This is a genomic window from Gordonia sp. NPDC003424 (assembly GCF_053588655.1).
Map to the genome: position 1 here is coordinate 57,317 of NZ_JBSFQJ010000016.1, position 57,077 is coordinate 114,393.

Below are 57,077 nucleotides of genomic sequence, written 5' to 3' on the forward strand. Positions count from 1 at the left end.
GTTCCAACGGCGCGGGCGCACACCGGGCCGACGGTTCGAACGGCGATCAGCCCAACCGCGACAACGGAAACGGTGACTACCCGACCGGGCACGGCAACAATTTCGGTTCCTGACGCCACGGTACGAGAACGGATCACACGACGATGACGATCAGTGAGCACCGCGAGTCCATCGTGGTATCACCGGGCTCAGACGACGGGCAGGTCAAAGCCACCGCCGACGGTCGGCACTTCGACCAGTTACGGGCGGAGGCGGCAGTGCGTGAACTGCTGATCGCGGTCGGCGAAGACCCGGATCGGGAGGGCCTGGAGCGCACCCCGACCCGCGTCGCCAACGCCTATCGCGAGATGTTCGCCGGTCTCTACACCGACCCCAGCGCGGTGCTGGCCACCACGTTCGACGAGAACCACGACGAACTGGTGCTGGTCAAGGACATCCCGATGTACTCGACCTGCGAGCATCACCTCGTGTCGTTCCACGGCGTCGCCCACGTCGGCTACATCCCCGGCGAGTCGGGGCAGGTGACCGGACTGTCCAAGCTGGCCCGGCTCGTCGACCTCTACGCCAAGCGTCCGCAGGTTCAGGAACGACTGACCAGCCAGATCGCGGACGCGATGGTCTCGCGACTGCAACCGCGCGGGGTGATCGTGGTGATCGAGGCGGAACATCTCTGCATGGCCATGCGCGGCATCCGCAAGCCGGGTGCCCGGACCACCACATCAGCGGTTCGGGGGCTGTTCAAGACGAGCGCGGTCTCGCGGGGCGAGGCTCTCGATCTGATCTCTCGGCCCTGACCGCGGCCAGATGCGGACTGTGGCAGCCGACAAAGGGGCCTCTCGGACCCTCGTGATGGGGGTCATCAACGTCACGGCCGATTCGTTCTCCGACGGTGGCCGCTACCTCGATCACGACACGGCTATCGGGCACGGCCACGAACTGATCGGCCAGGGCGCCGACTTGATCGACGTCGGCGGCGAGTCCACCCGACCAGGCGCCATCCGGGTCGACCCGGATGAGGAGGCCGCGCGGGTGACCCCGGTGATCTCGGGACTGTCCGGTACGGGCGTACCCATCTCGGTCGACACGATGCGCGCGACGGTGGCCGCCGCCGCCATCGAGGCGGGCGCCACCGTCATCAACGACGTGTCCGGCGGACGGGCCGACCCCGACATGGCCCGAGTCGTCGCCGACGCCGGTCTGCCCTGGATTCTGATGCACTGGCGGCCGATCGAACCCGCCGAGGCGACGCGCGCGTTCACCCACCGCATCGACGACGTGGGTGGCTACCGGGACGTCGTGGCCGAGGTCAGTGGCGAGTTGCTGGCGCAGGTGGATGCCGCGGTCGCCGCCGGCGTCGACCCGTCCCGGATCATCCTCGATCCGGGCCTGGGATTCGCCAAGACCGCCGAACACAACTGGGCGCTGCTCCACGCACTGCCGACGCTGGTCGGTCTGGGCTTCCCGGTCCTCGTCGGCGCCTCACGCAAACGTTTCCTGGGCTCCCTGCTGTCGTCGGGCGACGAACCGCGTCCGCCCGCCGGACGGGAGATCGCGACCGCCGCCATCTCCGCGCTCGCCGCCGCCGACGGCGCCTGGGCGGTCCGGGTCCACGATGTGCAGGCCAGTCGCGACGCCGTCGCCGTCGCCGCCGCCTGGCGCGCCGGCGGTCGTCGTGGCTCGGTGGATCTCGTCGATGCCGACTCGGCGGTGGGGGACTGATGGCGGACCGGATCGAATTGCGCGGACTCCGTGTTCGCGGGTATCACGGGGTGTTCGACCACGAACGTCGCGACGGGCAGGACTTCCTCCTCGACATCACGCTGTGGCTCGACCTCTCGACGGCGGCGGCCACCGACGACCTCGCCGACACCGTCGACTACGGGGCGCTGGCGCAGCGCGCACACGACATCGTCGCCGGCGAACCACGCAACCTCATCGAGACGGTCAGCGCCGAAGTGGCCGAGGCGATCATGGACGACGAACGGATCGCCGCGTGCGAGGTCGTCGTGCACAAACCGTCGGCGCCGATCCCTCTGCAGTTCTCCGACGTCGCCGTTGTCGCGCGCCGGTCCCGTAAGTCGATGGGGGCGCGATGACCGGCGTCAGGGGGCCGTCCCCGGGCACACGGGCCGTCCTCTCCGCGGGGTCCAACATCGGGGACCGGATCGCGTACCTGTCCACCGTCGTCGACCGGTTCGCCGACGACCTCGTCGCTGTGTCCGCGGTCTACGCCACCCCGCCCTGGGGTGGGGTCGAGCAGGACGACTTCTACAACATCACGCTCATCGTGGAGGGCGACCGCAGCCCCGGTGAGTGGCTGGCCGCCGGCGCCGAGCTCGAGCAGGCCGCCGATCGAACCCGTGAGATACATTGGGGGCCAAGAACTCTCGATGTCGATGTGATCACGGTGAGCGCCGGCGGGGAAACGGTCCGCAGCGACGATCCCGATCTGCTGTTGCCGCATCCGCGCGCTGCCGAGCGGGCCTTCGTGCTGGTGCCGTGGCGGGAGATCGAGCCCGACGCCGCGCTGTGGACGCCCGGCGGCCACGTCGGTGTGGCCGAGTTGCTCGACCGCATCGATCCCGCCGAGCGCGACGCGGTGGTCCCCGTAGCGCAGCTGGGAGTCACCCGATGACCGCACCGAAGACACCGCCGGGCAAGTCTCCCGAGGAGAAGCCGGCGATGGGACCCACGCGCGTCCGCGACCTGGTCGCGATCGCCGTCGTGGTCGGGATCGTCGCGTGGATACTCGTGCGCTACAACTACGGCAGCCTGCCGGCGGTCCCGTTGCTCGCCGGGGTGGTGCTCTACATTCTGGCCGCGCTCGAAGTGGTGATCGCGGTGATCGTGCGGTCGCGGGTCGAGTCACGCGATGTCGGTCGGGCCCGGGGGCAACTTCATCCGCTCACCGCCGCCAGGGTGCTGGCGCTGGCCAAGGCGTCGGCGATTCTCGGTGCGATCGCGACCGGCGTGTGGGCCGGCGTCCTGGTGTTCCTGCTGACCCAGCACGAGTTGGCGGCGGCCGACCATGACCGGCCGGGAGCGATCGTCGGCCTCATCGGCGGCGTGTTGCTGGCGGGTGCGGCGCTGTGGCTCGAATACTGTTGCCGAGCACCAGATGATCCCACCGACGATGCGCTCGGCGGTCGCGGAGGCCATCCCGGGCCTGCCTGATGCATGCCCCCAATCGTGACTCTCCGCCCCGGTTCGCCGATATCGGCGGCGGCAGGCGGTAAGTTCACGGACATGACGACCCCTAATGGCCGTTCCGCTGAGACGCGGCGCTCCGGAAGATCGGTGGGACAGTGGCTGCTGGGGCTGCTCATCGTCTTGGCGCTGGTCGCGAGCATCCTCATGGTGTTCACCGACCAGTTGTCGGTATCCGGGTCGCTGGCCGTCATCGCGGCGTTGTGGGCGGCGGTGATCGGCGCCATCCTGGTCACCAAGTTCCGTCGTCAAGCCGAGAGCGCCGAGGCCAAGAGCCGCGATCTGCGCCTCGTCTACGAACTCCAGCTCGAACGGGAGATCGCGGCGCGCCGTCAGTATGAGCTCGACGTCGAGACGACCATCCGCAAAGAGGTCAGCGCCGAGACGGGTGAGGAGATGGCCGAACTCAAGGCGCAGGTCCTGGCGCTGCGGGCCAGCCTCGAGATGCTGCTCGGCGAGTCGTTGCCCGATCCCCGCGTCGCGCTGCCCAGCGAGAAGCTCCGTGAGCTGGCCTCGGGCATCGGCGGCGAGGACTACCGGCGCTACGGCGGCACGGACGACAGTGTTCTCGCCGCCCGTGATTTCGCGGCGACCGCTCCCGCTGCCGACCTCGGCCGGCATGTGCCGATCGACGTCGATCCGAATGAACTCACCGAGGTCATCCCGGTCATCACCGACGAAGTGCCCGTCTCCGGGCGGATCGCCACGGAATCGCCGGCCGAGCCGGAGCCCGTGGAGGACGCGGAGTTCGTCGACGCCGCCGAACCGTCGGTAACCGAGCCGGCCGCCGAGGCCGTCATCGAGGAAGTCGACGAGGTCTCGGTGGTGGATGTCGATGCCGAGGAGTCGGACCTGGAGGAGCTGGACCTGGAAGAGTCGGACCTGGAGGAGTCGGGCACCGTCGACTCCGAAGTGGAGGCACCCTACGGTGAACCCGCGTTCGGGGGCATCGGCAGGCATGAGACCGCCGGCGCCGCCGCCCCGGTCATTCCAGGTCGCCGGCGGCGGCGCACATCCGACGACGGCGAGAACGCACACACCGCGGGCCTGCCGGTATCGGAACTCCTCAGTCAGCTACGTGAGGCCGGTGCGGCCGGTGGCCGTCGTCGTCGCGAGGACTGACTGACGCCCGGACGGCGCCACAGCGCGTCCGCGTGAACCGCATCACACGCAATGGCCACATGCTGCGCGGTGGGCCTACTCTTGCACTGCAACGTCTGGTACCCGCGTTTCGCCGGGACTGGAACGGCCAACCCGGAGGACAGCGGTGACCTCACCGAGCGATGATCTCGGCCCCGTCGTGGGCTCGTCCCGCGCTGCCCGGGACGCACTGGCCGGTGTCTCCAATCTCCCCGCACCCGCACGACTCACCGTCGGCATCGTCTCGGCGGGTCGCGTCGGTACCGCGATCGGCGAAGCGCTCGAGACCGCCGGGCACATCGTCGGTGCGGTGGTGGCCCGATCGGATGCCTCCCGCCGCCGTTCCGCTGCGCGACTACCGGATTCGGAGATCCTGGACCTCGGGGCCGTCGTCGCCCGGTCCGAGTTGCTGGTGCTCGCGGTGCCCGACGCCGAGTTGCCGACGGTCATCGACGACATCGCACGATCCGGAGCGCTGCGCCCGAAGACTCTCGTTGCCCACACGGCCGGCGCCAAAGGGGTCGGGGTACTGGCACCATTGTCCGAGCTGGGGGCGTTGCCGCTGGCGATCCACCCCGCCATGACCTTCGTGGGCACCGACGAGGACACCTCCCGGTTGCGGCGGGCCTGTTTCGGGGTCACCGCCGCCGACGAGGTCGGATTCGCCATCGCGCAATCCCTCGTGCTCGAGATGGGCGGCGAACCGGTGCGCATCGCCGAGACCGACCGCGTCCTCTATCACGCCGCGCTGGCGCACGGCGCGAATCACCTCATCACTCTCATCTGCGACGCCGTCACCGCGCTGAACGCCGCGATCGACGGCACGGCCGGCCGGTCGGGCCGCGACAACGCCACGGTGGACGGCGGCGCGACGATGCTGGCCGAACGCATCCTGGCACCCCTGGTGACGGCATCGCTGCAGAACGTGCTGGAGATGGGGTCCGGTGCACTCACCGGCCCGGTCGCCCGCGGCGACGCCCGCGCGGTCGCCGACCATCTGGCCGCATTGCGCGCCCTGCCCAAGTCGGCCGGACGACCCGACGTCGGCATCGTCGACGCCTATCGTGTGATGGCTGCACGGACCGCCACCCGCACCGATGCGCCGGCCGAACTGCTCGACGTCCTGGAGGGAACGTGAGTGTGGAACTGACCGAAAAGTCTTATGTACCAGGTGAGCTCACTGTTCATCGGGATCCCGCCACCTTGCACCGGGTGAGTGTCGCGCTGCGTCGTGCCGGGAAGCGAGTCGTCCTGGTGCCCACCATGGGCGCCCTGCACGCCGGTCACCTCGGGCTGGTGCGGGCGGCCAAGGCCAAGGGCAACACCGTGGTGATCGTGTCGATCTTCGTCAACCCGCTGCAATTCGGTGTCAACGAGGACCTGGACGCCTATCCGCGGACGTTCGACGCGGACCTCGAGCTGCTGCGGCCCCTGGGCGTCGAGCTGGTCTTCGCCCCGACCGTGTCCGACATGTACCCGACCGGTCCGCGGACCACCATCGAGCCGGGACCGGCCGGCGAGATCCTCGACGGTGCCTCGCGTCCAGGGCATTTCGCCGGGATGCTCACCGTGGTGAACAAACTGCTGAACATCGCCGCGCCGCACGCTGCGTTCTTCGGCGAAAAGGACTACCAGCAGCTCGTCCTCATCACCCAGATGGCGGCCGACCTGAATCTCGACGTCGAGATCGTCGGCGTGCCAACGATTCGCGAAGCCGACGGCTTGGCGATGTCGTCGCGCAACCGCTATCTGTCGCCGGAGCAACGGCAACTGGCCACCACGCTGTCGGCGGCCCTGACCGCGGGAACGCACGCCGCACCCGGCGGACGGGACGCGATCCTCGCTGCCGCACAGGCGGTCCTGGACACCACACCGGAGATCGTCGTCGACTATCTCGCCCTGCGTGGCCGCGCACTGGAGGAAGCTCCGGACAAGGGGCACGGCCGCCTGCTCGTCGCGGCGCGCCTCGGACCCGCCCGCCTCATCGACAACGTCGGCGTCGCCGTCGGACTGAGCCTCGACGAACGCAACGCCCTGTCCGAGGTCCCGTCCGGCGAGATCCCCTAGACCTTGCAACCCGTCCACCGCCGAACCCGCCGAATCCCCAGGGAGTACTGAATGTTTCGCACCATGATGAAATCCAAGATCCACCGCGCCAGGGTCACCCAGGCCGACCTGCACTACGTCGGCTCCGTCACCGTCGACCAGGATCTGCTCGACGCCGCCGACCTTCTCGAAGGCGAGCAGGTGACCATCGTCGACATCGACAACGGCGCACGACTCGAGACCTATGTGATCGCCGGTGAACGCGGCACCGGGGTCATCGGGATCAACGGCGCCGCAGCGCATCTCGTACACCCCGGGGATCTGGTGATCATCATCGCCTACGGCATCATGAACGAGCAGGAACTGCAGGCGTATTCGCCATCGGTTGTCTTCGTCGACGATCACAACCGCGTGCTGACCGCGGGCGACGACCCGGCAGACGTCCCCGCCGGATCCGGTCTGCTCGACCCGCGCATTCCGGCCGCCGCGTCGGTCTGACATGCTCCTCACGGTCGAGGCCGGCAACACCAACATCCACTTCGGTGTGTTCGCCGGTTCCGGTGATCACGCAACATTGGTGCGGGACTGGCGGATTCACACCGACCCCAACCTCACGTCGGACGAGCTCGCGCTGATGATCCGCGGGCTCCTCGGCGACGACATCGAACAGGTCACCGGGGTGGCCGCGCTGTCGACGGTGCCGTCGCTGCTGCGTGAGCTGCGCGTGATGGTACCGCAATACTTCGGTACCGGCGGGCATCACGTACTCCTCGAACCCGGTGTACGGACCGGGGTTCCGCTGCTCGTCGACAACCCGAAGGAAGTCGGCACCGACCGCGTCGCCAATTGTGTCGCCGCGCATCACACGTACCCCAAGGGGCCGTGCATCGTCGTGGCCTTCGGCACCGCGACGGTCATCGACGCGATCTCCGCGAAGGGCGAATTCCTCGGCGGGGCAATCGCTCCCGGCGTCAACCTGGCCGTGCAGGCACTCTCCGAACACACCGTGACGGTGCGCCGCGTCGAACTGATGCCGCCGCGCAGCGTACTCGGCAAGAACACCGTCGAGGCGCTGCAGTCGGGCATCCTCTACGGATTCGCCGGCCAGGTCGACGGGCTCGTCGACCGCGTCCGCGACACCATCGACGGCTTCGACTCCGACGACGTCACCGTCGTCGCCACCGGCTATCTCGCACCTCTCATGTTCGACGAGTGTGAGACCCTCACCGTCCACCACACTCACCTCACCCTCGAGGGGCTGCGCCTGGTGTACGAGCGGTCGAAGCAGCAGCGCACCCGCCGCTGAGCGAGTCGCTCAGCGGTGATCTCGATACGCTCCTCACTTCGTTCGTCGCTACTCGATCAGCGGTCGGAGGGTTCGAGGTCTCTTGCTGTCTCGCCGCTTGATCAGCGGTCGGAGGTACGGGGTCCAGTGTCTCGAGGTCTCGCTACTCGATTGACGGTCGGCGGTTCGAGGTCTCTCGTGTCTCGCTACTCGATCATCGGTCGGAGGTACCGGGTCTCGTGCCTCGAGGTCTCGCTACCCGATCGGCGGTCGGTTCGGGGCCGTGCCTTTCGATGGTCGAGTAGGCCGAGCCGCCAGGCGGGGCCGTATCGAGACCGCGCAACGCAGACTCTGGTGCTCGCCGCCGATCTATGGCAAACTATCGGCCGTGATCAAGAGCTGTCTGGAGTGTTGTCAGGGCTGAGTTCCGCATCTGCGGCCGCCCGATCTCAGACGACCCCCGCTCATTTTCGATCACCCTCAGGACAACTCTCATGACTGCCGTCCTCGCTTCCACCGATCTCGTTGCCGCCGCTGCTTCCGATGCGCAGCTGTCGGCTCAGACCGCCGATTTCCACGATCTCCTCGCCTCCGGCGTGATGCCGGTCGACGTCCGCAGCCAGCGCAAACGTGACCTCGACGGCGTGCTGTCCGGTGCGCTCGCCATCGACGCCGCGTACGTGCTCGACCGCCTCACGCCGGGTGGTGCCGAGTCCCTGAGCCGCGCCGCGTTCGACGGCCGGTGGCTGCTGATCAGCGACGACGGTCACGAAGCCGAGTGGCTCGCCTGGCACCTGCAGGCCCGCGGCGTGACCGGCGCGGTGTTCCTCGTCGGCGGGTTCCGCGCACTTCGTCGCGATCGCATCGCCGGCCGGATCAGCGATCAGGAGCTTGCCGCGATCTCCGCGCACTGAGGGTGACCGGCCCGCCGCAGCGCGAGGGGTGACATCGGGAAATACCCGCCCTGAGCTGTCCGCTAGGGTTTCTGGCGTGAGTACCCCAGCCAGCAGCCGCCCTTCCGGGCCGAACGCCGCGCCCGACGTCGACGACAACACCCCGGAGCAACTCCGGATCCGTCGTGAGAAGCGTGAGGCGATCCTGGGTGAGGGACGCGAGGCCTACCCTGTCTCGATTCCACGGACGGCGAGCCTGGCAGAGATCCGGGCGAAGTATCCGGACCTCGAGGCGGGCACCGAGACCGGTGAGACGGTCGGTGTGGCCGGTCGCATCATCTTCCTGCGCAACAAGGGCAAGCTCTGCTTCGCGACGCTGCAGGAGGGCGACGGCACCCAGTTGCAGGCGATGGTCAGCTTCAACGGTGTCGGCGAAGAGTCGCTGAAGCGGTGGAAGGCCGAGGTCGATCTCGGCGACATCGTGTTCGTGCACGGTCAGGTCATCAGTTCACGCACCGGCGAACTGTCGGTGATGACCGACGAGTGGGACATGGCGTCGAAGGCGTTACGGCCGTTGCCCGTCGTGCACAAGGACATGAACGAGGAGACCCGCGTCCGGCAACGCTACGTCGACCTCATCATGCGACCCGAGGCGCGGACCATCGCCCGCACCCGCATCGCGGTGATCTCCGAGCTGCGAAAGGCGTTGGACCGCAGGGGGTTCCTCGAGGTCGAGACGCCGATGCTGCAGACCCTGCACGGCGGTGCCGCCGCACGTCCGTTCTCCACCCGGTCGAATGCCTTCGACATCGACCTGTTCCTGCGCATCGCCCCCGAGTTGTTCCTCAAGCGCTGCATCGTCGGCGGCATCGAGCGCGTCTACGAGATCAACCGCAACTTCCGCAACGAGGGCGCCGACTCCACCCACTCGCCGGAGTTCGCGATGCTCGAGACCTATCAGGCGTACGGCACCTACGACGATGCCGCGGCGATGACTCGGGAACTGGTGCAAGAGGTTTCGGAGGGTGCGCTGGGTACCTTGACGCCGACGATGCCGGACGGGACATACTACGACCTCTCGGGCGAGTGGACGTCGCTGGAGATGTACCCGTCGCTGTCGGACGCGTTGGGCGAGGAGATCGTGCCCGCGCAGACGTCGGTGGCGGACCTGCTCGCCATCGCCGAACAGGTCGGCCTGGAGATCCCGAAGGACAAGGGCTACGGCCACGGCAAGCTCGTCGAAGAGCTGTGGGAACACATGGTGGGGCGACACCTTTCGCAGCCGGTGTTCGTGCGCGACTTCCCGGTCGAGACCTCGCCGCTGGTGCGTTCGCACCGCTCGGTGCCGGGCGTCGTCGAGAAGTGGGACCTCTACATCCGCGGCTTCGAATTGGCCACCGGCTATTCCGAACTCGTCGATCCGGTCATCCAGCGGGAGCGTTTCGTCGATCAGGCGCGTCTCGCCGCGGCGGGCGACGACGAGGCAATGGTGCTCGACGAGGAATTCCTGACGGCCATGGAGTACGGCATGCCGCCGACGGCGGGCACCGGCATGGGCATCGACCGCCTGCTGATGGCGCTCACCGGCCTGGGCATCCGCGAAACCATCCTCTTCCCGCTCGTCAAACCGCGCGCCTGAACCGAATCCGTAGCAATAGCACGCGCTTTGCGCGGGTTATTGCTACGAAACGCGGCGCTCCGCCTGCCGGATCGCGGCACGGATCTGAGCCAGCACCCATTGGGGGCGGTTTGTGAGGTCGTGCCAGGTGAACCTCAGCACCGTCCACCCGTTCGCGATGAGCACGTTCTGGCGTTCTCGGTCGTGCTGGAAAGCCTCGGCGTCGCTGTGGAACGCGAAGCCGTCGATCTCGATGTCGATCTTGTGTACTGCGATCGCGAGATCGAGGACGTAGCCGCACGCGGGAACGTTCACACTCCATCCGGAGATGTCCGACGATCGTAGTATTGCAACGGCTTTGCGCTCGGCGTCCGAGCGTGCTCCCGCCGACATCGCGGCGAGCATTGCGCGTGCCCGCGGCGAACCGCGTCGTCCGGCGTTGCGTTCCTGCGCCGCAATCAGGTTGACGATGGAGACCTGATTGCGGAGCAGCGCCGAATCCATGACGCGCACGCCGATGTCCACCGATGCATCAAGGACTGTGAGGGGTCGCGCGGTGACCGCCAAGCCGTCCTTGACGCAATGATCGCAAGGATCGAGCGTTCGATGCCACACCCTGACGCCTCGGATCTGGTTCCCGTGACGCCCACGAGGGGCGATCACCGTGAGCACAGTCGGCACGGTGTCGATGAGACCGTGCCACCACGCCGCCGACGCCCCGGCGAGGACGGCACCGGGACCCACGCGCAACACGGCGATACGCATCCGCATGCGGGTGGTCAGCTTTCGGTCGGTGACCCGAAAGACCCCGCGTGCCAGGCGTATCCATTCACCCGAACGGACACGTCGATAGACCTGATCGGCGCTGAGGCCACAGGCATACGCCTGCTCGGCGGTGAAGACACCGTCGTGTTCGGCGATCATCCTGCGCAGCGCTGACTCGTTGGCCACGCACTATCTGACGCGCGCAGTCGCCGATCGGTTCCGCCATCGACCCGAACCCGATGTCGTAGCAGTGGTACGCGCCACGCGCGTACTACTGCTACAGATTCGGGAGCCAGGTGGTGGGCGGGGTGGGTGGGATGAGGGTGGTGGTCTGGCGGCGGGCGACCGTGGCGTCGGCGTCGGAGGGGTCGGGACCGCGCGCCTCGATGCGGGCGATGCGTTCGGCCTCGGGCACTTCGAGCCACACGCCGGTGAACTCGCAGCCGGCACGAGATGCGACGGTCTCGATGGCGTCGCGCTGCGCCGGTTCGCCGAACACGGCGTCGGCGATCACGCTCATCCCGCAGCGCAACGTCTGTTCGGCCAGCCGGGTCAGCTCGTCGTAGACCTGCCCGCGCGCCTCGGGGGTGTAACTCGAGCGGGGGAGTCGGGCGTCCATCGGCACCCCCGCCAACCGCTTGCGCAGTACATCGCTGCGCAGGACACGTGCGCCGGGTGGCGGGACGAAATCACCACCGACCGCGCGCGCCACCGTCGACTTGCCGGTGCCCGACGCGCCGCCGATCGCGATCAATCGCGGGGGGACCGTGTCGACGAGGCGCAACGCCCGCCCCAGATAGTCGCGGGCGTCATCCTCGAGCCCCTCGGCCGCGCAGACATGCGCCCGGACTGTCGCCCGCACACTCATCATCACGGGCAGCAGTCCGAAGCCGGCGTCGTCGTCGGGAGATTCGTCGAGGTAGGCGTTGACGACCACGTTCGCCTCGTGGTGAAGACCGCGCGCCCAGAGGTCCATGACCAGGAACGCGAGGTCGTAGAGCACGTCGGTGGTGGCCATCTCCGGATCGAACTCGAGGCAGTCGAACGGGACCGGTGCGCCGTCGATGATCGCGATGTTCCCGAGGTGCAGATCGCCATGGCAGTGCCGGACGCGCCCGGCGCCGGCTCGGGCGTCGAGGAGATCGGCATGTGCGCCGACGATGCCGGTCAACCGGTCGGTGAGTTCCTTCGCTCGCCCGACGTCGAGCACGTTCGGGAACCGGGTCATGCTGATCAGGTTCCCGTCGACGACCTCCTGCAGCCGCGCCGCGCCGCGCGGATCGCAACTGACCTCGGCGGCACGGTGCAGCTCGGCAATCCGGCCGGCGAGCGTCTGTAGCAATCGATCGTCGAGACCGCCGGGTGTGGCGCGGTTGATCATCGGGGCGTCGTCGGGGAAGCGGGTCATCTCCAGCACCCAATCCAGTGTCTTGCCCGGACCGTCCAGCGAGATGTGCCCGTCGTCGTCGCGCGTGACCGCGTGGACCGCGCGGTACAGGTGCGGTGCGGTTCGGCGGTTCAGCCGCAACTCGGCATCCAGCGCGGCGTGGCGCCGGTCGGCTGTGGTGAAGTCGAGGTAGCGAAACCGCACCGGGCGCTTGAACTTCCACGCGCGGTTCCCGTTGAGAAAAACGCTCGCGGCATGGGTGTCGATGCGGTGCGTGGGCTGCGCGGGGTCGACGGCTCCCGCTTCGATCAGCCACTGGCAGCGATCCATATCCCGATTTGTAGCAGCTGACGGCCGGGCTCGCCTGCCCTGGGTGTTACAGCCAGGTCGCCGAGGCCAGGTTCCGCTTGAGGATCTTGCCGGCCGCATTGCGGGGGAAGGTCTCGACGACGACCACGGTGCGGGGCACCTTGAAGTTCGCCAGGTGTTCCCGGCAATAGGCGATCACCGACTCCTCGTCGAGGTCGGCGCCCTCGCGAACCGTCACGAACGCGCGGCCGACTTCGCCGAGACGGTCATCCGGCACTCCGATGACGGCCGACTCGGTGACGCCGTCGAGACGCGCCAGGGCCTGCTCGACCTCGGCCGGGTAGACATTGAATCCGCCGCAGATGTACATGTCCTTGAGGCGATCGGTGATCTTCAGGTTGCCGCGCTCGTCGATGGTGCCGATGTCGCCGGTGTGCAGCCACCCGTCGGCGTCGATGGTCTCCGCGGTGGCCTGCGGGTCGTCGAGGTAGCCCCGCATCACCATCCGTCCGCGCGCGAGTACCTCGCCCTGCTCAGACAAACGGATCTCCATCCCCGCGAACGCGCGGCCGCACGTGTTGGCGACCGTCTCCGCATCGTCGTCGGGCGTGCAGGTGGAGACGAAGCCACTGGCCTCGGTCAGACCGTAGGCGGTGATCACGGTTTCGACGCCGAGGTCGGACTGCAGGCGTTCGATCAGCACCACCGGCACGATCGCGGCCCCCGTGACGATCAGCCGCAACGACGACAGATCGTGGTTGCCGCGGTCGGGATCATCGAGGATGGTCTGGAAGATCGTGGGAGCGCCGGGAAACACGGTGGCGCGCTGGGCCTCGGCGAGCTTCATCGCCTCGGTGGGGGAGTACACCGCGAGCGGGATCATCGTGACGCCGAACAGGGTGCACGGCAGGATGCCGGCCTTGTACCCGAATGTGTGGAAATACGGGTTGACCATGAGGTAGCGGTCGTCGGGGCCGAGTTGTCCGTTGGAGCCCCAGGCGAACGACCCGGCCATGGTCTGCTGATGTTCGGCGAGAACACCTTTCGACTTCCCGGTGGTTCCGGACGTGAAAAGGATGTCGGAGATGTCCTCGGGTGCAACCGCATCGGCGTGGCGGTCGGCCTCGGCGCGCGTTTCGTCGGTGGCGTGGGAGAGGAAGTCGCACCAGGACATGGCCCCGTCGGGCAGATCGTCGGTCGTTTCGAGCAGAACGCCGACGACGACGTCGGGCAGCGTGTCCGCGTGATCGCGCAGCAGATCGGCGAGGTGGTCGACACCGAGGAACCCTGTCGACACGATGACGGCCCTGGCGTCGGAACGTTCGATGATCTCGACGGCCTCGCCGGCGGTGTAGCGCGTGTTCAGGGGCACCAGTGTTGCGCCGGCATGGTGGACGCCCAGGGCCGCCACCGGCCAATGCCAACTGTTCGGCGACCAGACCGCCACCCGATCGCCCGGCCCGATGTCGAGCGCGACCAGGGCGCCGGCGAAGGTGCGTACCTCGTCGAGAAGGTCCGACCACGAGAGTGTCATGCGCGGATGCGGGGAATCGGGCCACTGATCGTCGACGATGGCGGTCGCGTCGGGCCACTTCTGGGCGGCGCGGCGCAGGGCAGCAGGCGTCGTCAGGATGCGATCCATGGACCCAACCTAGCACTTGCTTGGTAGGCTATGCTAGCGATCATGACCTCGATCAATCTGGCCGATCGGGCGGTCGACCTGGGTGAATGGGCGCGCAACACACCGAATGCCGCCGAGGAGTTCGAGTCTGCCGTCCGTGCGTGGCTCGATGCGAACCTGGCCGGCGAGTTCGCCCACCTCGCGGGCCGTGGTGGTCCGGGCAGCGAGCACGAGTTCTTCGCCGACCGCCTGGCCTGGGACCGCCATCTGGCGGCGGCCGGCTGGACCTGCCTCGGGTGGCCGGCTCGATATGGTGGCCGCGGCGCGACGATCGAGCAGCGCATCATCTTCCACCGGGAGTACGCACGGGCGAACGCCCCGGCGCGCGTCAACCATCTGGGCGAGGAACTGCTCGGGCCCACCCTGATCGAGTTCGGCTCCGAGGAACAGAAACAGCGCTTCCTGCCGGGCATCGTCAACGTGACCGAGCTGTGGGCGCAAGGCTATTCGGAACCCGGCGCCGGATCGGACCTCGCGGGGGTGTCGACCACCGCGCGCCTCGATGATCGCGCCGAGTCGACTGGGCCCGCGCCGGGTGCGCGCTGGGTGATCAACGGGCAGAAGATCTGGACGTCTCTCGCGCACGTCGCACAATGGGTCTTCGTCCTCTGCCGCACCGAACCGTCCCGCTACCTGAGCAGCGAGCCTGCGAGCGTGTCGAAGGGGCGTCACCGCGGCCTCAGCTTCCTGCTGGTGCCCCTCGATCAACCGGGTGTCATCGTCCGGCCCATCCAACAGCTCACCGGCACTTCGGAGTTCAACGAGGTCTTCTTCGACGACGCGGTCACCGCCGCCGACCTCATCGTCGGCGAGCCCGGCGACGGCTGGAAGGTCGCCATGGGGCTGCTGCAATTCGAGCGTGGGGTGTCCACGCTCGGACAGCAGGTCGGATTCGAGCGCGAGCTCAACGAACTCGTCGAGGTCGCCGAAGCCAATGGGGCGGTGAGCAACCCGGAGATCTCCGCTCGGCTGACCCGTGCGGGCATCGGACTGAAGGTGATGCGCGCACACGCCCAACGCACCCTGGCCGGTGACGTCGTCTCCGCTTCCGGCGCTGCGTCGGTGTCAAAACTGTTGTGGGCCAATTGGCACCGTGATCTCGGCGAACTGGCGATGGCCGTCGTCGGCGCACCGTCGCTGATCGGACCCACACGCACCTCCGAGGGCGCGGACAACGACATCACCAAGCCCGACCACGTCGAACTCGACGACTGGCAGCGACTGTTCCTTTTCACCCGGGCCGACACCATCTATGGCGGCTCGAATGAGGTGCAGCGCAACATCATCGCCGAGCGCGTGCTCGGCCTACCCCGAGAGGCGCGCTAGTGTCCGACACCACCGCCGCACCCGTCCTTTCGCCTCTGGCCACCCCGCCGGAGGAGACGCCCGGCCACGGATTGCTGGCCGGTCGCAAGGTGGTGGTGACCGCCGCGGCCGGCACCGGCATCGGCTTCGCCACCGCGCGTCGCGCGCTCATCGAAGGCGCGGACGTGGTGATCAGCGACTGGCATGAGCGACGTCTCGGCGAGACTCGGGAGAAGCTCGCCGCCGAATTCGCCGGCCAGACCATTGCGCAGGTCACCTGCAACGTGCAGGAGGCCGCCGAGGTCGACGCGTTGATCACCGCTGCCGCAGACGAACTCGGTCGCATCGACGTCCTGGTCAACAACGCCGGCCTCGGTGGCGAGACACCCGTCGTCGACATGACCGACGAGGAATGGGATCGCGTCCTCGACATCACCCTCAACGGCACCTTCCGTGCGACCCGCGCTGCGCTGCGCTATTTCCGGGCCGTCGAACACGGCGGCGTGATCATCAACAACGCGTCCGTTCTCGGATGGAGAGCCCAACGTGGACAAGCCCATTACGCCGCCGCGAAGGCCGGGGTGATGGCGCTCACCCGATGTTCGGCGGTGGAGGCCGCCGATTTCGGCGTGCGCATCAACGCCATCGCCCCATCGATCGCCCGACATCCGTTCCTGGCCAAGGTCACCAGCGACGAACTTCTCGACGAACTCGCCTCCCGAGAGGCCTACGGCCGCGCGGCCGAGGTGTGGGAGGTCGCCGCGACCATCGCGATGCTCGCCAGCGACTACACCACCTACCTCACCGGTGAGGTCGTCTCGATCTCCAGCCAACGCGCCTGAAACCCGAATCATCCACCAGGAGAACACATGTCCACACCCCAGGCCTATATCGTCGACGCCATCCGGACCCCCGTCGGCAAACTTAACGGCTCGCTGGCCAAGACGCATCCCGCCGACATGGGTGCCCACGTCATCTCGGCGATCGTCGAACGCACCGGCATCGACCCGAACGTCGTCGACGACGTGGTGTTCGGATGCGTCGACGCGATCGGCCCGCAGGCCGGCAACATCGCCCGCACCGCGTGGCTGGCCGCCGGTCTGCCGCTGGACATTCCGGGCACCACCGTCGACCGGCAGTGCGGCTCGAGCCAGCAGGCCATCCACTTCGCCGCGCAGGGCGTGATGAGCGGTACCCAGGATGTGGTGATCGCCGGTGGGGTGCAGAACATGAGCGCAATCCCGATCTCGCAGGCCATGATCGCCGGCCAGGAGTTCGGATTCACCACGCCCACAGCCGAATCCGTCGGGTGGAAGGCACGGTTCGGTGACGCCGCGGTGTCGCAGTTCGTCGGCGCCAACATGATGGCGGAACGCTGGGACATCACCCGCGAGGACATGGAACGGTGGGCCTTGCAGTCGCACGAGCGGGCCCGCACCGCAATCGCCGAGGGCCGCTTCGACGACGAGACCGTACCGCTGGGGGACTGCGTCGTCGACGAATGCCCGCGCGAGACATCGATGGAGAAGATGGCCGGCCTGGCACCGCTGGCCGAAGAGTCACGCCTGACCGCTGCCGTCGCCTCGCAGATCTCCGACGGCGCGTCGGCGACCCTGGTCGTCTCCGAGAGGGCGTTGAAAGAGTACGGCCTGACCCCCCGGGCCCGAGTCCATCACATGTCGGTGCGCGGCGATGATCCCGTGATGATGCTGTCGGCGCCCATCCCGGCGACGAGATACGCACTCGCCAGGACCGGACTGGGCATCGAGGACATCGACGTTGTCGAGATCAACGAAGCATTCGCATCAGTCGTCTTGGCCTGGCTCAAGGAAACCGGCGCCGACCCGGCCCGGGTCAACCCGAACGGCGGTGCGATCGCGCTCGGCCACCCGCTCGGCGCCACCGGGGCCAAGCTGTTCGCCACCATGCTCAACGAACTCGAACATGGCGGCGGTCGCTATGGCCTGCAGACCATGTGCGAGGGCGGGGGCACCGCGAACGTCACCATCATCGAACGGCTGTCCTGATCGTCGCTCCGTGTGCACGTGCTTCCGAGGCGCCGAGATCGTGAGGTCGATCCGATGTGGGATTCCGCCTTTGCGACAGGGACTTGCCACTAGACTGAGCGCGATTTGAGGTCGTCGGGCTTCTGTTTTGCGCCCGGGTCCGTCGGGTCTGGTCTGAGGGTTCACAACGGAGTCGGAGGACGATCAGCATCGATGAGTAAGCCAAACAGTGCCGATCTTGTCGGTGACGCCCGCAAGAAGCGCGATTCAGTGCCCGGTCCGGCCAAGCGTTCTCGGACGAGGCTGCTGTGGTTCGCCGCGGCGGGTGTGGTGGTGGTCGCGATAGCGGTTGTGGTGGGTGCGCTCGTGCTCGGGGGTGACAATTCCGGGTCCGGCGCCGGCAAACAAGCCGGCGATACCTCGAGTGGTGCGACGCAGTCGCTGCCGGAGACGGCCGGACGATTCGTCGTCGCCCTCGATGACGCCAGCGTGTATTCGGATCAGGCGAAGGCCCTGACCGTCATCGAGCCGTTCGCCGAACCGCGATGCATCCAGTTCCTCCTCGAGGTGCGGGACTCCCTGAACAAGGACACTGCCCCGAAGCCACCTCCACGGACCGACTTCGCGCGAACCAGTAGCAAGGTGGTGTCGGTCCAGGAGAACGGCGACACCGGGGTGGTGGTGACTGAGACGAACGGGCAGCAGGAGACTTACAACTGGCTGCGCCAGCAGGACGGTCGATGGCTGTTCACCTGCCAGGACATGTTGGGTGGCGTCTCCTGATCGCCCATCCCGGCCGTTCATCTGCGAGAGCGGGAGCACGTCCGAGGAGACCGATAATCGACCGGGATTCGATGAACATATCGATCACAGAAGAATCAGCTGAGAAAATGGTTAGCGATTCCTGAGTAATATCTGCGCACACGGTGTATCACTTTCTACAGGGGGGTCAGCAGAGAGGAACGATCCGTGTTACGCAGACGTTTGATGTTGGCCTTCACATCAGCGGCCGTCACCGTGGCACTCGCCGTCTCGGCCGGCGCAGCGGTCGCTGATCCGAACATTCAACTCCCCGGTTACGACGACGGCATGCCCAACTGTGCGGTGCTCAATCCGCGCGCAGTCGTCGGTTACATCGGTCCGAGTAATCCCATTCCGGCACGGAAAATGGACGAGAAGTTTGCCACCCCGCCAACCAGCACGTGGTGTATCACGTCGGTGGGTTACAGCCGGTTGACCTTCAGTCAGGCCTACGGAGTCGGGTTCCATATCGACGAGCACGCCAACCGCAAGTTCCCGTACAACAACGCGGAGATGCTGTCCCAGATCATCTTCCCCGCTCGGGGCTGGACGATGACCATGCGTGTGGGCGGCACCGAGCGGATCTTGCCCAATGCCCAGGGAAGGGAGTTCTGGCACGGCACCACCGGCTGGGGCATTTCCAACCGGTCGATCGATCCGTTCGGACTCGAGGTCGCCTGGTTCATGTACAACGGCGCGACCAAGGGTGCGGCCACACTCAGCTACCGACTCACGCGGCCGATCTTTGCGCTCTTGGGCATCCAGTTCCCCCTCGGCTTCTTCGTGATGTCGAAGAAGGCGTTCCAGGCCGGGATCACGTTGCACCACCTCCCGGTGGGCCTCCTTGCCAAGGAGCATGACTACGCGATCAGGCAGGATCACCGGTACTCGTACTACTACGTCGACGGCAAGCTGGTCGATCGCCTCGACAAGCCGCCGGTGGGCACCCACAAGGACTTCTCGGGTCAACCGGTCCCGTTGATCGGCCAGATGTGGCTGGATGCGGGATATTGGTTCCCGCTGCCGTTCCCGCAGCGCAATGAGGGTACGCAGAGCGCCTACATGAAGCGGTACGTGCAAGGACCGAGCGATCAGACACCGTTGACGCTCAACAACTTCAACGGATGGTGAGCGACCTGCACGAGATCTCGCCGAACCTGAGGTGAGAGCGGCCGCCGCCGGGCTATCCGGCGGCGGCCGTTTCTTGTGCAGCCGCGCATCCGAATACGTACGTCGCCAGATAGCTGTGATCTGCTGCATACTAGGATGGAACAACCGCGGGGGTTCGTTCCACGACGCCCGCCATCAGCACTATCGGAGGATCGTCAATGACCAAGCCGGCAGAGGTGAACACCGCGACCACCAGCGGTCGCGTCTCATCTGAAGCACACACCATGAACGAACTGCTGGAGATCCAGCGCGCGGCCTTCCTGCGCGACGGTATCCCCGACGCCAAGACCCGCATCGACCGGATCACCCGCCTCTCGGCACTGCTGCTCGACAATGCCGAAGAGATCGCCGCGGCGCTCGAAGAGGATTTCGGCTCCCGCCCGCGTGAACTGTCGATCGCCACCGACGTCGCCGGATGCATGATCGACCTGACACATCAGCGCCGCGGGGTCGAGAAGTGGATGAAGGAGTCCAACACGGCCAAGGTGCAGGGCCTCATCGGATTCAAGCAGCGCGTGCGTCACGAACCGCTCGGTGTCGTCGGCATCATGGGCCCGTGGAACTTCCCCCTGCAGCTCACGTTCGTGCCGGCCGGGTCCGCGTTCGCCGCCGGTAACCGCGTGCTGATGCGGCCGTCGTCGATCACCGCCCGGACCACCGACGTGATCGCCAAACACGCCCCCGACTACTTCTCCATCGAAGAACTCGCGGTCATCACCTCCAAGCACGGTGGCGGATCCGACTTCGCGAAGCTCAAGGTCGACCACATGTTCTTCACCGGGTCGCCCGACGTCGGCGCCTCGGTGGCGCAGGAGGCGGCCAAGAACCTGGTGCCGGTCACCCTCGAGCTGGGCGGCAAGAACCCCGCCGTTGTCGACGTCGACGCAGACATCGACAAGGCTGCGAAGATGCTTGCCGGGGCCCGCATGACCAACGGCGGCCAGGTGTGCCTGTGCCCGGACTACGTGTTCGTGCCGGAGGCCAAGGTCGGCGAGTTCACCGACAAGGTGATCGCGCGCTGGACGGACATGTTCGCGACCATCCGCAACAACCCCGAGTACACCTCGACGATCAACCAGAAGAACTACGACCGGATCGTCGGCCTGATCGAGGACGCCGAGCAGCTCGGCGCCGAGAAGCGGCAGGTCATCCCGGCCGGTGAACCGCTGCCGGACGCCGAGAAGCGGAAGATCCCGCCGACACTGCTCACCGGGGTCAAGGCCGGCATGAAGATCGAAGAGGACGAGGTCTTCGGGCCGGTGCTGACCGTCTACCCGTACCGCGACCTCGACGAGGCGATCCGCTACATCGCGTCGCACCCCCATCCGCTGACGATGTACTGGTGCGGCGACGACAACGAGAACTTCAAGCGTCTCGCCGACGGCACGCGCAGCGGCTCGATCAACGGCAACGATTTCGCGCTGCACATGTTCGGCGCGGAGCTGCCGTTCGGTGGTGTCGGACGCAGCGGTATGGGCGGCTACCACGGCAAGACCGGCTTCGACACCTTCAGCCACGAACGCGCCGTCGCGTTCTCGTCGATGCCGTTCACCGTCGCCGAGATGATGTCGCCGCCGTTCACCAACCGTGACCGCAAGATGACCAACGGTCAGATGTCGCTGTGGAAGAAGATCAACGCACGTGCCATCAAGCGTGTGAAGAAGTGAGACGGTAGCGTCGTTCGCGACGCGACGTCGTATCGGCCGGGACCCGCGGACTCCGCGGGTCCCGGCCGAACTGTTTCCGTCGTCTCAGAACCGGCCAAGCGCTTGCTAGGGTAGACGGATGGCACCTCGTGGCACCGTCAATGGATCGACACGGCGCGACGAACTCCTCGCGACCGCAGGCAAGATGTTCGCCGACCAGGGTCTGCGGTCGACCACCGTCCGCGACATCGCGGACGCGGCAGGAATCCTCTCCGGCAGTCTCTATCACCACTTCGACTCCAAAGAAGCGATGGTCGACGAGATCCTCCGCGGATTCCTCGACGGCCTGTTCGACCGCTATCGCCAGATCGCGTCCTCCGACCTGTCTGCCACCGAGACGCTGCGGCAGCTCGTCGTCGTATCCTTCGAGGCCATCGACGCGCAGGGCGACGCGGTCGCGATCTATCAGGATGAGGCCAAACGTCTTGCGGGCCAGGAACGTTTCGGGTACATCGCCGAGTTGAACACCGAGTTCCGCAACCTGTGGCACGCAGTCCTGCAGCGCGGCGTCGACGACGGCGAGTTCCGCGCCGACCTCGACGTCGAACTGGTGTACCGGTTCATGCGCGACACCGTCTGGGTGGCGGTGCGGTGGTACCGGCCCGGCGGGGCCATGTCGGTGGACGACATCGCCGGGCAGTACCTCTCGGTCGTCCTCGACGGGATTCTGCCCCGCTGATCGGTGCGATCCCGGAACGCGCGCCCGCGTTGCTACTGTGACCTGGACAACAGCATCGTGACAGTGGAGGACCGGCCATGACGCAGCAATACACGCCCCGCACGATGGACGCGATCGGCACCGCCCGTCAGCACACCCTCGGTGACCTGTTGCGTCGGACGGCGCGGCGCGTCCCGGACAAGACCGCAATCATCAACGGCGACACCGAGTTGACCTTCGCGGAGTTCGACGACGCGGTGAACCGCTGCGCGAACACCTTGGCCGACCGAGGCGTGACGAAGCGTGACCGGCTGGCGCTGGTGAGTCACAACTGTTGGCAATTCGCCGTCCTGCACTACGCCACCGCTCGTCTCGGCGTCATCCTGGTGCCGGTCAACTTCGGACTCGGTCCCGAGGAGATCGCGTTCATCCTCGACCACTCCGGCGCGAGCGTTGTGGTGAGCGAGGATTCCCTGGCGCCGACGGTCAGCAAGGCGATGGAACTGTCGGGTCTCACCGACGCCGTGCGCGGGTGGATCCCGTCCTCGGGGACCGGAGCCGAATCCGGTTGGGAGAACGTCGATGACTGGATGACGACCGGCGACCCGACCGCGCCATCTGTCCTGATCGCCGACGACGACCCGCTGCGCCTCATGTACACCTCGGGCACCGAATCCCGGCCCAAGGGCGTGCTGCTGTCGTCGAAATCGCTGATCACGCAATATGTCTCGTGCATCGTCGACGGAGGGATGGCTGGCGACGACATCGAGGTCCATTCGCTGCCGCTGTTCCATTGCGCGCAACTCGACTGCTTCCTGTCGGTCGACGTCTACCTCGGTGCCACCAGCATCATCCTGCCCGCACCGGATCCGGGATCGATCCTCGCGACCATCGAATCCCACGGCGCGACAAAGCTTTTCTGCCCGCCGACGGTGTGGATCTCGCTGCTGCGGCATCCCGACTTCGATACGCGTGACCTGTCGTCACTGCGCAAGGGCTACTACGGGGCCTCGGCGATGCCGGTCGAGGTGCTCCGCGAGATGGCGCGGCGTCTGCCGGACGTCTCGTTGTGGAACTTCTACGGGCAGACAGAGATGTCGCCGCTCGCCACCATCCTGTTGCCGCACGAGCAGATCGAGCGCGCGGGCTCGGCCGGCCGGGCGGCGCTCAACGTCGAGACCCGCGTCGTCGACGACGACGACAACCCGGTGCCCAGTGGGGAGGTCGGCGAGATCGTGCACCGCAGCCCACATGCGAGTCTCGGCTACTACAACGACGAGGAGAAGACCGCGGCCGCCTTCCGCAACGGCTGGTTCCACTCCGGCGACCTCGGCGTCATCGACGCCGACGGCTATCTCTCGGTGGTCGACCGGAAGAAGGACATGATCAAGACCGGGGGCGAGAACGTCGCGTCGCGGGAGGTGGAAGAGGCGATCTATCGGCTCGACGGTGTCGCCGAGGTGGCGGTTTTCGGTGTGCCGCACCCGAAATGGATCGAGGCGGTGGCGGCTGTGGTGGTCCCCAAGGAGGGGGTGACGCTGACCGAAGTGCAGGTCGACGAGCACCTTGCCGAGGTCCTCGCCGGGTACAAGCGACCCAAGTTCGTGGTGTTCGCCGACGCGCTGCCGAAGAATCCGAGCGGGAAGATCCTGAAGAAGGATCTGCGTGTCCGGCACGCGGACATCGCTAACTGACGACTTCCCGAGGCGACGTCGCGTGCGACATCGCTGTGGAGCCGCGACGTCGGCCGAGGCCGCGCAACCGGGTCGAACTCACGTGTAACCCAGGCCGCTGGGCCCGCTTTACCTGCCGCAGCGGATCACCGTGCGAACGCCTGGCTCGTCGGCTTCCTTCCACGCCCGCTCGACGTCGGCCAGCGGTACCTCGCGAGTGCGCACGCTGATCCGTCCGTCGTCGATGGCCTCCGCGAGTGCCGGCAACTGCGCGGCGTAACCGCGCGCCGACACCGATCCCTGGCCGCTGCCCAGTAGCCGAAGGTTGGCCGAACGTAGTGCGGCCGAGGGTAATTCGATGGTCTCTCCGGCCATCGAACCGATCTGCACCCACCGGAGTTCCCGGCTGCGATCGGTGCGTGCCGTGAGCATCGGGACAAGCGCGGCCTGGGTGGGCGGACCCCACAGATAGTCGAGCACGATGTCGACATCCGCGGCGGCGTCGGCCAGCGCTCGGCTGCTGCCCTCCACATCGTCGGTCAGGGTGACCACGGCGTCGGCGCCTCGATCGGCGAGCGTCTCGAGCCGTTCACGGTTGCGGCCGGCTCCGATGACCCGCCCCGCGCCGAACAGCTTCGCGATCTCGACGGCCATCGATCCGGCATTGCCGGTCGCGCCGAGCACCAGCACGCTCTGCCCGGGCTCGATCGGCGCCTGTGTGCGCAGCGCGACCCACGAGGACATGGCGGGGTTCATCGCCGCGGCGAGATTGACGACGTCGGCGCCGCCTCGCAGTGGTGCGCAACGGCGGGAGTCGATAATGGTCGATTCGGCGAGCGTGCCCAGCGTGTCGTCGTCGGCGACGAAGTAGATCACCGTGCCGTCCGCCCGCCGACCCACACCGTCGATCCCGGGGATCATCGGCAACGTGCCGGAGCTGGTGTAGTGCGTGCCGGATGCGCCCGACCGGGTTCGCGGGTGCAGGCCGACGGCGAGGACGTCGACGATCTCCTGCCCGGGCTCGGGGTCGGGCAGGTCGAGGGTCTGGTAGTGCGGGGGCTCGTCGAACGACGAAACCACCGCCGCGTTCACTGAGGTCATGACGGTCTCCTTTGGTTCGTGTCACGTACTAATATAGTTGGTGGCACGAACTAATTCAAGATAGACTCCGGGCATGGCCAAGACCGACGAACTCACCACCGTGGACGCGATCGTCCAACTCTCGTTCGTGGTGCAGCAGAAGTTGCAGCGTCGCGCGGCGGCGCATGACCTGTCGATGATCCAGATTCGGCTGTTGGGTGTTCTGCGGGATCGACATCCGACAATGAAAGAGCTTGGGGTCCTGCTCGATCTGGACAAATCCAGCATCAGCGGCCTCGTCGACCGCGCCGAGCAGCGCGGGCTGGTCTCGCGTGCGCCCGACGAGGCGGATCGTCGGGCCATGCGGGTGTCGCTGACCCCGCTCGGGCGACGGATCATCGCCGCCGGGAGCGCGGAGGTCAACGCCGACATCGCCGAGTTCCTCGCCCCGCTGTCGCCTGCTCAGCAGCGAACGCTCACCTCGCTGCTGGCGCGTGTGCTCGTCGAGTGACGTAGCGGGATCAGGCCCCTGCGGGAGAGTACCCGGCCGTTGGACATCGACGTCCGTACGCGAGCGATCTCGGTCTCGGTCTCGATGGCCACGGCTCGTTCGTCGCCGCGCTTGCTCGACCCACGGGATGCGGCGCCTCGCTACGCTTGGAGCCTGTTCCGACGAGTTCCTTCTCGTTGATCGAGTAAGCGAGCGAGCTTGCGAGCCCGCGCATCGAGATCTCTTGCTGCGGTGGTCTCGATGCGGCGCCTCGCTGCGCTCGGTGCCTCACTCGACCAGCGAATGGATGACTCTTCCCAGCCCACGCCGGCCGCCTGCGGCGGCCCACGATACTCACTCGATCAGCGGCGGGTGTCCAGCGAACCCAACACCTTCAACCGGGTATGGGCCTGCGTCATGATCGACTGGATCAGCTCGTCGCAGCTGGGCAGGTCGTCGATCATGCCGACCACCTGACCGGAGGCGAGGACGCCGGCGCGGGTGTCGCCCTCGACGAGGCCGGCGCGCAACAACATCGGCGTGTTGCCCGCCATGATCACCTGCTGCCATGTCCGTTCGCCCGATTTGCGCATGGCGCGGCCGTCGCGGAGCATCGTCGTCCACTTCATGCCGGTCAACTGCTTGAACTCGCTGGCATTTCGGGCCGCGGCGACCAGCGCCTTCACCGAACTCCCGCTCTCCAGTGCCTCGACAAGCGGGGTGCGCAGCACTCGGTGGGGCATCCCGTCGACCTTCACCGACACGACGGTGTCGCCGAGACCGCGCTTGAGGTATTCCTGCTTCACCGAATCCGGCACCGCGGAATCCGACGTGAGCAGGAAGCGGGTGCCCATCGCCACGCCCTCCGCGCCATACGCCAGTGCGGCGGCCAGTCCGCGGCCGTCGAAGAATCCGCCTGCCGCCACGACCGGAATGCCGTTGTCACCCAGGGCATCCAGCACCGACGGCAGCAGCAGGGTGGTGGCCACCGGCCCGGTGTGTCCGCCGCCCTCACCGCCCTGGACGATCACCGCGTCGGCGCCCCACGAGGCCACCTTGACCGCGTGCTTGGCCGCGCCGATCGACGGGATCACCACGACGCCATGGTCTTTGAGCTTCGCGATCAGTTCCTTCTTGGGTGCCAAGGCGAACGATGCGACCCGCACGCCCTCGCGGATCAACAGGTCGATCCGCTCCGGCGCATCGCCGGCGTCGGCGCGGATGTTCACGCCGAACGGCTTGTCGGTCAACGATCTCGTCTTCGCCACCGCCGCTTCGAGTTCGCCGTACGTCATCGTCGCCGACGCGAGGATGCCCAGGCCACCGGCATTCGACGTTGCGGAGGTGAGCGACGGTCCGGACACCCAGCCCATGCCGGTCTGCACGATCGGATACTCGATGCCGACGAGTTCGGTGAATCGTGTGGAGAGCCCCGCGGCCCGTGCTGGACTGATGCCGCCCGACGGCTCCGCTCCCGGTGTGGTCGAGGTCATTTCACTTCCCGATTCCGAACGCCCTTGGGGTCGAGCACATCCCGGATGAGGGCGAGCTCGTCGTCGGACGGGGTGCGCGTGGTCGGCGCGTCCGCGAGGCCCGCGATCTCGAAACCGGTGTTCGCGGCGACTTCCTCGGCGGAGACGCCGGGATGCAACGACCGCGCTCGCATGGTGTGGCCGGGTCCGTCGAAGTCGAAGACGCCGAGATTGGTGACCACACGCGGGATGCTCAGATATCTGAAGGCCGGATTGTCGGGGTCGACCTTGTCGTAGCCGACGCCGCAGACGATGTCGACCTTCTCGACGAACACCCGCGACGAGTGCCGTGCGACCCAGTAACTGGTGGCGTGGTTGATGGAGTTGCCGGGAGCCCCACGGGCACCGAACATCTGGCGTGTCGGATGCTGCAACGGCCCGAACGCCGACAGGTTCTGGTTGCCGTATCGGTCGATCTGGTTGGCGCCCATGACGACATGACGACGGCCCGACGCGACGACGTCGAAGACCTTGCCGAACGGCATCCACCCTTCGATGGGGCCGGACTTGCCGATCGGTGGTGCATCGGCCAGGATGAGCGCCTCACCGTCGGTGATCAGCAGATCGGGTTCGGTGGTCAGGCGCGCCAGGCGGGCACCCAGCAACGGGATGGGCGCCATGGGGGAGGCCATGATCTCGCCTGCGCCGGAGAAGATCTCGGCACAGGCGAGTACGCAGATCTCCGCGCGCGTGGCTTCGACAAGCTCAGCCGGCGGGGTGGGCTCAGCCGGCGGGGTGGGCTCAGCCGGCGGGGTGGACTCGGCCGGCGATGGCGATGGGGTGGTCTCGGTGGCGGTCACTGCTTGTCCTCCTGCTCGGCCTGCCATTCGGCGACCGCGCGCTGATAGTCGGCCTCGTCCACCTCGAGGAAGCGTTTCGAGAATGTGGCCCACGTGTCGGGGTCCTTGGCCGAGTCGACATAGAACTGCTGGAATCTCTCGTCGCGTCTGCACTCGCCGGCGAAGGTGAAATGCGCGCCGTTCGGTGTGTGCACGACGCGGTCGACGTTCATCCGGTTGAGCAGTAGTCGTTGGGTGGGAACGGATTTGACCAGCACCTCGGTGGACACCAGTTGGTCGGTTTCCAGGTAGCGTCGTTGCGCCGCGGCGAGGAAGAGGTCGTCCATGTACGGGTCGACGCCGGTGTAGGCTGCATTGCCCCGGGAGTCGGCCAGGTCGAGATGTGCGAACGCCGCGTCGAGCCGCAGCGCGGGCATCGCGATGAGGGTCTCGGACCGGCCGTCGTCGTCGGCATAGGGAGAGGTGACGGTCTTGAGCTCGCCCTCCCAGAAGGCGGGGATGTCGGAGCCGAGGCCCGCGCGGATCGGCAGGAACGGCAGCCGCGCGGCCGCGGCCTGCAACCCGCACTTGACCATGCCCTCGTCCATTTCGCGGGATTCGATGCTGCCGGCGGTGCGGGCGGCGGCGAACCATGGATCGTAGAACGGTGCGGAGTCCAGGGAGACGAAGCCGTAGTAGACGCGTCGGACCTTTCCTGCGGCGCAGAGCATTCCGATGTCGGGACCGCCGTAGGTCACCACCGTCAGATCCTTGACATCGGAGCGGGCGAGAGCGCGCACGAGCGCCATCGGTTTGCGGCGGGAGCCCCAGCCGGCGATGCCGATGGTCATGCCGTCGCGCAGCTCGCCGATGACGTCGTCGAGCGAACTGGTCTTGTCGGTGGGGGTGGGCGTCATCAGCTTCTTCCGTTGGTATTCAATGCTTTTCCAGTGGATACGAACTCGTCGCGGTGCTCGTCGGAGACCCCGGACAGGTTGAGCTCGAACGTGTATCCCTGTTCGAGGCGGTAACTGCTCTTCACATCCACCGGATCGATGTGATTGATGGCCTCTTTCGCGGCCCGGATGACGCGGGTGTCCTTGGCCGCGATCTTCTCGGCCACCTCGCGCGCGGTGTCGAGCAGCTGGTCGCGGCCGACCACCCGATAGACCGACCCGAAATGCTCGAGCTGCTGAGCGGTCACGTTCTGCGCCGTGTAGTACAGCGTGCGCATCATGTGTTGCGGGACAAGTCGGGCGAGGTGGGTGGCGGCACCGAGCGCACCACGATCGACCTCGGGCAGTCCGAAGACCGCATCGTCGGAGGCCACGATGACGTCGGCGTTGCCGACGAGCCCGATGCCTCCGCCCACGCAGAATCCGTTCACGGCGGCGATGACCGGCACCGCGCAGTCGTAGACGGCCGCAAAGGCCGCAGCGCAGCCGTGGTTGGCGCCGATGAGAGCGTCGAAACCCTCCGTGGCCTGCATCTCCTTGATGTCGACGCCGGCGTTGAAGCCGCGGCCCTCGGCACGCAGGATCACCACATGCGTGGTCATGTCCCGGCCTGCCGCGGTGATCGCGTCGGCCAGCTCGAACCATGCGGCCGACGGCAACGCGTTGACCGGGGGATAGTCGACGGTCACGGTGACGATCCCCGTGTCGGTGCGTGAGGTGGTGATCGGCACACCTGCTCCTTCCGTGTCGTGCGGATGGCAGATCCACACGAACCAAGCAAGTGCTTGGTTGTTTGGTAGGGTAGCACTCATGAAGCAACACGTGCAGGCTGCGCTGGACCTGGGCCTGGACAAGAAGGTCGTGCTGGTCACCGGGGGCGCGCGAGGGGTCGGCGCCGGGATCGCGCGGGTTCTGGCCGGTCTGGGCGCGGTTCCGGTGGCGTGTGGTCGCAGCGAGGGTGGCGATCCCGACGTGGAGTTCGTCGCCTGTGACGTCCGGGACCCGGATGCGGTGGACCGGCTCGTCGGCAGGATCGTCGAGACCCACGGGCGACTCGACGGCGTCGTGAACAACGCGGGCGGGTCACCGTTCGCGCTGGCCGCCGACGCGTCGGCACGGTTCGTCGGCAAGATCGTCGACCTCAACCTGCTCGCCCCGCTGAACGTCGCCCGGGCCGCCAATGCCGTGATGCAGCAACAGGAATCGGGAGGTGTGGTGGTCAACGTGTCCAGCGTGAGCGGGCACCGCCCGTCCCCGGGAACCGCGGCCTACGGCGCGGCCAAAGCGGGGTTGGACAGCGCGATGACCTCGTTGGCGATCGAATGGGCGCCGCGCGTGCGGGTCAACTCGGTGGTCTGCGGACCGGTGCTCACCGAACAGTCGCACCTGCATTACGGTGACGACGACGGTATCGCCGCGGTGGGGGCGACCATCCCGATGGGTCGGCTGGCGACCCCGAAGGACGTGGGGAATGCGGTGGCGTTCCTGTTGAGTCCGCTGGCCGGCTACATCACCGGGTCGACGATCACCGTCCATGGGGGCGGCGAACGGCCGGCGTTCCTCGGCGCGGCCACCGCGGACAACCACGTGTGAGTCCGACGCTGTTCACAGACCGGTCGTTTCACCAGACAACGAGGAGAAGTAGTGGCGGACAAGCTGAATGAGGGGCGCGTGGCGATCGTCACCGGCGCCGGACAGGGCATCGGGCGGGCGCACGCGCTGGCCTTTGCGGCCGACGGTGCGAAGGTCGTCGTCAACGACTTCGACGGTGACTCGGCTCGCGCGGTGGCCGACGAGATCACGGCCGAGGGCGGCGCCGCCGTGACCGCGGTCGGCGACGTCGCCGACTGGGATTTCGGTGCGGCACTGGTCGACACCGCGGTCACCGGGTTCGGCGGACTCGACATTCTGGTCAACAACGCGGGTTTCGTGCGCGACCGCATGCTCGTCGCGATGTCCGAAGACGAATGGGATGCGGTGATCCGCGTCCACCTCAAGGGCCACTTCGTGACGTTGCACCACGCGGCCGCCTACTGGCGCGCCCAGGCGAAAGCCGGGAACCAGCGGGCGGCCCGCATCATCAACACGTCGTCGGGGGCCGGCCTGTTCGGTTCGGTCGGACAGGGCAATTACGTTGCGGCCAAAGCGGGTATCACGGCGTTGACCATCCAGGCGGCGGCCGAGCTCGGCGGCTACGGCGTGACCGCCAACGCGATAGCCCCGTCGGCGCGCACACAGATGACGATGGGTGCGGGTGAAGCGATGGCCGCGCAGATGGCCGCGCCCACCGACGGCTCCTTCGACGCGATGGACCCGGCGAACATCTCTCCACTCGTGGTGTGGCTGGGGTCGCCCGAAGCGTCCGATGTCACGGGGCGGGTGTTCGAAGTGGAGGGCGGCCGCGTGACCGTCATCGACGGTTTCCAACGGAGTACCGAGCAGGACAAGGGATCACGCTGGGCACCTGCCGAATTGGGGCCGGTGATGGAAGAGCTCCTGGCCAAGGCCCCGGTCCCGGTGCCGGTCTACGGTGCACGGTAGACAGCGATGACACCAGAGGTCGATCCGGAACGTGCCGCTCAGCGCATCGCCGCCGCCCGGGCCTATGTCGACGCGTTGGTCAGCCATGACCCGTCCCACGTTGCGCTGCACCCGGATTGCACCCGGACCGAACTCGGTTTCAAGACCGGACGAACCGGCCCTCATCTGGAGCGATCGTTGTCGCGCGGACCGCAGTACCGACTGATTCACCGGATCAGCGAGTTCACCGCCGACGTGGACGGGCACACCGTGATGACGAGCTACTGGGTGCATGTTCGGCCGAAAACCCTTGGGCTGGCGGCCGAAGTGCACGAATCGTTCGTCGTCGACGAGGGTAACCGCATCCGCAAGATCGTGGCGAAGTTCGGTTTTCCCCGTCGACGACGGTGACTCTCAGGCGCCCGGCGCCCGCACCACCATCGGTACCCCGGGGAAGTAGGCGGCCATCTCGGACCGCGACTTGCGCAGTGCGGCGGTCCCGTAACCCTTCTTGCGGTGGTCCGGATGCACCCAGATGCGCACGTCGACCTCGCCGTCGACGAGCTCTCCGAACACGAAACCGACCTTGTCACCGCCCCCGACGGCGACCAGCCACACGGCGTCCTCGTTGTCGACTCGCTCGGTCGCCTTCGCGATCTCGTCGGACACCGCGCCGGCCGGAGTGCCGGAACCGTCGCCGGCGACCTTGAGCTCCTCGGTACGCACGGTGAACAGTTCGGCGTCTTCATCGGCGGCGAAGGGGCGCAGATCCAGGGTGTCGCCGCTGCTCGCCGGGCGCTCGGCGAGGGTGAACGTCAGCGCGTTGTTGAGGTCCTCGAGTTCGGCCTGATTCTTGCGGCGCTCGTCCTTGGTGAGCTGATCGAGCTTCATACCCAGTACCGCCTCGGCGCCGAGGTTAGACTTGCCGAGAAGTTCGGCGACGGCCTTGACGGCCTCGTAACGATTCTCGGAGTCGACGATCGCGTCGAGAACCTCGTGTCGACGCTCCATCGCGGTCAGCAGGGCATCGGTGATGTCGCGGCGTGTGGTCGCCAGGTCGAGATCAGTCATGGCACAGATCCTAGTTCAGTGATGGGCGGACCGTGTGGTCGGCGGTCCGGCCGGTGCGTCGGGACTGAAACACGTTCTAGATTGGGAATCCGTTGGCTGTGGGTAGAGAACATGCATGTCAACGCCGTCCTCCTGCTGGAGGCCTTTCGCCAAACCTGCAACACGTCCTAGTCTGGGGTCATGACTGATGCTGTTGACGCGAACCCTGATTTCGACCATCTGCGGGGCGGTACCCACCTCGGTGACCTGCTGGTGGCAGCGCTGCGCCGGCACCACGACAAGAAGGTGCTGTTCCTCGGCGACACCGAACTCACCGGCGGTGAGATGGCCGCGGCCGTCAGCAGGTACCAGCAGGCGTTCGAATCGGTGGGTGCGGGCACGGGTTCGACGGTCGGTCTTCTCGCGCTGAATCGCCCGGAAGTGCTGCTGGTCATCGGTGCCGGACAGACGCAGGGCTGGCGACGGACGGCGCTGCATCCGCTCGGCTCCCTCGACGATCACGCCTACGTCCTGGCCGACGCCGGCGTGACGACCCTCGTCATCGACCCTGTCCCGATGTTCGTCGAGCGGGCGGCCGCGTTGATGGAGCGGGTGGACAGTCTCAAGCAGGTGTTGACCCTCGGGCCGGTGCCGGAACAGCTGGCCGCAAACGGTCGGGACATCATCGCCGAAGCCGACAACTATCGGCCGCGCCCGCTGACCGCCGCCCAGCTCCCGCCCGAACACATCGTGTCGATCACCTACACCGGTGGTACGACCGGAAAACCCAAGGGCGTCATCGGAACCGCGCGGGCAATGTCGACGATGACCCAGATCCAGCTGTCGGAATGGGAGTGGCCCGAGGCGCCGCGATTCCTGATGTGCACGCCGCTGTCGCACGCCGGTGCCGCGTTCTTCGTGCCGACGCTGATCAAGGGCGGCTCGATGGTGGTGCTCGCCAAGTTCGATCCGGCGGAGGTGTTGCGCACCATCGAGGAGCAGAAGATCACCGCCACCATGTTGGTGCCGTCGATGCTGTATGCCCTGCTCGACCATCCCGACTCCCGCACTCGCGACCTCTCGTCACTGGAGACCGTGTATTACGGTGCGTCGGCGATCAATCCGGTACGCCTGGCCGAGGCCATCGAGCGGTTCGGACCGATCTTCGCGCAGTACTACGGGCAGTCCGAGGCGCCGATGGTGATCAGCTACCTCGGCCGCAACGATCATCCGAAGCCGGGTGATGACCCGCGCCGACTGAGCAGTTGCGGTCGTCCGTCGGCGTTCCTGCGGACCGCGCTGCTCGGACCCGACGACAAGCCGGTGGCGCAGGGTGCGCCGGGCGAGATCTGTGTCGCCGGACCGCTGTTGGCGGGCGGGTACTGGGGATTGCCGGAACAGACCGCCGACACCTTCCGCGACGGGTGGCTGCGGACCGGGGATGTGGCACGCGAGGACGAGGACGGGTTCTGGTACATCGTCGACCGGACCAAGGACATGATCGTCACCGGCGGCTTCAACGTGTTCCCACGTGAGGTGGAAGACGTTGTCGCCGAGCATCCTTCGGTCGGCCAGGTGGGGGTGATCGGGGTGCCCGACGAGAAATGGGGTGAGGCGGTCACCGCCGTCGTCGTGCTGCGCGGCGACGCCGACCAGTCCGACGACGCGAAGGCGCAGGTCACGCTGGAGATCCAGGAGACGGTGAAGGCGCGCAAGGGGGCGGTGCAGACGCCGAAGCAGGTGATCTTCGCGGAGTCGTTGCCGCTCACCGCTCTCGGCAAGCCCGACAAGAAGGCCCTGCGTGCGCGGTTCTGGGAGAGCGCGGAGCGTGGGGTGGGGTGAGGGTCGATTGCTCGAGAGGGGTCTCGATGCGGTCGTCGCAAGCTCCTCCCTTACTCGACCAACGACGGGTGGTCTGGGCGGTAGGTGACCTGCAGGTCCTTGACGCCGTTGAGCCAGCCTGACCGAATCCGTTGCGGTTCGGCGACTTTGGAGATATCCGGAACGAGGTCGGCGAGGGTGTTGAACATGATGTTCACCTCGAGGCGGGCGAGGTTGGCGCCGATGCAGAAGTGGGCGCCGTTGCCGCCGAAGGACAGATGAGGATTGGGGTCGCGGCCGATGTCGAAGGCGAACGGGTCGTCGAACACCTCCTCGTCGTAATTGGCTGAGCTGTAGAACAATCCGACACGTTGCCCGGCCCGGATCGGCACGCCGGACACGGCGGTGTCGACCTTGGCGGTGCGCTGGAAGCAGTGCACCGGCGTTGCCCACCGGATGATCTCGTCGACCGCGGTGGCCGGCCGGTCTCGCTTGAACACCGTCCACTGGTCGGGGTGGTCGAGGAAAGCGTTGAGGCCGTGGGAGATCGCGTTGCGGGTGGTTTCGTTGCCGGCGATGACGAGCAGGATCACGAAGAAGCCGAACTCGGCCTCGGTCAGGGCGTGCCCGTCGATGTCGGCCTGCACCAGCACAGTCACGATGTCGTCGCGCGGATTTCGGCGACGGTCTTCGGCCATGGCGTAGGCATAGCCGATCATCTCGACGTGGGCGGTGAACGGATCGAAGGCACTGTCCGGGTCGTCGGGGTTGACCATCGAATCGGCGAGCATGCACAGGCGCTCATGGTCGGCGGCGGGTACGCCGAGGAGGTCGAGGATCGCGCGCAACGGAAGGTGGACCGCGACATCGTCGACGAAGTTGCCGCTGCCGGTGTCGGCGGCCGCCTCGACGATCTCCCGCGCGTGCGCGGCCAGTCGCTCCTGAAGGGCACCCACGGCACGCGGCGTGAACATCCGGGACACGATCTTGCGCATCCGCGTGTGGTCGGGCGGATCCATGTTGAGCAGGAAGTTCCGGCCCGCCTCGACCTGGTCGCGGGTCGCGCCGTCGGGCATCCGCATGACCGCGCCCTTCTCCCGGTTCGACCAGGTCGCGGTGTCCTTGGAGATGGCGCGGATGTCGGCGTGGCGGCTGATCACCCAGAAACCGTCGTCGTCGAAGAATGCCGGCCCGATGGCTTGCGGATTCCACCACACGGGTGCGGTCGCTCGACGTTCGGCGAACTGCGCCAGCGGCAGGCCCTGCTCAAGCAGCGCGGGGTCGGTGAAGTCGATGTCCGCGTGGGGACGGATGGTGGCGCCGGTCATGAGGTCCTCGCAAGCCGCTCTCGTGCATTCGTCACATGACGGTACCCGCGTCAGGTCGTCGGAGAGACCGAATAGCGCACCGGAAGATCCTTGACGCCGTTGAGCCATCCCGAGCGGACACGCTGCATCTCACCCACCCGGCCGATGTCCGGCATGGTGTCGGCGATCGCGTCGAGGATCAGCTTCAGTTCCATCCGGGCGAGGTTGGCCCCGATGCAGAAGTGTGCACCGTTGCCGCCGAAAGACAAGTGTGGATTGGGATTTCGCAGAATGTCGAAGGCGAACGGGTCGTCGAACACGTCTTCGTCGAAATTGGCCGAACCGTAGAACAGCCCCACCCGCTGCCCGGCCTCGATGTCGACGCCACCGACCTGTGTGGCGAGCCGGGCGGTGCGCTGGAATGCGTGCACCGGGGACGCCCAGCGAATGATCTCGTCGACGGTGGTGGCCGGTCGCTCGGTCTTGAACAGCTGCCACTGATCGGGGTTGTCGAAGAAGGCGTTCATGCCGTGGCTCGTCGCGTTGCGGGTCGTCTCGTTGCCGGCGGTGATCAGCAGGATGACGAAGAAGCCGAACTCGATCTCGGTCATCGCGTGGCCGTCGACGTCGGCGTGGATCAGGGTGGTGACGATGTCGTCGGTCGGGTTCTTCCGTCGTTCCTCGGCCATGGCGTACGCGTAGCCGAGCAGCTCTGCGTTGGCGGTGGCCGGATCGATCGACTGATCCGGGTCGTCGTTGTTGGTGATCGCATCGACCAGCTCGTGGATGCGTGCGCGATCGGCTTCGGGTACGCCGATCAGGTCCAGGATCGCTTGCAGCGGAAGGTGGATCGCGACGTCATCGACGAAGTTGCCGGTGCCGGTGGCGGCGGCTTCCTCGACGATCTGTCGGGCATAGCCGTGCAGCCCGTCCTTGAGAGCACCCACCGCCTTCGGCGTGAAGATCCGCGAGACGATCTTGCGCAGGCGGGTGTGTTCCGGCGGGTCGTGATTGATGAGCAGCGCCTTGGTGAACTCGATCTGATCCGGCGTGACGTAGTCGGGCAGGCGGATGATCGCGCCGTTCATGTTGGTCGACCAGACATCGCTCTGCTTCGAGATCTCTCTGACATGTGCGTGCTTCGTGACCGCCCAGTACCCGCCATCGGTGAAGCCCGAGGTGCCGATGGGCTGCGCGTTCCACCAGACGGGGGCGGTCCGTCGCAACTCGGCGAACTCCGAGCGCGGCATGCCGTGTTCGAGCAGGTCCGGATCGGTGAGATCGAGGCTTCCCGGCGCGAACGGGGGGAGGGGTGATGTGGTGGCCATCACTACACCATACATCTGATGACTCAGTGTATGGTCTTTTGCGCGCGAGGCCGGCTGCGTCGGGCGGTAGCGTTCCTGCCATGACCGGGAGATATGGGCTGTCGAGGTGAGGACCCACGGTTGGGGTGGGCGCGTGCCGAACACCGACGACGAGGCCAGGGCGCGCATCCTCGCCGCAACCCGCGACGTCATCGACCGCCGTGGGCCGGCGACGAGTATCGCCGACGTGGCACGGGAGTTGGAGGTGACCCGGCAGACCGTCTACCGCTATTTCCACAGCACCGAAGAGCTGCTTGCGGCGACAGCCGTCGATGCCGTCGGGGCGCTGTTGGACCGGATGTCGGAACGCCTGCGCGGGATCTCCGAGCCCGATGTCGCGGTCGTGGAAGGTCTGGTCGGCGTGCTCGAGGAGTTGGGCCGCGACGACTACGTCGGGCTGCTGCTGCGATCGGATCGGGTGAGCGTGCCGGTGGTCGGCGAGTTCACCTCGAAAACGGCCCGCGACTTCGCCCGATCGATCATCGGCCGGATGGACGTCGATTGGGCGGCCCGCGGATTCGCCGACGACGACCTCGAGGTCGTCGTCGAAATCATCTTGCGCACACTACAATCCATGGTTCTGGACCCGGGAACGCCGCCCCGGACGAGTGACGGACTGCGCGGCTTCCTGAGCATCTGGGTCGGCGCCGCAATCCGTGAGGTGAGCAGTCGCGCCGGTGCGAGTGAAGCTGTGTCGCCCAAACGCGCTCGCAGCGCGGTCATACAACAATAGTTGTCGTATGACCGCGCAACGAGCGCGTTTGGGCCGAACTCACCGGGGTTCGCACACGACCACCGGGATTTCGCGGTCGGTCCACGCGGCATAGGTGTCGTAGTCGGCGTAGAGCTCGACGAGCTCCTCCCAGAGTGCGGCGCGTTCGTCGGCGACGGCGGTGCGGCCGACGAGTTCGTGGTGCTCCCGGCCGACCTGGATCGAAACCTCCGGATTGGCAACGAGGTTGAGGTACCACGCGGGGTTGGACGGCAGGCCTCCCTGGGAAGCGACGACGATGAAACTGTCGCCCTTCCGGAGGTAGTTCAGCGGCGCGGTCCGAGGTTCACCGGTTCTGCGGCCGGTGGTCGTCAGCAGGCACACCGGGACCGGCTTGCGGAATCCGGCGCCGACCCGCCAGGTCCCGCCCAGACGTCCGCCGCTGACCTTGTAGAGCCTCGCGTTCATCCGGGAACCGACCTTGATCATCGACGCGACGAAGGGTGAACCCAGCTGTGTCGGCCGCGTGTTCGGATCGAGCGCCGGCATCAGATGCGCTCGATGATCGTGCCGGTGGCCAGCGCGCCGCCGGCACACATGGTGATCAGCGCGGTCTGCGTGTCGCTGCGCTCGAGTTCGTGCAGGGCGGTGGTGATGAGCCGAGATCCCGTGCTGCCCACCGGATGTCCGAGCGCGATGGCACCGCCGTTCACGTTGACCAGGTCCATGTCGGCCCCGTGTACCTGCGCCCAGCTCAGAACCACCGACGCGAAAGCCTCGTTGATCTCGACGCGATCGATGTCGGACATCGACATTCCGGCCTTCGCGAGCACCCGCTCGGTGGCCTGCACCGGGCCGTCGAGGTGATAGTGCGGCTCGGACCCGATGAGCGCCTGCGCCTTGATACGCGCGCGGGGCGTGAGTCCGAGAGCGCGTGCCTTCGCCTCGTCCATCAACAGGACGGCCGCCGCGCCGTCGGAGATCTGCGACGACGTCCCGGCCGTGTGGATGCCACCGTCGAGGACCGGCTTGAGTGCGGCCAGCGACTCGACGGTGGTGTCGCGCAGTCCCTGGTCGCGACTGACATCGAGCACATTGCCGGTGAGTTCGCCCTCCTTGCTGCGCTCAGGTGCCTTGAACGTCAACACTTCTCGGTCGAATCGGCCCTCGGACCACGCCTGCTTGGCGAGTCGTTGACTGCGTTCCCCGAGCCAGTCCACATCGGCGCGGGTGATGCCGCGTCGTCGGGCGATCCGCTCGGCGGCCTCGAACTGGTTCGGCATGTCGATGCTCCACGAGTCCGCGTGGTACGGGCCGGCCTGCGTGCCGACGTTGGCGCCGAGCGGCACCATCGACATCATCTCGATCCCACAGGCGACACCGACGTCGATGGTGTCGGTGGCGATGAGCCCGGCGATGAGGTGGTTGGCCTGCTGGGCCGATCCGCATTGGCAGTCGATCGTCGTCGCACCGGTCTGCTCGGGGAGGCCAGCCGACAGCCATGCCTTCCGCGTGATGTTGCCGGCCTGTCCGCCCGCCTGGGTGACGCAGCCGCCGATCGCCTGCTCGACGAGAGCCGGGTCTACGCCGGCCTTCTCGAGAAGTCCTTTCTGGGCGATGCCGAGCAGTTCCTCCGGGTGCAACCCCGACAACCACCCCGCCCGCTTGCCGATCGGTGTCCGCACCGCTTCGACGATCACCGGCACACCCATACCCACTCCTTGCTCGATCCGATTCGCGATCTCACTCCAAATTAGAACAAGTTTCAGTCTCGGTCCACGGCCCGGATCGACCCTTCTGTGTGATGCGTCACACAGCGTTCCGGAGGTCGGTCCGCGGCGAGGTGCGCCCGTGTCCGGACGCGCTCTCGACGCCACATCCAGCGATCCTGCGCCGATGTCTCAACGAATGTTGGTAGAGTTTCCGCATGTCGCCGCGGGTGTGGGCGATCAAAACTAGAACAAGTTCTCGTTCGAGACTGTCTTTGCCGTCACAATATGCTTCAATGAGATTGAAACAGGTTCTAATCTCACAGCGAGGTGGTGTGACGTGACCCAGGCTCAGGGTGCGACGGCCAGTGCCAAGGGGGGCGCTGAGGCGGAGTGTTCGTTCATGCAGGAGGAAGGCTGGGACTTCACCAGCCCCGATCTGCTGGAACGAGGCATTCCGGTCAGGGAGTTCGCCGAACTGCGCAAGACGGCTCCCGTCTGGTGGGATGCCCAGCTCCCCGGCAAGGGTGGCGGCTTCCACGACGGCGGCTACTGGGTGATCTCCAAGCATGCGCACATCCGGGAGATCTCCAAGAACAACGACGACTGGTCGACCGCCACCAACGGCGTGATCATGCGGTTCGACGACGAGATGACGCAGGAGCAACTCGACGTCACCAAGGCACTGTTGATCAATCATGACCCGCCGGACCACACCCGCCTGCGCAAGCTGGTCTCGAAGGCCTTCACGCCGCGCGCGGTCCACTCCCTCGAGGAGAAGCTCGACGACGCGGCGCGCACGATCGTGCGGAAGGCGGCCGAGAGCGGCACCGGTGACTTCGTCCACGACGTTGCCGTCGATCTGCCCCTGCTGGCGATCGCGGACCTGCTCGGCGTCCCCGAGGAGGATCGCGGCAAGTTGTTCGACTGGTCGAACAACATGATGAACTACGACGATCCCGAGTTCGGCGAGGATCCGGAGATGGCGTCGGCCGAGATCCTCGGCTACGGCTACAACATGGCCGAGCAGCGCCGGAAGAATCCGGTCGAGGACATCGTCTCCACTCTGGTGAACGCCGACATGGAAGGACAGTCCCTCGACGAGGCCGAGTTCGGATTCTTCTTCATCCTTCTCACCGTTGCCGGCAACGAGACCACCCGCAACGCGATCAGCCACGGGATGAACGCCTTCCTCGAGAACCCCGACCAATGGGAACTGTTCAAGAAGCAGCGCCCGGCCACCGCGGTCGACGAGATCGTCCGCTGGGCCACCCCGGTGAACTGTTTCCAGCGCACCGCCAAGCAGGACACACAGGTGGGCGGCGTCGACATCAAGGAAGGCGAGCGCGTCGGTCTCTTCTACGGCTCGGCGAACTACGACGAGGAAGTATTCGACGACCCGTTCCGGTTCAACATCCTCCGCGACCCCAATCCTCATGTGGGCTTTGGCGGTAACGGTGCACACTTCTGCGTCGGCGCCAACCTGGCCCGTATGGAGATCAATCTGATGTTCAATGCGCTGGCCGATCTCGTCCCGGACATCAGCCGGCTCGAGTCCCCACGCCGCCTGCGGCACGGCTGGATCAACGGCGTCAAGGAACTCCGGGTCGATTACGGGACCAAATGACAACGGCCAGTGAGAAACCGGCATATCTCGACATCGATCGGGAGAATCATCCGGCGGTCGTGGCGGGACGGCGATCGAGGGAACTCGTCGCCGCCCGCGACAAAGCCGCATGGGTGGCGAACTTCGCCGCCGACGGCACCGTCGAGGATCCGGTCGGACCGTCGATGTTCGACCCGGAGGGCAAAGGATTCCGCGGGCACGAGCAGATCGCCGAGTTCTGGGACAAGTCGATAGCCACCACGGAGAGCATCGAATTCGTCTTCGACGACGAGATCATCTGCGGTGACGAGGTCGCCTACGTCGGGAAGATCGTCACCCACATCGCCGGCCACGTCTCCGAGGCGCACGGAGTGTTCACCTACAAGGCGGCACCCGACGGGAAGATGGCTGCGCTGCGCGCCTTCTGGGAAGTCGAGAAGACGATCAACTCGGTCCGTCCGGCCTGAGAACCGCCTCCCGGATTCACCCCGCCTCTTGTTGTCCGCTCTGGTTCCGGCCAATGTGAATGACAGTAGGTGGGGTGAAGGTCGTCGACCCGCCGGGACTGCAAAGGTGGAGTCGTGCGCACTCCCCGAACCGGCCTGACCTTGCGCTCGTACGGCCCAGCCCACCCGCCTGAAGCCCGTTGCCGGGCAACCAGAGCGGGTGGGCGAGCATCAATGGATGGGTTTGTCCGCGCCCACCAGCCACATCGAATAGTACTGGGAGCCGCCGCCGTAGGCGTGGCCCAAGGCCTTTCGCGCGTCCTTCACCTGGTGTGCGCCGGCCTTGCCCATCACCTGGATGGCGGCCTCCGCGAAGCGGATCATGCCCGACGCGCCAATGGGATTCGACGAGAGCACCCCGCCGGAGGCGTTGAGCGGGATGCGGCCACCGATCTCGGTCTCGCCGGCCTCGGTGAGCTTCCACCCTTGCCCCTCGTCGGCAAACCCCAAGCTTTCCAGCCACATCGGCTCGAACCACGAGAACGGGACGTAGATCTCGGCGGCGTCGATCTCCTCGATCGGGTTGTCGATGCCGCCCGCCTTCCACAGTGCTGCTGCGGCATCGCGGCTCGCCTGCGGATTCACCACGTTTCGATGCGCGAAGGACAGCGGTTCGGTGCGCATCGCGGTGGCGTGGATCCATGCGACCGGATCGCCGGCGGCGACGGCCGCGTCGGCCATCTGCTCGTCGCCGATCACCACCGCGCAGGCGCCGTCCGACGACGGGCAGGTTTCGTCGTATCGGATGGGGTCCCAGAGCATCTGGGATTGCAGGACCTTCTCCGTGGTGATGTCGGGCTGCTGCAGGTGGGCCAGCGGGTTGAGCGCGCCGTTGCGTCGGTCTTTGGCGGCCACAATCGCGCCGATGTAGTCGGGGGCGCCGGACTGCCGGATGTAGGCGCGCACGTGTGGGGCGAAGAAGCCGCCGGCACCGGCACCCACCGGTTTGGTGAACGGCACCGGAATCGACAACGCCCACATGGCATTCGACTCCGATTGCTTCTCCCATGCGACGGCGAGCACACGCTGGTGCACGCCGGCGAACACCAACGACGCGGCGACGTTGGCGGTGGATCCGCCGACCGATCCGGCGGTGTGCACGCGGATCAGCCGTTTACCGACGGCGCCGATGGCCTCGGCCATCGACAATTCCGGCATCATCGACCCCTCGAACAGGTCGGGGGCCTTGCCGATGACGATGGCGTCGATGTCGTCGATCGAGACCTTGGCGTCGGCCAGTGCCTTGTCGATGGCCTCGCGGCACATGCCCGCCATGGTGACATCGTGGCGTTTGGCGACGTACTTGGTCTGTCCGGTGCCCAGGACGGCCGCGCGATTGTTGTGTGCCATCAGTTTTCGTCTCCTGCCAGGGTGACCACCATGTTCTGTTGCAGCAGTGGGCCGCTGGTCGCGTGTGCGACGGCGGTGCCCGCGTTGCCGGTGAGGATCTCGTGTGCCGCATAGCCGATCCGCTGCAGGCCGACCGAGAACAGGGAGTTGCCGGTGAGTGCGCCGCCGGAGGGATTGACCCGCACGGAGTCGGGCAGATCGAGCGCCGAACGCACGATCAGTTCCTGATGTGTGTACGGCGCGCAGATCTCGGCGACGTCGACGGCGCGGTTCCGGTCGCCGAAGGCGGTGTCGCCGGCCAGCTTCGTCGACGGTGAGACCGTCAGATCGCGGGCGCCGAAGTTGGGCGTATCGATGCGGTGATCCCAGCCGGTGACGAACGCCGGGTTGGCCACGAGCTCCCGGGCGCGCCGTTCGCTCGTGATGATCACCGCGGCGGCGGCATCGGTGTACGGCGCGACGTCATGCGCGCGAAGCGGATTCGCGACGTAGTCGGCGCCGAGCAGCTTGTCGACCGGGGTTCCCGACGTGCGTGCGGCGACGGCCGCCATGTCGGCCTCGGACCACACTCCGCGGTCGATACCCGCGCGCGCCTGCAGGGCTGCCAGCGACCGGGCGTCCGGCCACAGGGGTGCGACCGTGTACGGGTCGGTCTGCAGGGCGAGGGTCAGATCGGCGTTGCCGGCGGTGGCCTTGCCGAAGCCGTAGGCCAGCGCGAGATCGACCTCGCCGGTGGCGATCTTCACCCACGCCTCGTACAGTGCCCAGGCGCCGTCCATCTCGACGTGCGACTCGTTGATCGGCGGCATCGCACCGATCGAATCGATCGCGGAGATGAAGGAAAATGCGCGTCCGGCAAGGTAATCCGACGATCCGCTGCACCAGAACTCGATGTCGGTGCGGGTGATGCCGAGTTCGGCGTAGAGCTTCGAGAAGCAGGGGATCAGCATTTCGACGCCGTTGGTGGTGCCGTACGTCCCGACGATGTTCGGGCTGTGGGCGAACCCGATGATCGCGATCCGGGGGAGGGTCACTGGTACTCCTTGGTTGAGAATGGCAGCGGATCAGAGGAATTCGCGGTACGACTCGTAGTCGGCGTCGGGCTCGCCGGTCGGCCGGAAATGGCTGATGCTGCCCAGCGACAACTCACGCTCCTCCTCGGGGACCCAGACCGCCTCGACGCGCATGCCCATCCGGACCTCGTCGGCCGGGCAGTCGAGGATGAGATGCAGGAATGGGATGTCGGAGCCGTCGAGTAGCACGTAGGCGGCGACGTACGGCGGCTTGATCCGCTGCCCCTGGAACGGCACGTTCACGATGCAGAACGTCGTCACAATTCCGGTGTCGGGCAATTCGACTCGCTCGACCGATGGGGAGCCGTCGGACGGGCTGACCGCGCGCGGGGGGAAGTAGACACGCCCCGCGTCGACACCCGAACCGATCCGGCAACCATACAATTTGCCGGCCTTGAGGCCCTCGAGATACCACGACTCCTCTTCCGTCGCCGAGTGGATGATCTCCGTGGTGATCGGTGTGGGAATCACCACCTGATCGCCCTCAGGGTTGTCGGCTTCGTTGGCGGGCGCGGATTCCGGGGTGTCGCCGAGTGCGAAGTGGGCGATATCGTCGATGCGTCCGATCCGTGCCGGTCGCCAGACCGCGTGAACCCTTGCACCGGTGGCGATGTCGTCGGGGGAGTCCACCGCGACGGCGTGGAGCATGGCGGTGTCTGCGCCGTCGAGCCTGATCAATGCCCAGGCGAACGGCTCGTCGAGTGGTTGTGGCTCAAGCGGTTCCGGCTGCCACGTCCACGTGACGACGGTCCCGGTGGTTGCGACGTCGACCAGTTCGGTGATCTTCGCGCCGCCGACCGGATCGAACTCCACCGGGGGCACCGACACCGTGCCGTCACCGCTCTTCGACCCGACGATGCGCCCGTCGCGCAGCGCGAGTGCGAACTGGCTGAGCACCGGGCCGAGTGAACGCGTGTAATCGAACGAGTTGCGCAGCGGCGCGGTGAGGATGGTGGACTCGGGTGCGGGTACCTCGGCGACGGGACTGCCCGTCGTCGCGCGGGGCGCAGTTTGGTTGGTGCTCACTCATCGAGTAGAACACGTTCTAGTATTGGGGCACAAGGTGCACGTCACGGGCGTGCAGCCGACATCCTGGTGACAGGTGGGAAAGGGGTGCCGATGAAGTTCGGGTTGCAACTCGGGTACTGGGGTGCGGGGCCGATCGACAACGCGCCGGAACTGATCGCGACCGCCGAGGAGGCGGGCTTCGACGCGGTGTTCACCGCCGAATCCTGGGGTTCGGACACCTACACGCCGCTCGCGTGGTGGGGCGCGTCCACCGAGCGGATCCGGTTGGGGACCGCGGTGTCCCAACTGTCCGCGCGTCCACCGACGTCACTTGCGATGGCCGCCCTGACCCTCGATCATCTGTCCGGCGGACGCCACATCATCGGACTCGGCGTATCCGGGCCGCAGGTCGTCGAAGGGTGGTACGGGCAACCGTTCGGCAAGCCCCTGGCCCGCACCCGCGAATACGTGCAGGTGGTGCGCGACGTGCTGGCCCGCGAAGCGCCGGTCCGCAACGGTGGCCCGCACTATCCGCTGCCCTACCCGGCCGACGCGGACGGATCGACCGGTCTGGGCAAACCGCTCAAACCGATCACCCATCCGCTGCGCGCCGACATCCCCATCTGGCTCGGTGCCGAGGGGCCGCGCAACGTCGCGCAGACCGCGGAGATCGCCGACGGCTGGCTGGCCATCTTCTACAGCCTGCGTCTCGCCGATCACTACGAGCAATGGCTCGCCGACGGATTCGCACGGCCCGGTGCACGGCGGACCCGCGATGAGTTCGAGGTCGCGGCCACGGTGCAGGTGATGATCACCGACGACGTCGCCGCCGCGGTCGAGCGGTACCGGCCGTCGACGGCCCTCTATGTCGGCGGGATGGGCGCCAAGGAGAAGAACTTTCACGCCGAGTTGTACCGCCGCATGGGCTATGGCGACGCCGTCGACGAGGTCGGTGCGTTGTTCCGCGCCGGCCGGAAGGCCGAGGCGGTCGCTGCCGTGCCCGACGAGATGGTGCGCGAGACACTCATCGCGGGCACCGCCGAGCATGTCCGCGCTCAGATCAAGCTGTGGGAAGCCGCGGGAGTGGGCATGCTGATGGTGACCGCCCGAGACGCCGACACCATCCGGGCCCTCGCCGCGCTGACGTGAGCCGGGACCGGAGGGCATGGCATCTCCGGATCGCCCGACCGGCCGATTGACATCGTCATTCGGCTCGCGCATGGTCGAGGAGTGGGCAGGAAACTGAAGAACGACTGGTCGGGGCAGGTGTTTCCACATGCCGGCCGGCGCAAGCCGTTCGTGGGCGATCTGGGTGTGTCGGACCCGCGAAATCCGTTGCTGAGCCTGCTCGAGTGGGGAGCCGACCTCGGACCCATCTTCGAGCTGCAGATCTTTCGGCAGAAGTTCGTGTTCATCTCGGGCGCCGAACTCGCGATGGAACTCTACGACGAGAAGCGCTTCTGCAAGGCGCTGCCGCCGGCGATCACCGCATTGCGGCAGTACGCCGGCGACGGCCTGTTCACCGCCTACAACGACGAGCCGAATTGGCAACTCGCACATGAACTCCTGATGCCTGCGTTCACCAAGTCGGCGATGCAGTCGTATCACCCGATCATGCTCGGCACCGCCGCGGAGTTGTTCGACTACTGGGATCGCCAGACGGGACCGGTGGACGTGACCCGATCGATGACGAAGCTCACCATGGAAACCCTGAGCCGGGCCGCATTCAGTCACGACTTCGGATCCTTCGCCACCGAAGAGCCCCACCCATTCGTCGGAGCGATGGTCCGCGCCTTGGAGACGGGTCGTCGGAAAGGGGCGTTGCAGACCGCTCCCGGCGGCACGCTCGTCGGCCGCTTCATGGACCGGCGCAACGCCGCTCGGCAGGCGTACGTCGACGGCTTGCTCGACGACCTCATCGCCGAACGGACCGGCGACGCCGACCAACACGACCTGCTCGGCATCATGCTCAACGTGTCGCACCCCGAAACCGGGGAACGCCTGTCGCCGTTGAATATCCGCTATCAGATCCTGACGTTCCTCGTCGCGGGTCACGAGACCACCTCCGGCGCGCTGTCGTTCACCCTCTACTACCTGTCGCAGAACCCGGAATGCCTCGCCGCCGCGCAGCGGGAGGCCGACGAGATCCTTGGCGACGACCCGACCGCGACCCCGACCTTCGAACAGGTCGCCAAGTTCCGGTACATCCGTCGCTGCCTCGACGAGGCGTTGCGCATCTGGCCGACCGTGCCGGCGTTCGCGCGCAGCCCCCGGGCAGAGACCACGATCGGCGGCAAATACCCTATGCGGCCGGAGGATTGGGCGGTGGTGGTCTTGGCGCATGTGCACCGTGATCCGGCGATCTGGGCCGACCCGGACGTCTACGACCCCGACCGGTTCCTCCCCACAGAGGTCAAGAAGCGTCCCGCGCACAGCTACAAGCCCTTTGGTACGGGACTGCGTGCGTGCATCGGACGTCAGTTCGCCCTGCACGAATCGGTACTGGTGCTCGCGACGTTGCTGCACCGCTACGACCTGGCCGGCGATCCGGGATACGACCTCGCCGTCGACGAACGACTGACCATGGTGCCGAAGGGATTCGAACTGAACGTGGTGCCGCGGCGAGTGCGTGCATCGTGACCGGGGGAGCCATGAGCGGCCCCACTCCTCTCGGCCGGTGCCCGGTCGAGAGGCCGGTCGATCGCGAAGAGGGAGACGTGTGATGCTCACGGCCCGCGAACTTTTCGCCGACGATGTGCTGCAGGATCCGTATCCGCTGTTCGAGGAACTGCTCGACGCCGGCGCCGTGCATCGCCTCGCCGACCAGGAGCTCTACGTGGTGATCGGTTTCGATGCCATCCGGGAGGTGCTCGCGGACCCCGAAACCTATTCCAGCAATCTGGTGGCGCTCCTGACCGCGGGTGCCGAGTCGGCGGAGCTTCAGGTGGCGGATACCGGGGGTGTGGATGTGCTGGCGACCTCGGACCCGCCGTCGCACACCGCGCACCGCGGCCTGGTCCAGCCACGCTTGCGGCAGCGCGCCGTCAAGCAGTGGGAAGCGTTCGTCGACAGCCTGCTCGAGCAGCGGATCAGACAGCTCGTCGCCGGCGGTGGGGGCGACTGGATGACGTCGGTCGCGACGACCGTGCCGGTGCGCGTCATCGGCCACATCATCGGCCTGCCTGAGCGGGACCTCGACCGCCTGGCCGCCTGGTCCGACGATGCGATCGTGCTGGTGTCCGGCGTGGCCTCACCCGATCGGATCGGCGAGGCGATGACGAAGGTGGTCGAGTTCACCGAGTATCTCGCCGAGCGACTCGACGAAGCGATGCACGCACCGTGCGGCGGTGTGCTCGACACCGTCGCGGACGCGGTGATCGACAAGACGCTCACCCTCGAGCAGGGCACCATGTTCCTGGTCCAGCTGGTGACCGCCGGCGCCGAGTCCACCACGAGTCTGCTCGGCACCGCCGCACGGCTCGTGGCCTCGGATCCGGAACTGCAGCAAGAACTTCGGAACGATCCGGAGCGCATTCCGCTGCTCGTCGAAGAGGCGGTGCGCCTCGAGAGTCCCTTCCGAGGCCATTTCCGCACCACCACACGGGCAACCAGCCTCGACGGTGTCGCGATCGAGGAAGGCGCCCGGCTGATGCTGTTGTGGGGTGCGTCGAATCGCGATCGAGCGATCTTCGACCACCCGGCCGAACTGGACCTGGACAGATCGCAGCCGCGGTTGCATCACGGCTTCGGCCGCGGCATCCACTTCTGCATCGGTGCGCACCTCGCCCGGCTCGAGGCCTGCCGGGCGATCACCCTGCTGCTCGGTGCGACAAGCGAACTCACCGCGGTGGACGATGAGGTCGAATATGTGCCCAGTCTGGTCGTCCGCAGGCTGGCCAGGCTTCGGCTGAGCATGTCCGGGGCATGACCGGGCACACCCGCGACGCCTGCGAGACGGGCGGTCGGCTACTCGCCGGTGAAGACCGGCTTCTGCTTGTCGGCGAACGCCTTGGGGCCGACCTTGGCGTCCTTGCTCTTGAACACCGAGATGCCGAGCTTCGACTCGACCTTGAAGGCGTCGAGTTCGTGCATACCCTCGGTGTCGCGCATGGTCTTGAGGATGGCCTGGACCGCGAGCGGGCCGTTGGCGGCGATGGTGTCGGCGATCTCCAAGGCCTTGTCCAATGCGGAACCGTCCGGCACGACATACCCGATCAGGCCGTATTCCCTCGCTTCCGTGGCGGTGATGTGCCGACCGGTCAGCAGGAGGTCCGCGGCGATCGTGTACGGAATCTGGCGGGGGAGACGAACCGCGCTGCCGCCGAGCGGGAACAGGCCCCAACGTGCTTCGGCGACACCGAATCTGGCGCTCTCGCCGGCCACGCGGATGTCGGTGCCCTGCAGGATCTCGGTACCGCCGGCGATCGCCGGGCCCTCGACGGCGGCGATCAACGGCTTGGTGAGTCGTCGCCCCTTCAGCAGGGCGGGCAGTACGGCCGGATTCCACGTACCCCGATCGACCGTGTCGCCGGGCGCATTCTTGCTCATCGCCTTGAGATCCATGCCCGCACAGAACGCGCCACCGGCGCCGGTGAGTATCGCGACCCGGATATCGGGATCGTCGTCGATGCGATCCCACGCCTCGACCATGATCGCCATCATCTCCGCCGACAGCGCGTTGCGGGCTTCCGGCCGGTTCATCGTCACGATCAGGACGTGGCCACGCTTCTCGACGAGACAGTCGGGCGTCCTGTCGGTGGCGGGCGCGGAGTTGGCAATCGTGGTCATCGGTCGGTCCTCGCGATCACGTCAGGCGATACGTCTTGCCCAAAACGATAACACGTTCTAATTTGAAGCCATGGCCTATACGATTGCCGACCTCATCGAGCATGCCGTCGATCTGATGCCGGAGCGCATCGCACTCGAGTCCGGCGAGCAGACGCGCACCTACGCCGACCTCGAGGCGCGGTCCAACGCGCTCGCTCACAAGCTGCGGGAGCTCGGGGTGCGACCCGGCGACCGAGTCGGGTTGTACAGCAGAAACACCATCGAATCGGTGGAGTCGATGGTGGCCATCTTCAAGGCCCGCGCGGTGATGGTCAACGTGAACTATCGCTACGTGGAAGCCGAACTCGAGCACATCTTCACCGACTCCGGAATGACCGTACTCATCCACGAACGACAGTTCTGCGAGCGTGTGTGCAACACGTTGCCGAATACGCCGTCGATCGAGCATCGGATCGTCATCGAGGACGGCACCGACGCCGAGGTCGGTTGTGCGGGCCACTCGGATGCCATCCGGTACGAGGACGCGATCGCCGAGTCCTCGTCCGACCGGGACTTCGAGGACCGCAGCGACGACGACCTCTACATGCTCTACACCGGTGGCACCACCGGCAAGCCCAAGGGTGTGGTGTGGCGGCAGATCGACGTCTGGCGGGTCCTCGGCGGCGGGATCGACTGGTACACCAGCGAACCCGTGCCCGATGAATGGCATCTCGCCCGACAAGGGGCCGGCGGCGGTCAGCTGGTGCGGTTCCCGATCCCGCCGTTCATCCACGGCGGATCCCAGTGGGCCATCTTCCAGTCACTGTTCGCCGGCGGAAAAGCGGTGGTGTATCCGGAGTTCAGCGGGCCGCACGCCTGGGAGGTGATCGAACGGCACAAGGTCAACGTCGTCTTCATCACCGGAGATGCCATGGGACGCCCCATGATCGAGGCGCTCGCCGAGAACGACGACCACGACCTGAGCAGCGTGCTGTCGGTGGCGTCGTCGGCGGCTCTGTTCTCGCCGAGCGTCAAGGAACAGTTCCTCGACCGCTTCCCCAATTCGGTGATCATCGATGCCATCGGGTCGTCGGAGACCGGGTTCGGCGGACTCGGGGTGGTGGCCAAGGGTGCGCCGCATACGGGTGGGCCGCGCGTCAACGCCGACAGCGAAACACACGTGCTGCGCGACGACGGCACTCCGGTGGAACCGGGCAGCGGGGAGATCGGCATGCTCGCACGGACCGGGCACATTCCGTTGCGCTACCACAACGATCCGGAGAAGTCGGCGAAAACATTCAAGGAGTTCAACGGGATTCGCTACTCCTTCCCGGGTGACTTCGCGCAGCTCGAAGAAGACGGCTCGATCACCATGCTGGGCCGGGGCTCGGTCTCCATCAACACCGGTGGCGAGAAGGTGTTCCCGGAGGAGGTCGAGGGCGCGTTGAAGGCGCATCCGGACGTGTTCGACACCGTCGTCGTCGGGGTCGCCGACCAGCGCTGGGGACAGCGGGTGGCGGCGGTGATCGCGACCCGCGACGGGGTGCGGCCGTCGCTGGCCGATCTCAACGATGTCGTGCGCAAGGAGTTGGCGGGCTACAAGTGTCCGCGCAGCGTGTGGTTCGTCGACGAGATCAAACGGTCGCCCGCCGGCAAGCCGGACTACCGGTGGGGCGTTGCCGTCACCGAGGAGCGCCCGGCCGACGAGTCGCACGCCGCGACGGGAAAGCACTGATATGAGAACCGAACTCACCGAACGCTTCGGTATCGACTACCCGATCTTCGGCTTCACCCCGAGTCAGGACGTGGCCGCCGCGATCAGCCGCGCCGGCGGGATGGGTGTGCTCGGGTGTGTCCGCTTCAACGAGGCCGACGAACTCGACGAGGTACTCGAATGGATGCACGAGAACACCGACGGCAAACCGTTCGGTGTCGACGTGGTCATGCCGGCCAAGATCCCGACCGAGGGCAGCAAGTTCGACCTCGACTCGATGATCCCGCCCGAGCACCGCGCATTCGTCGAACGCACACTCGACGATCTCGGGGTGCCGCCACTGCCGGATGGCAGCCGGGTCGACGCGGGCGTGCTGGGCTGGCTGCATTCGGTGGCGCGCTCGCACGTCGACGTCGCGATGGAACATCGCCGCAAGTACGGGCAGATCGCTTTGATCGCCAACGCTTTGGGTTCTCCGCCCGCCGATGTCATCCAAGTCGCCCACGACAACGGCGTGGCCGTCGCCGCGTTGGCCGGCGCGAAAGAACATGCGCTGCACCACGTCGAGGCCGGTGTCGACATCGTCATCGCGCAGGGGTACGAGGGTGGCGGCCACACCGGCGAGGTCACATCGATGGTTCTGTGGCCCGAACTTGTTGATGCGGTGGGTGATTCGGCACCGGTGCTGGCCGCCGGCGGCGTGGGCAGCGGTCGGCAGATCGCCGCGGCGATCGCGCTCGGGGCGCAAGGCGTCTGGATGGGCACCTACTGGCTGACCGCCGCCGAGTACAAACTGGGTGTGGCGCCCGGTTCCGACGAACCGTCGACGGTGCAGAAGGCGTTGCTGAACGCCACCTCGCGGGACACGGTGCGGCGTCGCATCTACTCGGGCAAACCGGCGCGGCTGCTCAAGACCAAGTGGACCGACGCGTGGGATGCCCCCGGCGCACCCGAACCGCTTCCGATGCCCCTGCAGAATCTGCTCGTCGCCGACGCGCACGCCCGGATCTCCGCCGCCGACGACCCCGAGGTGGTGGCGATGCCGGCCGGCCAGATCGTGGGTCGCTGCAACACGATCACGCCGGTCGCCGAGCTGATCGCGGACCTCGTGAGCGAGTACGAGGAAGCGGTTGGGCGGCTGGGTAAGACGCTGAACAGCTGAGGGTCGGGATCAGCCGGCAGCCTCGTTTTCCCGGAGGAGTGAGGGTTCGGCCGAGCCAGGATGGTCCCGGTTGGGGACCTTCGACCCGCCAGCATTCCCTCCCGCTCCCTGAGGAGCGAGCGAGGAACGCCCTTCGGAGCGCTCGCGGGCTCGCTTACTCAGGACCCGCGAGCGTCTCCTCTCGCTCCCTGAGGAGCCCGCGAGGCGCTGGCCGAGCGAGCGTCTCGAAGGGTCACCCCAGCTCGACGACGTTAACCGCCCACCCCGAGGCGATCAGCCGGGGCACTCGTCGACGTTCCTCGGGGTGGCCGGGCGGTCCGGTCGGGGTCTTGGGTTCGGCTGTGCCCGAACGATTCTGGGGTCGTTGTAGCTGGGTTTGGTGCTTCAGGTGGCGAGAGAAGGCCTCGGCCACCTCGCGGGTTCGATCGATCCGGACCCTCGATCGCCCCTTCCCACGTCGGCCGTTGCGCGTCCAGGCCGGGCGGCCGGCATCAGGCCCGGTCTTGATGATGTGGGTGGACCACTGGCCGGGTTTGTCGCCGACCATCCGGTTGTGGGTCGGGCAGGCGGCAGCCAGATCCTGGATGTCGGTGAGCCCGCCGTCTTTCCAATCCTGTTCGGCGTGATGCGCTTCGGTGCGGGTGAACGGCTGACTACAACCCGGGCAGGTGCAGACCGCGCCGTCACGGGCCAGCAGCATCATCCGTTGGGCCTGGTTGGCGAACCGGTTGGCCCGCCCCAGATACAACGGTTGGGCGCTGTGGTCGGCGAACACCGCCAGATGCTGCTGGGCTTCGGCCGCCAGTTCGATCACGTCGGCGATCGGCAGGAGAGCCCCACCCGCGGTGGTCGCCACCCCGGCCCGTTCCCGCAGTTCGGTTTCGGAGATCGTGATGATCAGGTGTGGCGGCAGGCCGCGGTGACTCTTGCCGAGCAGGCCGCCGTCGGCGACCGCTTGCAGCAGCGCGTGCAGGGCATCGTGGTTACGTTGCCCCGGCGTGCGAAGGTCCCGCTCGGCGGCCTGCTTCAGGGCCTCGGGATCGGCATCGTCCGTGCTGCCCTGCGGGGAGGCCTCGTCGGCCGGGTTGTTCATGCCGGGGGCGGCCCACGCGTCGAGCACCACGTCCAGCAGGGCCCGGGTGACCGGATCCAACTGGCCCTCCAGGGCACTCATCAGTTGGGCGTCCTGCTTGGACAGGTGCAGGCTGCGTCGCCGCGCCCGGTCCTTGTCGTCGGTCAGGGCGCCGTCGGGGTCGAGATGGGCCAGCAGCCGCGCACCGAGGGTGGTCAACTCTTTCGGGGTGTGCACGCGGGCGTAGTCGGCCATCAGCTTCTCGGCCGCGGTGCGTTGCTCGGCGTCGAGCGTGGCGGGCAGCTTGTCGAGGGTGGCGATCACTCGGGCCGCGTGGTCGGGGCCGATCGCGCCTTCGGCGAATGCCTCGGCCAGGGTCGGGCACTGTGGGTCGAGTTGCTCGCCGTTCAGGGCGTGTAACGCCAGCAACGCGGCCATCTGCGTGCGCCGGCGGCCGGGATCAGTGATCCGTAACCGATCCATCATGAAATCGCCGATCGAGCGATAGCCTTCCTCGGCGACCACGTTGCGGTCCGAGCAGTCCAGGACCCGCTGCAGCCCGAAGAAGCTCATCCGCCGCGCGGAGCGTTCATGGGTTTCGGTGACCGCCACGATGTCGTCGTAGGAGGCCGGGGTGGCATCGACGGCGGCGATCCGATCCAACAGGTCGTCGAGTTCGCGGTAGAGCCCTACGATCTCCGCGTCGCCGTCGCTGGTGGTGTCGCCGGTCATCGAGCCCCCTCCCCAAGTCACTCGAACTGATGTTCGATAGTCTATCAGTATGTGCTGGTCAGAGGCAAGAGGTAAATGTGCTGCCTGACTCGAAGAGTCAGTCCCCGCCGATCGAGTAAGCGAGCGAGCCTGCGAGCCGCGCATCGAGATCTGCCGTGGTCTCGATGCGGCGCCTCGCTTCGCTCGGTGCCTTACTCGACCTGCGAAAGGGGACTCTGTCCGTCCCGCGCCGGCGGCCTGCGGTGCTTGCTCGGCCCGCGATGGGGACTCTGTCCGTCCCGCGCCGGCGGCCCGCGGTGCTTGCTCGGCCTGTGAAGGGGACCCTGTTCGGTCCGACGTCGGCGGCCCGCGGTGCTTGCTCGGCCTGTGAAGGGGACCCTGTTCGGTCCGACGCCGGCGGCCTGCAGTGCTCACTCGGCCTGCGATGGGGACTCTTCCCGTCCGACGTCGGCGGCCGGCGGTGCTTGCTCGGGTCTGCGAAGGGGACTCTTCCCGTCCCATGCCTGCTGCTTGCGGTGCTTGCTCGGCCTGCGAAGGGGGACTCTGTCCGTCTCACGCCGGTGGCCTGCGGTGCTTGCTCGGGTCTGCGATGGGGACTGTGTCCGTCTCACGCCGGTGGCCTGCGATGCTTGCTCGGGTCTGCGATGGGGACTCTTCCGGTCCCGCGCCGGCGGCCTGCGGTGTTTGCTCGGTCTGCGAAGGGGGCCTTTCCCGTCCCACGCCGGCCACCTGCTGCGGCAGGTTGCTTACTCGATGAGCGGAACGGAGATGGGCGCGGCCCGGAACCATTCGCCGCGTCTTTCCCAGTCAGCGGCTGCGTTCTGTTCCCTCAGGGTGCGTTTGACCGTCTTGAAGGTCGCGGTCTCGGGCAATGCCTCGACCAGTCGAACGCGATGCGGCCACTGCGTTGGACTCAGATCCGTTTGCTCACGAAGGAACTCGGTGAATCCATCGGCGTCGAGATCACCGTCGAGCACCAGTACCGCCTCGATCTCGTCGCCGACCTCGACGGGCACGCCGTAGACCGCTACCTGTCGGATCGCCGGGTGCCGCAACAGGATACGTTCGATGGGCCCCGCGGCGAGATTCTCGCCGTCGACCCTCATCCAGTCACCCAGGCGCCCCGCGAAATGGATGTACCCCTCGTTGTCCACCCATCCGAGGTCGCCTGTGTGGTAGATGCCGCCGCGCAGCCGGTCGGCGGTGGCCTGCTCGTCGTTGTAGTAGCCGCTGAAAAGTCCTGGACCCGAGGAGTTCACGATCTCCCCGACAACGCCGGTCCGGACCTGCTGACCGGTCTCCGGGTCGACCACGGCTGTTGGCGGCCGCAGCGGGCCCAACGCATCCGGCGGCGTGTCCGGGGTGCGGGTGATCGCGACGCCACCCTCTGTGGAGCCGAAGCCGTCGATCACGCGGCAACCGAAACGGTCGGCGAATCGCTGCCGATCGCGCGCCGACGCCTCGTTGCCGTACATGATGCGCAGCGGGCACGTCGCGTCGTCCTCGGCGGGCTGAGTGGCGAGGACGTAGTTCAGCGGCTTGCCGACATAGTTGGCGTAGGTGACCCCGTACCGCTTCAGGTCGTCGACGAAGCCGCGTGCGGAGAACTTGCGGCGCACTGCGATCGACGCGCCGCCCGCGACGGCCACGGTCCATCCGGCGATTATCGCGTTGGAGTGGAACATCGGCATCGAGAGGTAGACGACATCGTCGCGGCCGATGCCGAAGCGGTCGGCCAACATCGGTCCGCCGGTGGCGAAAGTGCGGTGCGTGCACCGCACTGCCTTGGGATCGCCGGTTGTGCCGGAGGTGAAGATCAGCATCAGCAGGTCGTCGGGAGCGGGCGTCGACGCGGGTCGTGCGCTTGGCGCGGAAGCCTCGACCATGCCCTGCCATTCGGCGGAATCGGTGTTGATGATCGGAACATCCCCGATGTCCACGCCCTCGAGCAGCTCAGTGGTGTCGTCGGCAACGAGGACCACCTGGCAGTCGGCGCGTGCGATATCGGCCGCGAGCGCGGCGCCGCGTCTGGTCGTGTTCAATCCGACGACGACGAAGCCATCGCGCGCCGCGGCTGCCAGCACCGCCGAGAACTCCGGTGAATTGTGTGACAGCACACCGACATGAGGTGGTCGGCCCACATCGAGAAGCACTCGCATCGCGTCGCCGATCGACCGCGCACGCCCGAGATGTGTCCGCCACGAGACGAATTCACCCTCGAACCAGATACCTCGGTCGTCTACCTCGGAGAGTGGTTCGAGCAGCGAGGCGATTGTCGCCACTGCGGTGCGTGTCGACACGTCGATCAGGCCGGCGTCTGCGCGAGGTCGCCCCCGATCGAGCGCAGTGCTGCCGGCGCCGAGCCCAAGGTGAACTCGTTCTGCTTGGCGCGCAGGAAGTATCGGTGAACGGGATGACTGGTGTCGAGCCCGACGCCGCCATGCACGTGGATGGTGGTGTGCGCGACCCGGTGCCCGGCCTCGGCGGCCCAGAACTTGGCGGTGGCAATCGCGGTGTGCAGATCGGCGTCGTGGTCGGAGTCCGCTCGCGACAGCATCCAGGCTGCCTGCGTGGTGGTCAGCGAGAGACCCTGCACGTCGATGTAGCCATTGGCGAGTCGTTGGGCAACCGCCTGGAAGGACCCGATCGGGCGACCGAACTGCTCACGCTCGCGCGCATACTCCGCGGTGAGCTCCAATGCGCGCGAAACGATTCCGGACTGCTCAGCACAGACCGCCAGAGTGCTGCGGTTGATCAGGTCATGCACCGCCACGGTTCCTCCGGAGAGAATCTGATCGGAATCGACTGCGACATCGGTGAACTCGACCTGGGCCGTCGGGATGAGACCGGTCGACGTCGTCGTGACGATACGCACGCCACTCGCATCGGCCGGCACGATCAGCACCACCGGACCGTCGGCAGACAGGGCGGTGACGGCGAATGCGTCGGCGGCCTGGCCGTACGGCACATTGACCTTGGTGCCACTCAGGGTCGAGCCGCCGGCTCCCTCGGCCAAAGTGGCTGTCGGAGAAAGGGGATCGACACCGAGATCCTCCTCGACGGCCGTTGTCACGATGACTTCGCCGGTCGCTCCCGCGGCAAGTAGACGATCCC

General features: G+C 66.9%; 54 protein-coding genes (2 of these 54 running past the window's edge). 34 read left to right on the top strand and 20 right to left on the bottom strand.

What is annotated here, in order from left to right:
- The 13 genes from ftsH to lysS all read left to right on the top strand — a co-directional run.
- On the top strand, positions 1-113 hold the final stretch of the coding sequence (gene ftsH, locus ACWDTI_RS20470; RefSeq protein WP_449739957.1) for an ATP-dependent zinc metalloprotease FtsH. It extends 2,230 nt beyond the left edge of the window; 113 of the gene's 2,343 nt are visible here — the last part of the coding sequence; the start codon falls outside the window, past its left edge; the stop codon is at positions 111-113.
- A 30-nt stretch (positions 114-143) separates the two neighbouring features.
- A complete protein-coding gene (folE, locus tag ACWDTI_RS20475; RefSeq protein ID WP_449739958.1) occupies positions 144-794 on the top strand; it encodes a GTP cyclohydrolase I FolE in 651 nt (216 codons plus the stop codon).
- 55 nt (positions 795-849) lie between these two features.
- Positions 850-1,719, top strand: a complete 870-nt coding sequence (gene folP, locus ACWDTI_RS20480; RefSeq protein ID WP_449739959.1) for a dihydropteroate synthase — start codon at positions 850-852, stop codon at positions 1,717-1,719.
- Positions 1,719-2,096: a dihydroneopterin aldolase gene (gene folB, locus ACWDTI_RS20485; RefSeq protein ID WP_449739960.1), complete on the top strand. Its 378-nt coding sequence runs from the start codon at positions 1,719-1,721 to the stop codon at positions 2,094-2,096. Before folP ends, folB begins: the two co-directional genes overlap by 1 nt.
- Positions 2,093-2,635 carry a 2-amino-4-hydroxy-6-hydroxymethyldihydropteridine diphosphokinase gene (gene folK / locus ACWDTI_RS20490; RefSeq protein WP_449739961.1) on the top strand — a complete coding sequence of 181 codons (543 nt, stop codon included), beginning with the start codon at positions 2,093-2,095 and terminating at the stop codon, positions 2,633-2,635. The genes folB and folK overlap by 4 nt, the downstream gene beginning before the upstream one ends.
- Entirely contained in the window at positions 2,632-3,174 is a 543-nt protein-coding gene (locus tag ACWDTI_RS20495; RefSeq protein WP_449739962.1) for a DUF3180 domain-containing protein, read from the top strand. Before folK ends, ACWDTI_RS20495 begins: the two co-directional genes overlap by 4 nt.
- Positions 3,175-3,246: 72 nt before the next feature.
- Positions 3,247-4,329, top strand: a complete 1,083-nt coding sequence (locus tag ACWDTI_RS20500; RefSeq protein ID WP_449739963.1) for a DUF6779 domain-containing protein — start codon at positions 3,247-3,249, stop codon at positions 4,327-4,329.
- A 145-nt stretch (positions 4,330-4,474) separates the two neighbouring features.
- The gene (locus ACWDTI_RS20505) at positions 4,475-5,485 is read left to right on the top strand and encodes a Rossmann-like and DUF2520 domain-containing protein (RefSeq protein WP_449739964.1); all 1,011 of its coding nucleotides are present in this window, start codon (positions 4,475-4,477) and stop codon (positions 5,483-5,485) included.
- Positions 5,482-6,414: a pantoate--beta-alanine ligase gene (gene panC, locus ACWDTI_RS20510; protein ID WP_449739965.1), complete on the top strand. Its 933-nt coding sequence runs from the start codon at positions 5,482-5,484 to the stop codon at positions 6,412-6,414. Before ACWDTI_RS20505 ends, panC begins: the two co-directional genes overlap by 4 nt.
- A 51-nt stretch (positions 6,415-6,465) precedes the next feature.
- Complete coding sequence (panD, locus tag ACWDTI_RS20515) at positions 6,466-6,891, top strand: aspartate 1-decarboxylase (protein WP_449739966.1); 426 nt, start codon at positions 6,466-6,468, stop codon at positions 6,889-6,891.
- Between the two features lies 1 nt (position 6,892).
- Positions 6,893-7,699, top strand: a complete 807-nt coding sequence (locus ACWDTI_RS20520) for a type III pantothenate kinase (RefSeq protein WP_449739967.1) — start codon at positions 6,893-6,895, stop codon at positions 7,697-7,699.
- Between the two features lie 473 nt (positions 7,700-8,172).
- Positions 8,173-8,592, top strand: a complete 420-nt coding sequence (locus ACWDTI_RS20525) for a rhodanese-like domain-containing protein (protein WP_449739968.1) — start codon at positions 8,173-8,175, stop codon at positions 8,590-8,592.
- Between the two features lie 76 nt (positions 8,593-8,668).
- Positions 8,669-10,210, top strand: coding sequence for a lysine--tRNA ligase (lysS, locus tag ACWDTI_RS20530; protein ID WP_449739969.1), 1,542 nt, complete (start codon positions 8,669-8,671; stop codon positions 10,208-10,210).
- A gap of 42 nt (positions 10,211-10,252) precedes the next feature.
- Here the strand turns inward: lysS and ACWDTI_RS20535 are convergent, their stop codons facing one another.
- The 3 genes from ACWDTI_RS20535 to ACWDTI_RS20545 form a co-directional block, all read right to left on the bottom strand.
- Positions 10,253-11,140 (bottom strand): DUF559 domain-containing protein, encoded by an 888-nt coding sequence (locus ACWDTI_RS20535; protein WP_449739970.1) that lies wholly within the window; start codon positions 11,138-11,140, stop codon positions 10,253-10,255.
- Positions 11,141-11,231: 91 nt separating this feature from the next.
- Positions 11,232-12,671, bottom strand: a complete 1,440-nt coding sequence (locus ACWDTI_RS20540; protein WP_449739971.1) for a bifunctional aminoglycoside phosphotransferase/ATP-binding protein — start codon at positions 12,669-12,671, stop codon at positions 11,232-11,234.
- Between the two features lie 46 nt (positions 12,672-12,717).
- Positions 12,718-14,292 carry a FadD3 family acyl-CoA ligase gene (locus tag ACWDTI_RS20545; protein WP_449739972.1) on the bottom strand — a complete coding sequence of 525 codons (1,575 nt, stop codon included), beginning with the start codon at positions 14,290-14,292 and terminating at the stop codon, positions 12,718-12,720.
- Between the two features lie 42 nt (positions 14,293-14,334).
- On the opposite strand from ACWDTI_RS20545, the gene ACWDTI_RS20550 reads away from it, so the two are divergent.
- The 8 genes from ACWDTI_RS20550 (at position 14,335) to ACWDTI_RS20585 (ending at position 23,671) form a co-directional block, all read left to right on the top strand.
- Positions 14,335-15,657, top strand: a complete 1,323-nt coding sequence (locus tag ACWDTI_RS20550) for an acyl-CoA dehydrogenase family protein (protein WP_449739973.1) — start codon at positions 14,335-14,337, stop codon at positions 15,655-15,657.
- A complete protein-coding gene (locus tag ACWDTI_RS20555) occupies positions 15,657-16,478 on the top strand; it encodes an SDR family oxidoreductase (protein WP_449739974.1) in 822 nt (273 codons plus the stop codon). Before ACWDTI_RS20550 ends, ACWDTI_RS20555 begins: the two co-directional genes overlap by 1 nt.
- 27 nt (positions 16,479-16,505) lie before the next feature.
- A complete protein-coding gene (locus tag ACWDTI_RS20560; RefSeq protein ID WP_449739975.1) occupies positions 16,506-17,663 on the top strand; it encodes an acetyl-CoA C-acetyltransferase in 1,158 nt (385 codons plus the stop codon).
- Positions 17,664-17,855: 192 nt separating this feature from the next.
- The gene (locus tag ACWDTI_RS20565) at positions 17,856-18,425 is read left to right on the top strand and encodes a hypothetical protein (protein WP_449739976.1); all 570 of its coding nucleotides are present in this window, start codon (positions 17,856-17,858) and stop codon (positions 18,423-18,425) included.
- 186 nt (positions 18,426-18,611) lie between these two features.
- A complete protein-coding gene (locus ACWDTI_RS20570) occupies positions 18,612-19,574 on the top strand; it encodes a hypothetical protein (RefSeq protein WP_449739977.1) in 963 nt (320 codons plus the stop codon).
- Between the two features lie 197 nt (positions 19,575-19,771).
- On the top strand, positions 19,772-21,280 hold the full coding sequence (locus ACWDTI_RS20575; protein WP_449739978.1) for an aldehyde dehydrogenase family protein: 1,509 nt from the start codon (positions 19,772-19,774) through the stop codon (positions 21,278-21,280).
- Positions 21,281-21,398: 118 nt separating this feature from the next.
- The gene (locus ACWDTI_RS20580; protein WP_449739979.1) at positions 21,399-21,998 is read left to right on the top strand and encodes a TetR/AcrR family transcriptional regulator; all 600 of its coding nucleotides are present in this window, start codon (positions 21,399-21,401) and stop codon (positions 21,996-21,998) included.
- 77 nt (positions 21,999-22,075) lie between these two features.
- The gene (locus ACWDTI_RS20585) at positions 22,076-23,671 is read left to right on the top strand and encodes an acyl-CoA synthetase (RefSeq protein WP_449739980.1); all 1,596 of its coding nucleotides are present in this window, start codon (positions 22,076-22,078) and stop codon (positions 23,669-23,671) included.
- Between the two features lie 108 nt (positions 23,672-23,779).
- Here ACWDTI_RS20585 and ACWDTI_RS20590 read toward each other — a convergent pair whose 3' ends face one another.
- Positions 23,780-24,751 carry a quinone oxidoreductase family protein gene (locus tag ACWDTI_RS20590; protein ID WP_449739981.1) on the bottom strand — a complete coding sequence of 324 codons (972 nt, stop codon included), beginning with the start codon at positions 24,749-24,751 and terminating at the stop codon, positions 23,780-23,782.
- A gap of 73 nt (positions 24,752-24,824) precedes the next feature.
- Here ACWDTI_RS20590 and ACWDTI_RS20595 point away from each other — a divergent pair, with 73 nt between their 5' ends.
- The gene (locus ACWDTI_RS20595) at positions 24,825-25,241 is read left to right on the top strand and encodes a MarR family winged helix-turn-helix transcriptional regulator (RefSeq protein ID WP_449739982.1); all 417 of its coding nucleotides are present in this window, start codon (positions 24,825-24,827) and stop codon (positions 25,239-25,241) included.
- A 341-nt stretch (positions 25,242-25,582) separates the two neighbouring features.
- Here ACWDTI_RS20595 and ACWDTI_RS20600 read toward each other — a convergent pair whose 3' ends face one another.
- The 4 genes from ACWDTI_RS20600 to echA20 all read right to left on the bottom strand — a co-directional run bounded on the left by ACWDTI_RS20600 (position 25,583) and on the right by echA20 (position 29,218).
- Positions 25,583-26,713 carry an NAD(P)H-dependent flavin oxidoreductase gene (locus ACWDTI_RS20600; RefSeq protein WP_449739983.1) on the bottom strand — a complete coding sequence of 377 codons (1,131 nt, stop codon included), beginning with the start codon at positions 26,711-26,713 and terminating at the stop codon, positions 25,583-25,585.
- Positions 26,710-27,432: a CoA-transferase subunit beta gene (locus ACWDTI_RS20605; RefSeq protein WP_449740036.1), complete on the bottom strand. Its 723-nt coding sequence runs from the start codon at positions 27,430-27,432 to the stop codon at positions 26,710-26,712. The genes ACWDTI_RS20600 and ACWDTI_RS20605 overlap by 4 nt, the downstream gene beginning before the upstream one ends.
- A 116-nt stretch (positions 27,433-27,548) precedes the next feature.
- The gene (locus tag ACWDTI_RS20610) at positions 27,549-28,448 is read right to left on the bottom strand and encodes a CoA transferase subunit A (protein WP_449739984.1); all 900 of its coding nucleotides are present in this window, start codon (positions 28,446-28,448) and stop codon (positions 27,549-27,551) included.
- The gene (gene echA20 / locus ACWDTI_RS20615; RefSeq protein WP_449739985.1) at positions 28,448-29,218 is read right to left on the bottom strand and encodes a (7aS)-7a-methyl-1,5-dioxo-2,3,5,6,7,7a-hexahydro-1H-indene-carboxyl-CoA hydrolase; all 771 of its coding nucleotides are present in this window, start codon (positions 29,216-29,218) and stop codon (positions 28,448-28,450) included. Before echA20 ends, ACWDTI_RS20610 begins: the two co-directional genes overlap by 1 nt.
- Positions 29,219-29,297: 79 nt before the next feature.
- On the opposite strand from echA20, the gene ACWDTI_RS20620 reads away from it, so the two are divergent.
- Genes ACWDTI_RS20620 through ACWDTI_RS20630 form a run of 3 tightly spaced genes read left to right on the top strand, consistent with a single transcriptional unit; the run spans position 29,298 to position 31,418 of the window.
- On the top strand, positions 29,298-30,080 hold the full coding sequence (locus tag ACWDTI_RS20620; protein ID WP_449739986.1) for an SDR family oxidoreductase: 783 nt from the start codon (positions 29,298-29,300) through the stop codon (positions 30,078-30,080).
- A gap of 51 nt (positions 30,081-30,131) precedes the next feature.
- The gene (locus ACWDTI_RS20625; RefSeq protein ID WP_449739987.1) at positions 30,132-31,028 is read left to right on the top strand and encodes an SDR family oxidoreductase; all 897 of its coding nucleotides are present in this window, start codon (positions 30,132-30,134) and stop codon (positions 31,026-31,028) included.
- A 6-nt stretch (positions 31,029-31,034) separates the two neighbouring features.
- Positions 31,035-31,418 (top strand): hypothetical protein, encoded by a 384-nt coding sequence (locus ACWDTI_RS20630; protein WP_449739988.1) that lies wholly within the window; start codon positions 31,035-31,037, stop codon positions 31,416-31,418.
- Positions 31,419-31,421: 3 nt separating this feature from the next.
- On the opposite strand, the gene ACWDTI_RS20635 is transcribed toward ACWDTI_RS20630, so the two are convergent.
- A complete protein-coding gene (locus tag ACWDTI_RS20635; protein WP_449739989.1) occupies positions 31,422-32,078 on the bottom strand; it encodes a GNAT family N-acetyltransferase in 657 nt (218 codons plus the stop codon).
- A gap of 180 nt (positions 32,079-32,258) precedes the next feature.
- On the opposite strand from ACWDTI_RS20635, the gene fadD8 reads away from it, so the two are divergent.
- Entirely contained in the window at positions 32,259-33,899 is a 1,641-nt protein-coding gene (gene fadD8, locus ACWDTI_RS20640) for a fatty-acid--CoA ligase FadD8 (RefSeq protein WP_449739990.1), read from the top strand.
- A gap of 50 nt (positions 33,900-33,949) precedes the next feature.
- Here the strand turns inward: fadD8 and ACWDTI_RS20645 are convergent, their stop codons facing one another.
- Both ACWDTI_RS20645 and ACWDTI_RS20650 read right to left on the bottom strand, forming a co-directional pair.
- Positions 33,950-35,206 (bottom strand): cytochrome P450, encoded by a 1,257-nt coding sequence (locus ACWDTI_RS20645; RefSeq protein ID WP_449739991.1) that lies wholly within the window; start codon positions 35,204-35,206, stop codon positions 33,950-33,952.
- A 50-nt stretch (positions 35,207-35,256) separates the two neighbouring features.
- Entirely contained in the window at positions 35,257-36,513 is a 1,257-nt protein-coding gene (locus ACWDTI_RS20650) for a cytochrome P450 (protein WP_449739992.1), read from the bottom strand.
- Positions 36,514-36,619: 106 nt separating this feature from the next.
- On the opposite strand from ACWDTI_RS20650, the gene ACWDTI_RS20655 reads away from it, so the two are divergent.
- Positions 36,620-37,285 carry a TetR/AcrR family transcriptional regulator gene (locus ACWDTI_RS20655; protein ID WP_449739993.1) on the top strand — a complete coding sequence of 222 codons (666 nt, stop codon included), beginning with the start codon at positions 36,620-36,622 and terminating at the stop codon, positions 37,283-37,285.
- 39 nt (positions 37,286-37,324) lie between these two features.
- Here the strand turns inward: ACWDTI_RS20655 and ACWDTI_RS20660 are convergent, their stop codons facing one another.
- Positions 37,325-37,813, bottom strand: a complete 489-nt coding sequence (locus ACWDTI_RS20660) for a nitroreductase family deazaflavin-dependent oxidoreductase (protein WP_449739994.1) — start codon at positions 37,811-37,813, stop codon at positions 37,325-37,327.
- The gene (locus tag ACWDTI_RS20665) at positions 37,813-38,976 is read right to left on the bottom strand and encodes a steroid 3-ketoacyl-CoA thiolase (RefSeq protein WP_449739995.1); all 1,164 of its coding nucleotides are present in this window, start codon (positions 38,974-38,976) and stop codon (positions 37,813-37,815) included. Before ACWDTI_RS20665 ends, ACWDTI_RS20660 begins: the two co-directional genes overlap by 1 nt.
- A 337-nt stretch (positions 38,977-39,313) precedes the next feature.
- Here ACWDTI_RS20665 and ACWDTI_RS20670 point away from each other — a divergent pair, with 337 nt between their 5' ends.
- Both ACWDTI_RS20670 and ACWDTI_RS20675 read left to right on the top strand, forming a co-directional pair.
- A complete protein-coding gene (locus tag ACWDTI_RS20670) occupies positions 39,314-40,600 on the top strand; it encodes a cytochrome P450 (protein WP_449739996.1) in 1,287 nt (428 codons plus the stop codon).
- Positions 40,597-41,046 carry a nuclear transport factor 2 family protein gene (locus tag ACWDTI_RS20675; RefSeq protein ID WP_449739997.1) on the top strand — a complete coding sequence of 150 codons (450 nt, stop codon included), beginning with the start codon at positions 40,597-40,599 and terminating at the stop codon, positions 41,044-41,046. The genes ACWDTI_RS20670 and ACWDTI_RS20675 overlap by 4 nt, the downstream gene beginning before the upstream one ends.
- A gap of 210 nt (positions 41,047-41,256) precedes the next feature.
- Here the strand turns inward: ACWDTI_RS20675 and ACWDTI_RS20680 are convergent, their stop codons facing one another.
- The 3 genes from ACWDTI_RS20680 to ACWDTI_RS20690 are packed head-to-tail and all read right to left on the bottom strand — an operon-like array spanning position 41,257 to position 44,534.
- On the bottom strand, positions 41,257-42,435 hold the full coding sequence (locus tag ACWDTI_RS20680) for a thiolase domain-containing protein (protein ID WP_449739998.1): 1,179 nt from the start codon (positions 42,433-42,435) through the stop codon (positions 41,257-41,259).
- Positions 42,435-43,469: a thiolase domain-containing protein gene (locus ACWDTI_RS20685; protein ID WP_449739999.1), complete on the bottom strand. Its 1,035-nt coding sequence runs from the start codon at positions 43,467-43,469 to the stop codon at positions 42,435-42,437. Before ACWDTI_RS20685 ends, ACWDTI_RS20680 begins: the two co-directional genes overlap by 1 nt.
- 30 nt (positions 43,470-43,499) lie before the next feature.
- Positions 43,500-44,534 (bottom strand): Zn-ribbon domain-containing OB-fold protein, encoded by a 1,035-nt coding sequence (locus tag ACWDTI_RS20690; RefSeq protein ID WP_449740000.1) that lies wholly within the window; start codon positions 44,532-44,534, stop codon positions 43,500-43,502.
- A gap of 93 nt (positions 44,535-44,627) precedes the next feature.
- Here ACWDTI_RS20690 and ACWDTI_RS20695 point away from each other — a divergent pair, with 93 nt between their 5' ends.
- The 3 genes from ACWDTI_RS20695 (at position 44,628) to ACWDTI_RS20705 (ending at position 48,444) form a co-directional block, all read left to right on the top strand.
- Positions 44,628-45,665, top strand: coding sequence for an LLM class F420-dependent oxidoreductase (locus tag ACWDTI_RS20695; RefSeq protein WP_449740001.1), 1,038 nt, complete (start codon positions 44,628-44,630; stop codon positions 45,663-45,665).
- 81 nt (positions 45,666-45,746) lie between these two features.
- Complete coding sequence (locus ACWDTI_RS20700) at positions 45,747-47,156, top strand: cytochrome P450 (protein WP_449740002.1); 1,410 nt, start codon at positions 45,747-45,749, stop codon at positions 47,154-47,156.
- 82 nt (positions 47,157-47,238) lie between these two features.
- On the top strand, positions 47,239-48,444 hold the full coding sequence (locus tag ACWDTI_RS20705) for a cytochrome P450 (protein WP_449740003.1): 1,206 nt from the start codon (positions 47,239-47,241) through the stop codon (positions 48,442-48,444).
- A gap of 38 nt (positions 48,445-48,482) precedes the next feature.
- Here ACWDTI_RS20705 and ACWDTI_RS20710 read toward each other — a convergent pair whose 3' ends face one another.
- Positions 48,483-49,304, bottom strand: a complete 822-nt coding sequence (locus tag ACWDTI_RS20710) for a crotonase/enoyl-CoA hydratase family protein (RefSeq protein WP_449740004.1) — start codon at positions 49,302-49,304, stop codon at positions 48,483-48,485.
- A gap of 70 nt (positions 49,305-49,374) precedes the next feature.
- Between ACWDTI_RS20710 and ACWDTI_RS20715 the strand changes: the two genes are divergently transcribed.
- Both ACWDTI_RS20715 and ACWDTI_RS20720 read left to right on the top strand, forming a co-directional pair.
- The gene (locus ACWDTI_RS20715) at positions 49,375-51,018 is read left to right on the top strand and encodes an acyl-CoA synthetase (RefSeq protein WP_449740005.1); all 1,644 of its coding nucleotides are present in this window, start codon (positions 49,375-49,377) and stop codon (positions 51,016-51,018) included.
- A gap of 1 nt (position 51,019) precedes the next feature.
- Positions 51,020-52,159, top strand: a complete 1,140-nt coding sequence (locus ACWDTI_RS20720) for an NAD(P)H-dependent flavin oxidoreductase (protein WP_449740006.1) — start codon at positions 51,020-51,022, stop codon at positions 52,157-52,159.
- 232 nt (positions 52,160-52,391) lie between these two features.
- On the opposite strand, the gene ACWDTI_RS20725 is transcribed toward ACWDTI_RS20720, so the two are convergent.
- The 3 genes from ACWDTI_RS20725 to ACWDTI_RS20735 all read right to left on the bottom strand — a co-directional run.
- Positions 52,392-53,963 carry a DUF222 domain-containing protein gene (locus ACWDTI_RS20725; RefSeq protein WP_449740007.1) on the bottom strand — a complete coding sequence of 524 codons (1,572 nt, stop codon included), beginning with the start codon at positions 53,961-53,963 and terminating at the stop codon, positions 52,392-52,394.
- A 746-nt stretch (positions 53,964-54,709) separates the two neighbouring features.
- Positions 54,710-56,263: a long-chain-fatty-acid--CoA ligase gene (locus ACWDTI_RS20730; protein ID WP_449740008.1), complete on the bottom strand. Its 1,554-nt coding sequence runs from the start codon at positions 56,261-56,263 to the stop codon at positions 54,710-54,712.
- A 5-nt stretch (positions 56,264-56,268) separates the two neighbouring features.
- Positions 56,269-57,077: the 3' portion of an acyl-CoA dehydrogenase family protein gene (locus ACWDTI_RS20735; protein WP_449740009.1), read on the bottom strand. 328 nt of this gene lie beyond the right edge of the window; the window shows 809 of its 1,137 coding nt (coding positions 329-1,137); the start codon falls outside the window, past its right edge; it ends in the stop codon at positions 56,269-56,271.

Coding starts and splice junctions, on each gene's coding strand:
- ACWDTI_RS20590 (WP_449739981.1), bottom strand. CDS start 24,751: ATGACCTCAGTGAACGCGGCGGTGGTTTCGTCGTTCGACGAGCCCCCG.
- ACWDTI_RS20710 (WP_449740004.1), bottom strand. CDS start 49,304: ATGACCACGATTGCCAACTCCGCGCCCGCCACCGACAGGACGCCCGAC.
- ACWDTI_RS20635 (WP_449739989.1), bottom strand. CDS start 32,078: ATGACTGATCTCGACCTGGCGACCACACGCCGCGACATCACCGATGCC.
- folP (WP_449739959.1), top strand. CDS start 850: ATGGGGGTCATCAACGTCACGGCCGATTCGTTCTCCGACGGTGGCCGC.
- fadD8 (WP_449739990.1), top strand. CDS start 32,259: ATGACTGATGCTGTTGACGCGAACCCTGATTTCGACCATCTGCGGGGC.
- ACWDTI_RS20620 (WP_449739986.1), top strand. CDS start 29,298: ATGAAGCAACACGTGCAGGCTGCGCTGGACCTGGGCCTGGACAAGAAG.
- ACWDTI_RS20725 (WP_449740007.1), bottom strand. CDS start 53,963: ATGACCGGCGACACCACCAGCGACGGCGACGCGGAGATCGTAGGGCTC.
- ACWDTI_RS20565 (WP_449739976.1), top strand. CDS start 17,856: ATGAGTAAGCCAAACAGTGCCGATCTTGTCGGTGACGCCCGCAAGAAG.
- folE (WP_449739958.1), top strand. CDS start 144: ATGACGATCAGTGAGCACCGCGAGTCCATCGTGGTATCACCGGGCTCA.
- ACWDTI_RS20595 (WP_449739982.1), top strand. CDS start 24,825: ATGGCCAAGACCGACGAACTCACCACCGTGGACGCGATCGTCCAACTC.
- ACWDTI_RS20720 (WP_449740006.1), top strand. CDS start 51,020: ATGAGAACCGAACTCACCGAACGCTTCGGTATCGACTACCCGATCTTC.
- ACWDTI_RS20520 (WP_449739967.1), top strand. CDS start 6,893: ATGCTCCTCACGGTCGAGGCCGGCAACACCAACATCCACTTCGGTGTG.
- ACWDTI_RS20545 (WP_449739972.1), bottom strand. CDS start 14,292: ATGGATCGCATCCTGACGACGCCTGCTGCCCTGCGCCGCGCCGCCCAG.
- ACWDTI_RS20525 (WP_449739968.1), top strand. CDS start 8,173: ATGACTGCCGTCCTCGCTTCCACCGATCTCGTTGCCGCCGCTGCTTCC.
- folK (WP_449739961.1), top strand. CDS start 2,093: ATGACCGGCGTCAGGGGGCCGTCCCCGGGCACACGGGCCGTCCTCTCC.
- ACWDTI_RS20560 (WP_449739975.1), top strand. CDS start 16,506: ATGTCCACACCCCAGGCCTATATCGTCGACGCCATCCGGACCCCCGTC.
- ACWDTI_RS20575 (WP_449739978.1), top strand. CDS start 19,772: ATGACCAAGCCGGCAGAGGTGAACACCGCGACCACCAGCGGTCGCGTC.
- ACWDTI_RS20610 (WP_449739984.1), bottom strand. CDS start 28,448: ATGACGCCCACCCCCACCGACAAGACCAGTTCGCTCGACGACGTCATC.
- ACWDTI_RS20645 (WP_449739991.1), bottom strand. CDS start 35,206: ATGACCGGCGCCACCATCCGTCCCCACGCGGACATCGACTTCACCGAC.
- ACWDTI_RS20650 (WP_449739992.1), bottom strand. CDS start 36,513: ATGGCCACCACATCACCCCTCCCCCCGTTCGCGCCGGGAAGCCTCGAT.
- ACWDTI_RS20550 (WP_449739973.1), top strand. CDS start 14,335: ATGACCTCGATCAATCTGGCCGATCGGGCGGTCGACCTGGGTGAATGG.
- ACWDTI_RS20660 (WP_449739994.1), bottom strand. CDS start 37,813: ATGCCGGCGCTCGATCCGAACACGCGGCCGACACAGCTGGGTTCACCC.
- ACWDTI_RS20580 (WP_449739979.1), top strand. CDS start 21,399: ATGGCACCTCGTGGCACCGTCAATGGATCGACACGGCGCGACGAACTC.
- ACWDTI_RS20600 (WP_449739983.1), bottom strand. CDS start 26,713: ATGACCTCGACCACACCGGGAGCGGAGCCGTCGGGCGGCATCAGTCCA.
- ACWDTI_RS20500 (WP_449739963.1), top strand. CDS start 3,247: ATGACGACCCCTAATGGCCGTTCCGCTGAGACGCGGCGCTCCGGAAGA.
- folB (WP_449739960.1), top strand. CDS start 1,719: ATGGCGGACCGGATCGAATTGCGCGGACTCCGTGTTCGCGGGTATCAC.
- ACWDTI_RS20495 (WP_449739962.1), top strand. CDS start 2,632: ATGACCGCACCGAAGACACCGCCGGGCAAGTCTCCCGAGGAGAAGCCG.
- ACWDTI_RS20585 (WP_449739980.1), top strand. CDS start 22,076: ATGACGCAGCAATACACGCCCCGCACGATGGACGCGATCGGCACCGCC.
- ACWDTI_RS20630 (WP_449739988.1), top strand. CDS start 31,035: ATGACACCAGAGGTCGATCCGGAACGTGCCGCTCAGCGCATCGCCGCC.
- ACWDTI_RS20540 (WP_449739971.1), bottom strand. CDS start 12,671: ATGGATCGCTGCCAGTGGCTGATCGAAGCGGGAGCCGTCGACCCCGCG.
- ACWDTI_RS20675 (WP_449739997.1), top strand. CDS start 40,597: ATGACAACGGCCAGTGAGAAACCGGCATATCTCGACATCGATCGGGAG.
- ACWDTI_RS20705 (WP_449740003.1), top strand. CDS start 47,239: ATGCTCACGGCCCGCGAACTTTTCGCCGACGATGTGCTGCAGGATCCG.
- ACWDTI_RS20680 (WP_449739998.1), bottom strand. CDS start 42,435: ATGGCACACAACAATCGCGCGGCCGTCCTGGGCACCGGACAGACCAAG.
- ACWDTI_RS20665 (WP_449739995.1), bottom strand. CDS start 38,976: ATGGGTGTGCCGGTGATCGTCGAAGCGGTGCGGACACCGATCGGCAAG.
- panD (WP_449739966.1), top strand. CDS start 6,466: ATGTTTCGCACCATGATGAAATCCAAGATCCACCGCGCCAGGGTCACC.
- ACWDTI_RS20715 (WP_449740005.1), top strand. CDS start 49,375: ATGGCCTATACGATTGCCGACCTCATCGAGCATGCCGTCGATCTGATG.
- ACWDTI_RS20695 (WP_449740001.1), top strand. CDS start 44,628: ATGAAGTTCGGGTTGCAACTCGGGTACTGGGGTGCGGGGCCGATCGAC.